This is a genomic window from Methylobacterium sp. DB0501 (genome assembly GCF_011043735.1).
Lineage (GTDB): Bacteria > Pseudomonadota > Alphaproteobacteria > Rhizobiales > Beijerinckiaceae > Methylobacterium > Methylobacterium alsaeris.
The window spans coordinates 57,672-112,582 of record NZ_JAAKGV010000019.1; the positions used below are offsets into that span (position 1 = coordinate 57,672).

General features: G+C 68.7%; 56 protein-coding genes, 1 tRNA gene and 1 pseudogene (2 of these 58 cut by a window edge). 31 read left to right on the forward strand and 27 right to left on the reverse strand.

The features are described from left to right. The 4 genes from G4G93_RS24960 to G4G93_RS24975 form a co-directional block, all read right to left on the reverse strand. On the reverse strand, positions 1-493 hold the 5' portion of the coding sequence (locus tag G4G93_RS24960; RefSeq protein ID WP_244533364.1) for a ferritin-like domain-containing protein. Its footprint begins 131 nt before the window's first position; the window shows 493 of its 624 coding nt (coding positions 1-493); it begins with the start codon at positions 491-493; the stop codon falls past the left edge of the window. A 156-nt stretch (positions 494-649) separates the two neighbouring features. Next, entirely contained in the window at positions 650-1,081 is a 432-nt protein-coding gene (locus G4G93_RS24965; RefSeq protein ID WP_312892260.1) for a response regulator, read from the reverse strand. Between the two features lie 26 nt (positions 1,082-1,107). After that, positions 1,108-3,726 (reverse strand): PAS domain S-box protein, encoded by a 2,619-nt coding sequence (locus G4G93_RS24970; RefSeq protein WP_165088415.1) that lies wholly within the window; start codon positions 3,724-3,726, stop codon positions 1,108-1,110. Positions 3,727-3,776: 50 nt separating this feature from the next. Further along, complete coding sequence (locus tag G4G93_RS24975; protein ID WP_060848519.1) at positions 3,777-4,568, reverse strand: Crp/Fnr family transcriptional regulator; 792 nt, start codon at positions 4,566-4,568, stop codon at positions 3,777-3,779. 218 nt (positions 4,569-4,786) lie between these two features. Here G4G93_RS24975 and G4G93_RS24980 point away from each other — a divergent pair, with 218 nt between their 5' ends. Both G4G93_RS24980 and G4G93_RS24985 read left to right on the forward strand, forming a co-directional pair. Further along, a complete protein-coding gene (locus G4G93_RS24980; RefSeq protein WP_060848518.1) occupies positions 4,787-5,029 on the forward strand; it encodes a DUF6894 family protein in 243 nt (80 codons plus the stop codon). Positions 5,030-5,285: 256 nt separating this feature from the next. Further along, on the forward strand, positions 5,286-5,810 hold the full coding sequence (locus tag G4G93_RS24985; RefSeq protein ID WP_060848517.1) for a sensor histidine kinase: 525 nt from the start codon (positions 5,286-5,288) through the stop codon (positions 5,808-5,810). A gap of 153 nt (positions 5,811-5,963) precedes the next feature. Here the strand turns inward: G4G93_RS24985 and G4G93_RS24990 are convergent, their stop codons facing one another. The 3 genes from G4G93_RS24990 to G4G93_RS24995 form a co-directional block, all read right to left on the reverse strand. Next, entirely contained in the window at positions 5,964-8,036 is a 2,073-nt protein-coding gene (locus G4G93_RS24990; RefSeq protein WP_244533362.1) for a sodium:proton antiporter, read from the reverse strand. Positions 8,037-8,212: 176 nt separating this feature from the next. Further along, complete coding sequence (locus G4G93_RS36465; protein WP_280141915.1) at positions 8,213-8,344, reverse strand: hypothetical protein; 132 nt, start codon at positions 8,342-8,344, stop codon at positions 8,213-8,215. Positions 8,345-8,420: 76 nt separating this feature from the next. Next, the gene (locus G4G93_RS24995) at positions 8,421-8,894 is read right to left on the reverse strand and encodes a DUF3597 domain-containing protein (protein ID WP_060848516.1); all 474 of its coding nucleotides are present in this window, start codon (positions 8,892-8,894) and stop codon (positions 8,421-8,423) included. A 320-nt stretch (positions 8,895-9,214) separates the two neighbouring features. Between G4G93_RS24995 and G4G93_RS25000 the strand changes: the two genes are divergently transcribed. The 3 genes and pseudogenes from G4G93_RS25000 to G4G93_RS25010 form a co-directional block, all read left to right on the forward strand. Further along, positions 9,215-9,733: an inorganic diphosphatase gene (locus G4G93_RS25000; RefSeq protein WP_060848515.1), complete on the forward strand. Its 519-nt coding sequence runs from the start codon at positions 9,215-9,217 to the stop codon at positions 9,731-9,733. Between the two features lie 690 nt (positions 9,734-10,423). Then, entirely contained in the window at positions 10,424-11,350 is a 927-nt protein-coding gene (locus G4G93_RS25005; protein ID WP_165088407.1) for a hypothetical protein, read from the forward strand. A 161-nt stretch (positions 11,351-11,511) separates the two neighbouring features. Further along, positions 11,512-12,287: pseudogene (locus G4G93_RS25010) on the forward strand (IS630 family transposase); the annotation flags it as partial. Between the two features lie 50 nt (positions 12,288-12,337). Here G4G93_RS25010 and G4G93_RS25015 read toward each other — a convergent pair. Both G4G93_RS25015 and G4G93_RS25020 read right to left on the reverse strand, forming a co-directional pair. Next, a complete protein-coding gene (locus G4G93_RS25015) occupies positions 12,338-12,622 on the reverse strand; it encodes a hypothetical protein (protein ID WP_060848514.1) in 285 nt (94 codons plus the stop codon). Next, positions 12,619-13,083: a hypothetical protein gene (locus G4G93_RS25020; RefSeq protein WP_145984694.1), complete on the reverse strand. Its 465-nt coding sequence runs from the start codon at positions 13,081-13,083 to the stop codon at positions 12,619-12,621. Before G4G93_RS25020 ends, G4G93_RS25015 begins: the two co-directional genes overlap by 4 nt. Positions 13,084-14,361: 1,278 nt before the next feature. Here G4G93_RS25020 and G4G93_RS25025 point away from each other — a divergent pair. From G4G93_RS25025 to G4G93_RS25045, 5 genes are all read left to right on the forward strand, one after another. Beyond that, positions 14,362-16,086: a cell envelope integrity protein TolA gene (locus tag G4G93_RS25025; protein ID WP_145984693.1), complete on the forward strand. Its 1,725-nt coding sequence runs from the start codon at positions 14,362-14,364 to the stop codon at positions 16,084-16,086. A gap of 134 nt (positions 16,087-16,220) precedes the next feature. Then, positions 16,221-16,454, forward strand: a complete 234-nt coding sequence (locus G4G93_RS25030; RefSeq protein ID WP_060848512.1) for a hypothetical protein — start codon at positions 16,221-16,223, stop codon at positions 16,452-16,454. 185 nt (positions 16,455-16,639) lie between these two features. Further along, a complete protein-coding gene (locus tag G4G93_RS25035) occupies positions 16,640-16,795 on the forward strand; it encodes a hypothetical protein (protein ID WP_165088418.1) in 156 nt (51 codons plus the stop codon). Between the two features lie 76 nt (positions 16,796-16,871). Next, positions 16,872-17,288: a hypothetical protein gene (locus tag G4G93_RS25040; protein WP_165088421.1), complete on the forward strand. Its 417-nt coding sequence runs from the start codon at positions 16,872-16,874 to the stop codon at positions 17,286-17,288. A 201-nt stretch (positions 17,289-17,489) separates the two neighbouring features. Continuing rightward, positions 17,490-17,804 (forward strand): hypothetical protein, encoded by a 315-nt coding sequence (locus G4G93_RS25045; protein WP_060848510.1) that lies wholly within the window; start codon positions 17,490-17,492, stop codon positions 17,802-17,804. 67 nt (positions 17,805-17,871) lie between these two features. Here G4G93_RS25045 and G4G93_RS25050 read toward each other — a convergent pair whose 3' ends face one another. Both G4G93_RS25050 and G4G93_RS25055 read right to left on the reverse strand, forming a co-directional pair. Then, positions 17,872-18,702, reverse strand: coding sequence for a hypothetical protein (locus tag G4G93_RS25050; RefSeq protein ID WP_060848509.1), 831 nt, complete (start codon positions 18,700-18,702; stop codon positions 17,872-17,874). 87 nt (positions 18,703-18,789) lie between these two features. Further along, positions 18,790-19,626 carry a hypothetical protein gene (locus G4G93_RS25055; protein WP_060848508.1) on the reverse strand — a complete coding sequence of 279 codons (837 nt, stop codon included), beginning with the start codon at positions 19,624-19,626 and terminating at the stop codon, positions 18,790-18,792. Between the two features lie 216 nt (positions 19,627-19,842). Here G4G93_RS25055 and G4G93_RS25060 point away from each other — a divergent pair, with 216 nt between their 5' ends. The 9 genes from G4G93_RS25060 (at position 19,843) to G4G93_RS25100 (ending at position 24,540) form a co-directional block, all read left to right on the forward strand. Beyond that, complete coding sequence (locus G4G93_RS25060; protein ID WP_145984691.1) at positions 19,843-20,088, forward strand: hypothetical protein; 246 nt, start codon at positions 19,843-19,845, stop codon at positions 20,086-20,088. Further along, positions 20,081-20,419, forward strand: a complete 339-nt coding sequence (locus G4G93_RS25065; protein ID WP_197682142.1) for a hypothetical protein — start codon at positions 20,081-20,083, stop codon at positions 20,417-20,419. Before G4G93_RS25060 ends, G4G93_RS25065 begins: the two co-directional genes overlap by 8 nt. A gap of 10 nt (positions 20,420-20,429) precedes the next feature. Continuing rightward, positions 20,430-20,924, forward strand: a complete 495-nt coding sequence (locus tag G4G93_RS25070) for an HIRAN domain-containing protein (protein ID WP_060848506.1) — start codon at positions 20,430-20,432, stop codon at positions 20,922-20,924. 9 nt (positions 20,925-20,933) lie between these two features. Beyond that, positions 20,934-21,545, forward strand: coding sequence for a hypothetical protein (locus G4G93_RS25075; protein WP_060848505.1), 612 nt, complete (start codon positions 20,934-20,936; stop codon positions 21,543-21,545). 385 nt (positions 21,546-21,930) lie between these two features. Then, the gene (locus tag G4G93_RS25080; RefSeq protein ID WP_060848503.1) at positions 21,931-22,230 is read left to right on the forward strand and encodes a hypothetical protein; all 300 of its coding nucleotides are present in this window, start codon (positions 21,931-21,933) and stop codon (positions 22,228-22,230) included. Between the two features lie 105 nt (positions 22,231-22,335). Continuing rightward, positions 22,336-22,944: a hypothetical protein gene (locus G4G93_RS25085; RefSeq protein WP_060848502.1), complete on the forward strand. Its 609-nt coding sequence runs from the start codon at positions 22,336-22,338 to the stop codon at positions 22,942-22,944. Positions 22,945-23,004: 60 nt separating this feature from the next. After that, positions 23,005-23,487: a hypothetical protein gene (locus G4G93_RS25090; protein WP_165088425.1), complete on the forward strand. Its 483-nt coding sequence runs from the start codon at positions 23,005-23,007 to the stop codon at positions 23,485-23,487. A 2-nt stretch (positions 23,488-23,489) separates the two neighbouring features. Next, positions 23,490-23,789 (forward strand): hypothetical protein, encoded by a 300-nt coding sequence (locus tag G4G93_RS25095; RefSeq protein ID WP_060848500.1) that lies wholly within the window; start codon positions 23,490-23,492, stop codon positions 23,787-23,789. A 49-nt stretch (positions 23,790-23,838) separates the two neighbouring features. After that, entirely contained in the window at positions 23,839-24,540 is a 702-nt protein-coding gene (locus G4G93_RS25100; protein ID WP_145984690.1) for a hypothetical protein, read from the forward strand. A gap of 271 nt (positions 24,541-24,811) precedes the next feature. Here G4G93_RS25100 and G4G93_RS25105 read toward each other — a convergent pair whose 3' ends face one another. The 6 genes from G4G93_RS25105 to G4G93_RS25130 all read right to left on the reverse strand — a co-directional run bounded on the left by G4G93_RS25105 (position 24,812) and on the right by G4G93_RS25130 (position 30,815). Beyond that, on the reverse strand, positions 24,812-25,372 hold the full coding sequence (locus G4G93_RS25105; protein WP_060848497.1) for a metallophosphoesterase family protein: 561 nt from the start codon (positions 25,370-25,372) through the stop codon (positions 24,812-24,814). A 307-nt stretch (positions 25,373-25,679) separates the two neighbouring features. Next, positions 25,680-25,753: transfer RNA gene (locus G4G93_RS25110), tRNA-Gly, on the reverse strand. Positions 25,754-25,833: 80 nt separating this feature from the next. Beyond that, a complete protein-coding gene (locus G4G93_RS25115; protein ID WP_246737011.1) occupies positions 25,834-27,264 on the reverse strand; it encodes a M48 family metalloprotease in 1,431 nt (476 codons plus the stop codon). 113 nt (positions 27,265-27,377) lie between these two features. After that, a complete protein-coding gene (locus tag G4G93_RS25120) occupies positions 27,378-28,175 on the reverse strand; it encodes a thermonuclease family protein (RefSeq protein WP_246737004.1) in 798 nt (265 codons plus the stop codon). Positions 28,176-29,515: 1,340 nt separating this feature from the next. Further along, a complete protein-coding gene (locus tag G4G93_RS25125) occupies positions 29,516-29,896 on the reverse strand; it encodes a hypothetical protein (RefSeq protein ID WP_165088430.1) in 381 nt (126 codons plus the stop codon). A 133-nt stretch (positions 29,897-30,029) separates the two neighbouring features. Continuing rightward, entirely contained in the window at positions 30,030-30,815 is a 786-nt protein-coding gene (locus tag G4G93_RS25130) for a hemerythrin domain-containing protein (RefSeq protein ID WP_165088433.1), read from the reverse strand. A gap of 790 nt (positions 30,816-31,605) precedes the next feature. On the opposite strand from G4G93_RS25130, the gene G4G93_RS25135 reads away from it, so the two are divergent. Then, positions 31,606-31,866: a hypothetical protein gene (locus G4G93_RS25135; protein WP_165088436.1), complete on the forward strand. Its 261-nt coding sequence runs from the start codon at positions 31,606-31,608 to the stop codon at positions 31,864-31,866. A 148-nt stretch (positions 31,867-32,014) separates the two neighbouring features. Continuing rightward, a complete protein-coding gene (locus G4G93_RS25140) occupies positions 32,015-32,161 on the forward strand; it encodes a hypothetical protein (protein WP_165088439.1) in 147 nt (48 codons plus the stop codon). Between the two features lie 74 nt (positions 32,162-32,235). Here G4G93_RS25140 and G4G93_RS25145 read toward each other — a convergent pair whose 3' ends face one another. After that, positions 32,236-32,703, reverse strand: a complete 468-nt coding sequence (locus G4G93_RS25145) for an MgtC/SapB family protein (RefSeq protein WP_165088442.1) — start codon at positions 32,701-32,703, stop codon at positions 32,236-32,238. A gap of 525 nt (positions 32,704-33,228) precedes the next feature. On the opposite strand from G4G93_RS25145, the gene G4G93_RS25150 reads away from it, so the two are divergent. The 4 genes from G4G93_RS25150 (at position 33,229) to G4G93_RS25165 (ending at position 37,844) form a co-directional block, all read left to right on the forward strand. Then, positions 33,229-33,678, forward strand: coding sequence for a helix-turn-helix domain-containing protein (locus G4G93_RS25150; RefSeq protein WP_165088445.1), 450 nt, complete (start codon positions 33,229-33,231; stop codon positions 33,676-33,678). A 100-nt stretch (positions 33,679-33,778) separates the two neighbouring features. Beyond that, complete coding sequence (gene metK, locus G4G93_RS25155; protein ID WP_165088447.1) at positions 33,779-34,957, forward strand: methionine adenosyltransferase; 1,179 nt, start codon at positions 33,779-33,781, stop codon at positions 34,955-34,957. Between the two features lie 55 nt (positions 34,958-35,012). Further along, positions 35,013-35,714: a tRNA (guanosine(46)-N(7))-methyltransferase TrmB gene (locus G4G93_RS25160; protein ID WP_165088450.1), complete on the forward strand. Its 702-nt coding sequence runs from the start codon at positions 35,013-35,015 to the stop codon at positions 35,712-35,714. Between the two features lie 360 nt (positions 35,715-36,074). Further along, positions 36,075-37,844: an HWE histidine kinase domain-containing protein gene (locus tag G4G93_RS25165; protein ID WP_165088454.1), complete on the forward strand. Its 1,770-nt coding sequence runs from the start codon at positions 36,075-36,077 to the stop codon at positions 37,842-37,844. A gap of 327 nt (positions 37,845-38,171) precedes the next feature. Here the strand turns inward: G4G93_RS25165 and G4G93_RS25170 are convergent, their stop codons facing one another. After that, on the reverse strand, positions 38,172-39,110 hold the full coding sequence (locus G4G93_RS25170) for a hypothetical protein (protein ID WP_165088457.1): 939 nt from the start codon (positions 39,108-39,110) through the stop codon (positions 38,172-38,174). Between the two features lie 305 nt (positions 39,111-39,415). Between G4G93_RS25170 and G4G93_RS25175 the strand changes: the two genes are divergently transcribed. Then, entirely contained in the window at positions 39,416-40,015 is a 600-nt protein-coding gene (locus G4G93_RS25175; RefSeq protein ID WP_048429540.1) for a superoxide dismutase, read from the forward strand. A gap of 237 nt (positions 40,016-40,252) precedes the next feature. On the opposite strand, the gene G4G93_RS25180 is transcribed toward G4G93_RS25175, so the two are convergent. Further along, positions 40,253-41,128 (reverse strand): ChbG/HpnK family deacetylase, encoded by an 876-nt coding sequence (locus tag G4G93_RS25180; protein ID WP_165088460.1) that lies wholly within the window; start codon positions 41,126-41,128, stop codon positions 40,253-40,255. Between the two features lie 98 nt (positions 41,129-41,226). On the opposite strand from G4G93_RS25180, the gene G4G93_RS25185 reads away from it, so the two are divergent. Together G4G93_RS25185 and murJ are read left to right on the forward strand one after the other, a co-directional pair. Then, positions 41,227-42,264 (forward strand): glycosyltransferase family 2 protein, encoded by a 1,038-nt coding sequence (locus G4G93_RS25185; protein WP_165088463.1) that lies wholly within the window; start codon positions 41,227-41,229, stop codon positions 42,262-42,264. Between the two features lie 48 nt (positions 42,265-42,312). Beyond that, a complete protein-coding gene (gene murJ, locus G4G93_RS25190) occupies positions 42,313-43,842 on the forward strand; it encodes a murein biosynthesis integral membrane protein MurJ (protein ID WP_165088465.1) in 1,530 nt (509 codons plus the stop codon). A gap of 31 nt (positions 43,843-43,873) precedes the next feature. Here murJ and G4G93_RS25195 read toward each other — a convergent pair whose 3' ends face one another. From G4G93_RS25195 to G4G93_RS25205, 3 genes are all read right to left on the reverse strand, one after another. Continuing rightward, positions 43,874-44,584: an SDR family NAD(P)-dependent oxidoreductase gene (locus G4G93_RS25195; protein ID WP_165088468.1), complete on the reverse strand. Its 711-nt coding sequence runs from the start codon at positions 44,582-44,584 to the stop codon at positions 43,874-43,876. A gap of 89 nt (positions 44,585-44,673) precedes the next feature. After that, complete coding sequence (locus tag G4G93_RS25200; protein WP_165088471.1) at positions 44,674-45,069, reverse strand: thiol-disulfide oxidoreductase DCC family protein; 396 nt, start codon at positions 45,067-45,069, stop codon at positions 44,674-44,676. Positions 45,070-45,220: 151 nt separating this feature from the next. Continuing rightward, positions 45,221-46,849, reverse strand: coding sequence for a long-chain-fatty-acid--CoA ligase (locus tag G4G93_RS25205; protein ID WP_165088474.1), 1,629 nt, complete (start codon positions 46,847-46,849; stop codon positions 45,221-45,223). 166 nt (positions 46,850-47,015) lie between these two features. On the opposite strand from G4G93_RS25205, the gene G4G93_RS25210 reads away from it, so the two are divergent. After that, complete coding sequence (locus G4G93_RS25210) at positions 47,016-47,480, forward strand: MarR family winged helix-turn-helix transcriptional regulator (RefSeq protein WP_165088477.1); 465 nt, start codon at positions 47,016-47,018, stop codon at positions 47,478-47,480. A gap of 10 nt (positions 47,481-47,490) precedes the next feature. Here G4G93_RS25210 and G4G93_RS25215 read toward each other — a convergent pair whose 3' ends face one another. After that, positions 47,491-48,027, reverse strand: a complete 537-nt coding sequence (locus G4G93_RS25215) for a hypothetical protein (RefSeq protein WP_165088481.1) — start codon at positions 48,025-48,027, stop codon at positions 47,491-47,493. A 154-nt stretch (positions 48,028-48,181) separates the two neighbouring features. Between G4G93_RS25215 and G4G93_RS25220 the strand changes: the two genes are divergently transcribed. Next, a complete protein-coding gene (locus G4G93_RS25220; RefSeq protein ID WP_165088484.1) occupies positions 48,182-49,564 on the forward strand; it encodes an aminotransferase in 1,383 nt (460 codons plus the stop codon). A 414-nt stretch (positions 49,565-49,978) separates the two neighbouring features. Continuing rightward, on the forward strand, positions 49,979-51,439 hold the full coding sequence (locus G4G93_RS25225; protein WP_165088487.1) for a methyl-accepting chemotaxis protein: 1,461 nt from the start codon (positions 49,979-49,981) through the stop codon (positions 51,437-51,439). Between the two features lie 62 nt (positions 51,440-51,501). Here G4G93_RS25225 and G4G93_RS25230 read toward each other — a convergent pair whose 3' ends face one another. From G4G93_RS25230 to rfbD, 3 genes are all read right to left on the reverse strand, one after another. Further along, positions 51,502-53,034, reverse strand: a complete 1,533-nt coding sequence (locus G4G93_RS25230) for an acyl-CoA carboxylase subunit beta (protein ID WP_165088490.1) — start codon at positions 53,032-53,034, stop codon at positions 51,502-51,504. Between the two features lie 199 nt (positions 53,035-53,233). After that, the gene (gene rfbA / locus G4G93_RS25235) at positions 53,234-54,124 is read right to left on the reverse strand and encodes a glucose-1-phosphate thymidylyltransferase RfbA (RefSeq protein ID WP_165088494.1); all 891 of its coding nucleotides are present in this window, start codon (positions 54,122-54,124) and stop codon (positions 53,234-53,236) included. A 14-nt stretch (positions 54,125-54,138) separates the two neighbouring features. After that, a protein-coding gene (gene rfbD, locus G4G93_RS25240; RefSeq protein WP_165088497.1) for a dTDP-4-dehydrorhamnose reductase crosses the window boundary here: on the reverse strand, positions 54,139-54,911 show its 3' portion. 127 nt of this gene lie beyond the right edge of the window; 773 of the gene's 900 nt are visible here — the last part of the coding sequence; its start codon lies off the right edge, out of view; its stop codon occupies positions 54,139-54,141.

Sequence of the window (54,911 nt, forward strand, 5' to 3'; positions counted from 1 at the left end):
CCTCGGAACCCTCGACGTTGATGCGTTCGGCGATCTCAGTGAGGAGCTGATCGGTTTTCTTCTCCTCCTGCAGGGTCTCGTCCAGCAGCTTCGCCGCGTCATCATAGCCAAGCTGGGCCGCCCAGGTCTTCAGGGTGCCATAGCGGGCGATCTCGTAGTGCTCCACAGCCTGCGCACAGCCGGCCAGCACCGCATCGGCGGCCGGGCTATCACCGAAGTCCTCCAGATCCTCCTCCATCTCAGAGGTCAGACCCTGCATCGCCTCGCAAGTCTTCGCGCGTGCCGGCTTGCCGATGATCTCGAACACCTGCTGCAGGCGCTCGACCTGGCCAGCGCTCTCCTCGGCGTGGGTTTCAAAGGCCTGGCGCAGCTCGTCATGTTGAGCGGCCTTGGCCGACTTCTTCAGGGCACGTACCGACTGCTTTTCAGCATAGTACACGTCCTTCAGGGTCTCGTAGAACGCATCCTGCAAGGTCTTCTGCTTGGCGGCCATATAAATGTGTCCTCTTTGCAATGTTCAATCGTTTCGCCGTTGCCGTATGCGGCGCCAGCGTTCCCGTTAGAACGTGCAAGCCAAGCCGTGGGTCCATAAATTCAGCTGTTAAATACCCCTGTGCATGGCGGGGAAAATTTCTTAGTTCAAGGAACCTCACACGGTCCGCAACTCACGCAGCACCTGCTCGACCAGCCCAGCAGAGTAGGGTTTGTCGATAAAGCGGGCTTTAGGGGAGAGGTCTCCAGGACCAGGTTTAGCCGCCCCCGAGCACACCACGATCTGGATCTCAGGCCAGTGGAGAGCGACTTCGCGGGCTAAATCGAAGCCGTTAAGATTACCTGGCATGTTCACGTCAGTGAAAAGCAGATCGACGCCGTCCTTCTCCTGTAAATAGCGCAACGCCGCATCAGCGCTGGCCACCTCCAGGACTTTGTACCCTGCGTCGGCCAGGGTATCGGCAGTTTCCATTCTGATCAGGAACTCATCCTCGGCAACCAGAGCGACAACGGGAGGGGGCTCAGCATCTAAACTCATGTGAAAATAAGATGGTGGTTGGGCGGAAGGTTTCAGCTTGGCTGTATACAAACCGCCTTTCTCACAGGAGATTGCCGCTAAGCCACGGCTTCGACATGCACGTCCTGCATAGAGGCAAGGCTTGCTTCCAAGCGACACACCAGGCCAGTTGGAGCGTAGGTGAGCTTGACCTCGCCGTTAACCTCGGCGGCAAAGCTGCGCTCAATCAGCCGGGAGCCGAAGCCACGCCGCGCGGGCTGACTTAGGATTGGCGGCCCGCCCTGTTCGGTCCAGGTCAGGCAGAACTTAGAGGCTTCGCCCTCGTGGACCACATGCCAGCGCAAGTCCACGAAGCCATCACCGTTCGAGAGCGCGCCATATTTCGCAGCGTTGGTGGCCAGTTCATGTAACGCTAACGACAGCGCAAGCGCAGGCTTGGCCGCCAGCAACACGTTTGGACCGCTGATCCGGATACGTGAGGCACTGGTCTGTTGATGGACGCACAGGGCGCCTTCAATGACATCAGCGATTGGTGCAGCCGTCCAGCTGGCCTGTGTGAGGATGTCGTGTGCCCGGCCTAACGAGATCAGGCGTGCGCTGAACGCCTCGCGAACCTCATCAAGGTCTGTGGCACCACGGAGCGTCTGGCTGGCAATCGCCTGGACCATCGCCAGGGTGTTTTTGACCCGGTGCTGCAACTCCCCTGTGAGCAGCCGCTGATGCTCCTCCGCCCGCTTACGCTCAGTGATGTCCAGCATCGCCCCGATCATGCGGGTTGCCTTCCCCTGCGCGTTACGAATGACGTAGCCGCGGTCGAGGATGTCGGCATAGGAGCCATTAGCGCGCAGGAAGCGGTACTCGTCGCTCCAGGAGGTGCCAGTTCCATCGATGACGGCATGGATAGAGGCGTCAATACGCCCACGATCGTCAGGATGGATGTGGCTGATCCACCAGTCGCCGGTCGGCTCGACCGCATCGGGCGTGTAGCCGTGAGCCACCCGCATCGCCTCGTTCCAGAGCACGTGGTTGCTGGTGAGGTTCCAGTCCCAGATCGCATCGTTGGTGGCTTGCCCCGCGAGGCGATAGCGTTCCTCGGTCTCGCGCAGGGTCTGCTCGGCCCGCCGACTTTCGGTGACATCGCGGGCGGTGCCGATGAGGCGTACCGGTCGCCCGCCCTCGAACAGGGTCTGCCCCTTTGCAGACACCCAACGCTCGGTGCCGTCCTCCGGGGCGATTGTGCGATAGGTGATGTCATAGATGCCGGCGCCGTCCGGATCGACGGCAGCGGCCACCGCCTTGTCCGCTCGATCGTGGTCGTCGGGGTGCACACGGGCCAGGTGGACAGTGAGGTCGACGTGGGCATCCGGCGCCAGGCCGTAAAAAGAGCGGATACGGTTGTCCCACTTGAGCTCGTCGGCGACGAGGTCGTAGTCGAACACGCCCGTTTCAGTCGCCTCGACGGCAAGGCGCAACTGCTCCTGCGCGCCGCGCAGCGCGCCCTCAGCCTCCTTTCGATCGTGGATGTCGAGCGCGATACCAATCCAGCTTTCCAGGATGCCGGCAGCGTCGCGTATGGGCCGCCCCCGGGCGAGGAACCAGCGGTACTGGCCATCACTGGCGCGACGTAACGGGATTTCGACTTCGTAGGGGCCTTCGGTCTCAACCGCGCGCCTCCAGACCCCAAGCACCCGGTCACGGTGGTCGGGATGAATGGCGCTGGCCCACCCGTCGCCGCTGGTGTCGCCTGGGGTCAGACCGGTGTACTCGTACCAGACTGGATTGCAGTAGGTGATGTTGCCGGCGGCATCGCCGAACCAGACCACCTGCGGGCTGACCTCCACGAGCGAGCGGAAGCGCAGCTCACTGGCGTTGCGTTCGGCCGCCTCGTTGCGCTGCTGAGTGCGATCGCGCAGGATTTTGAGAAAGCCCTGCACGGTGCCGTTCTCGGCTTTGAGTGGCATCAGCTCACCGTTGGCCCAGAACCGCTCCCCATCCTTGCGCAGGTGCCAGCGCTCGTCCGGGGCGCTGCCCTGGGTCAGGGCCAGCTCCATCTCGGTTTCCGGGCGGCCGATGGCGCGGTCTTCAGGAGTGAAGAACAGGTGAGCTGGGTCACCCAACACCTCGGCCTCACGCCAGCCCAGGATGCGCTCGGCCCCGCTGTTCCAGCGCGTGATCCGGCCGCCATGATCCATGGCGATGATTGCATAGTCGGTCGCACTATCAAGGATGCGCTCGTGCAGCATCCGCTGTGCGCGGTGCGTGCGGGCAGCAGCCCGCGCCTCCAACAGTGTGACCGTCTGACGGGCAAGACTGCGCAGGCACTCCTGCTGCGCCTGCGTGAGGCCAACCGGGCGCGGTGCAGGATCCAGCACGCACAGCACGCCCCATAATCTGCCGTCAGCCGACTGTAGCCGCACGGCTGCGTAGAAGCGGGTCAGTGCTCCCTTGATAAGTCGCGACCGACTTTGCAGCCCTGGATCTTTATGCAGGTCAGGGATGATGAGCAGTTCATCCGCCGTAGCAGCATCGGCGCACACGTTGGTGTCCAGCACGCTGACAGCATCAGCGGAACTGTAAGAGGTGTGCACCTGGAAACGCTCACCCGCCTGCAGGCAGATCACGGCATGCGCAACCTGGCAGAGTTCGGCCGCCAGTCGCACGACGTCGTTGAAGCTCTGCTTCGGGACATTGTCGAGGGGATCGTCGGACCAGGGCATGTGTTTGTCAGGCAGGCGTGTGAGCTTGGTTTCAGTGTAGGAGATGATCCTCAGACGGCCTGAGACATTGGCGGAGCGTCCGCTGGCACAGGGCGGAGCGATACGAGCGTGCCTGAGGCGTTGTAGACGGCGCCCAGCACCGTCTCGAAATGCCGCTTGACCGCGCCGTGGCACTCGCAGGCCGCCGCTTCCATCAAAAGCCGGCTCTCGATAATGATACGCCCGCGGCGCACCTGGATCAGGCCCTTTTCCTGGAGAGTTCGCAGCGTGCGTGTGAGATAGGAGCGCTGCACCCCTAACAGCTCCGCCAGCACCTCATGGGTGATCGGCAGGACCTCACTGCCGAGCCGGTCCTGTAGACTCAGCAGCCAGCGAGCGCAGCGAGCCTCGATCGTATGGCTGGCATTGCAGGCGACAGACTGCAGCACCTGAGCGAGCAGGCAGTCGGAGTAGCGGGTCATCAGGTTGCGCAGGCCTGGAGAGGTCTGCTTGATCTGCTGGAGGACCGCAGCCTCGACCCGCATCACGGAGCCGGGAACCTGCACCACCGCGCGGCTGAACGCCGGCAGCAATCCTTGGCTGACAACACCTCCGATGGCGCCCTCATGGCCGACTGTAGCGGTCTCAACGGCGCGACCATCCTGCAGCCCGATGACGAGGGCGGCCACACACGGGCCGAGCGGGAAGGCGATATGGCTGACATCCACGCCAGCCTCGAACAACACCTCACCGCGCCGGTAGGCTTTGAGCTCCAGATGCGGCTCAAGCAGCGCGCGGTCGGGCACGCGCAGGGCGCTGAGGAGTAGGTTGCCACTGAGCAGGGGTTGAAGGGCAGACGGCATGGAGCAGTGGCGGTTTGCTTCTGTTTGTGTCGGGTCACTCCTATTTACCGCAACGCTTGAACGGCTGTCTGTACACAAGTGCACAGATGCTCAGAAATTCGGCGTTTTTCATCGGCTTGGCCGGTGTCCGCCGCTCCGTAGATTAACCTATGCAACCAATGGCGCTGGCAGGGTTTCTAGGTCCATACGGTCCCGCCATATCCAGCTCACGCAATCTGATGCCACGCTATTTTCTCGACTTCCAGGATGGTTCGCTGTGGCTGAAGGACGACGAAGGTCAGGAGTACGAGAACCTCCGCGCGGCGCGTGACGCGGCGATCGCGGCACTTCCTGATATCGGCAGGGAGGCGCCGCCGCAGGACGGCCACCGCGATTTCGTGGCCTTTGTGCGCGACGAGCACGGGACACAGGTCTGTACGGTGCGACTGAACCTTGACGCGGAGTGCGGTCCCGAACACTAAGACTGAGCCACTGACGCCTTGGTCACACCGTACGGTTTAGCTGTCCTCGACAGTAACCTGGCCCGCGACACCGTCGGTCTTGCCACTGAGCCTCGGCACTTCATTGAGTGAGGAAGTGGCGGCCGCTCAACCGTACAACCCTTCAGCCCTCATGCGCGCTAGGAGCTGATGGACCTGCTCCTGGGCCGCGGCGTCCCGCTTCCGCTCCTCGAACCCGTGCGCGAGAATCGGCAGGAGCCTGCTTGTCGCCTGCTCCATGGCCCCATCGAAGACACACGACCTCCTCACCCGCGACGACTGGAATGGCGCACCCTTGCGCGAGGTGGTGAGGAACAAGATCGGCGCCTACCGGACAGCGGGCGAGCGGTTCGTCGTCGGCGGCTCCGATGTCGAGTTGCCGCAGCGGCACGTGCTGGCCCAGGGAATGGCGCTTCACGAACTCGCCACGAACGCGGCGAAGTACGGGGCGCCGTCGACACCGGCCGGCCAAGTCCAGGTCGGGTGGAAGGTCGTCCTCGGCGAGAGCGGCATGCGGCACCTCCGCCTCGAATGGGTTGAGGCAGGCGGTCCGCCGGTCGTAGTGTCGAAGCACCGGGGCTTCGGCACGCGCCTGATCTCGATGTGCATCGGGCGCGAGCTTGGCGGCGTGGCGCACATCGACTTCGCTCCGGAAGGGCTTCGATGCACCATCGAGGTGCCGATGGACGACACCGCCGGCATCATGCTCAGCCCGCACCTCGTCCAGTGCCGGGCAATCCCGGACCCCAGGGCGGCAGACTGACCGGGAGCTACGGACGTCGCGGGCAAAGGTCGGCGCTCGGGACCATCCTGCTTCGACCAAGGCCCGTCCTGCACCGCCGTTCGCATGACCCCCGAATGTGCTCGTTCGTCCAGTTAACTTTGTGGCAGACATTGTCGTCACCGGTTCCAGCCCTTAGGAACGGGGGCGAGCTCCACGCTCGCAGTCGTGCAGGCCAGCTTCAAGTGTCTCGCCCAGGCCTGAGCTCCACCACCTTGCTGAAGCCTTCCGGCGCGGTAGGCGGACCGGAGGCCGTGACGACGGTGCCGGTGCATCTGGCTTGGGGGATTCGGTCGCGGCAGCCAAGTGGATGGGCGCGGTTGATGCGGCACGATTGCAGGTGAATTGCGGACGTCGAGCGTGCCGGTCCGTCTCGCCGGTGGCTGCATCGGCGTTGGAGCGGGCATCGGTCTCCGGCCGGGCACCCCTGCGAGGCGCCACGAGCAGGACCAGCCTGTCGCCCTGCTCCGGTATGCCGAGCTCGTGCTCGGGCGACGGGAAGTCGAGGCGGCCGCCGGTGCGGATCACCAGCAGGCAAGGGGTGGCCGCAACGTCCGCGGCACCGGCGGGTGCCACCGAGAAGCGCCAGCCGGCGCGGTGCCGCTCGGCCAAGGTCTCGAAGTCCAGGCCCCCGTCCGCGAGAACCTTGCCGCGCAGGTCCCGGCTGACGCCGGTTTCGGCGTGCAGCAGGTGGTCGGCCGAGGGCGCGAGCTGGTAGACCCGCTCCCGCCCGAGCTCGGGGCCGAGCCGGGTGCAGACTAGGGCGTTGTAGAGCTCGTCCCGGGTTGCCGCGAGCAGGTAGTCCGGCGGCTGGTTCGCCAAGCCCTCTTCCGCGTGGCGCGAGAGGAGCTCGGCCTGCAACGTCGGCACTCCCGCCGACCGGGCCGCGCGCAAGGCCCCGGGGTAGGTGTCGATCAGCAGGACAGGAACACCGGCCTCGTGGAGCGTCGCGGCGAGCTCGCTCGACCACGGCGAGGCCCCGACGATGGCAAGCCGCTCCGCGTCCGCCGCGACCGAGAGCCCTAGCCGCCGTGCCAGCGGCCCGAGCGAGAAGCCGTGCGCGAACACCGTCGCGACGATGACCGCGAACACCGTCGGCTGGATCAGGTCGCCGCCGGCGTAGCCCGCCTCGCTCAGCCTCGGGCCGGCCAAGCCGGCGACCGCCGCCGCCACGATGCCGCGCGGGCCGATCCAGCCGACGAACAGGCGCTCGCGCCATGTCATGTCGCTGCGCCACGTGGCCAGCCAGATCGCCGCGGGTCGCACCACGAACAAGGTCGCGGCCGTCAAGGCCAGGATGGGCAGGGACAGCTTGCCGAGGACGGCGAGGTCGAGATCGGCCGTGAGGACGACGAAGAGGCACGAGACCAGGAGGACGACGAGCGCCTCTTTGAAGCGGCGGAGTTCCGCGATGCCGGCCACGTGGAGGTTGGCCAGCGCGATGCCGAACGCCGTCGCGCCGATCAGCCCGGCCTCGTGCATCAGGAGGTTGGGCACGGCGTAGGCGACGAACGCCAGCGCGAGCAGCAGCGGCGTCTTGAGGGTCTCGGGTACGAGGTCTCGCCTGAAGGCCCACGCCACGAGGAAGGCGGAGCCGACACCGAGGATCGCGGCGGCCCCGATACCCTCGGCGAGATGCAGCGCGAGGTCGGTCACGGCCTCCCCGCCCGACCGGTGGCCCGAGCCGACCAGAACCTCGATGACGATGGCCGTCAGGATCGCCCCGACGGGATCGTTGACGATGGCCTCCCACTTCAGGAACGAGGCCGAGCGGCGCTCCAGCCGGGCGTGGCGCAGAAGCGGCAGGATGACGGTGGGGCCGGTGACGACCAGGATCGCGCCGAACACGGCCGCTGGTCCCCAAAGCATGCCGCCGACCCAATACGCGGCGAGCGTGCCCAGCACGAAGTTGATGGGCAGCGCGATGGCGGTGAGGCGCAGCACACCCCCGCCGGCGGCCCTGAGCTCGCGCAAGTCCAGGGCGAGGCCGCCCTCGAACACCACGACCGCGACGGCGAGACCGATCAAGGGGCGGAGGTTCGGCCCGAAAGCCTCGGAGGGATGCAGGAGGCCGAGCACGGGGCCGACGAGGAAGCCCAGTCCGAGCAGGAGGACGATGGCCGGGACACGGAGCCGTGCGGCCACGACCTGGGCGGCGACCCCGCCGGCGACGATGCACAGGACCGCCGTGGCCACACCTTGTTCCATACGCGACGCTCCGGGGATGTGCCAGCCGAGGCGGGCCCGTAACAACGCTCGCTGACGGCAAGGGTCCCTTGCTCCGTACGCCTCAGGCCGGACCGGCCGGCTCGACACCGCGCGGCGTCAAAGACCGGGAGCGCAGGGTTGCAAGGCGGGAGCGACCTCGACGCCCTGCGGGACGCCTACTTGCCCTTGCCGCCTTTCTTGCCGAGCTGGGCCGAGGACGAGGTTCGCGGGTTCGACTTGCCCTCGTGGCTTGCCTTGGCATTGGCCTTCCTGGCCGTCGCGCTGCCGTGGCCCTTCTTCTCGGTCATGATCCTCTCCCCGGGTGGTGACCGGGAAGCCCCCCCGGCCGCCGCCTGGTTCCGTCGGCCGCTTTCCCGGCGCGTTCTACGCGTGCTTGAGGTCGTCCGGCACCTTGCCGCCGTTCTCGGCGAGCTTCTGCACGACCTGCTTGTGCAGCCAGACGTTCATCGTGGCCGAGTCCTCCTTGTCGCCCGTGTAGTGCAACTCGTCGGCGAGCTGCTTGCGTGCCTGCAAGCTGCTGTCGAGGTCGAGCAGCTTCAGGAGGTCGACGATGGAGCGTTTGTAGTCGAGGGTCTGGCCCTTCCCGGCCGCGAGGTCGGCCAGGACTTGGCCGACGTCGACGTTCGCCTGCCCGGCGACCCCCGCTTGTCCTTCCGCCACCGGCGACGGCGCCCCGCTCATCGAGGGAGCGGCGGCGCTGCTGGCCGACCCGGTCGGGCCGTCCCGTCCCTGCGCCGCGGCCGAGACGCTCGGCGTCTCCGAGGCATTCGGTGCCGCGGCCTGGGCGCTCGCGGCGCCGCCGAAGATCTTCGACATGATCGACCCGAAGATGCTCATGGGTCCCTCCGTGTTCATGGCCCCACGCCCGGGGCGAGCGCACGACAACGGGGATGCGCGCGGCACGTTCCGGTCGAGGTTGTTCTAGGGCCGGCGGCACGCGGTCCGGCGACGCGAGGGGTGCGGCGACCGGGCGCGGGACGGTCCGCAACGCAGCAGCGCTCGGGGGAGAACGCGTCACTCGTGCCGTTCCCGGTTATGCGACCTTCCACGAGCCGCACCGGCGCCCGCCTGGACGGCCTAGGTGGATCCCCTATACTCCGCCCGAGTTCACGGATCGGCGGTCGTCTGTTGGCGGCACCGCACCGGAGTGCCCGCACTTGCCTCAGACCGCACCGCCGCTGAGCCGCCTGCCGATCTACTCCGACGACGGCCATGTGCACGTTGTCGTCGAGACGCCGAAGGGCAGCCCGAACAAGTACGCCTACTCCGAGGCGTTCGGCGCCTTTCAGTTCAAGATGGTGCTGCCCGAGGGCACGAGCTTCCCGCACGACTTCGGCATGATCCCCTCGACAAAGGGCGCCGACGGCGACCCGCTCGACGTCCTGCTCCTGCTCGACGCTCCGGCCTTCCCAGGCTGCGTGCTGGAAGCGCGCCTGGTCGGCGTCATCCAGGCCGAGCAACGGGAGCGCGACGGCACCTGGGAGCGCAACGACCGATTGGTCGGGGTGGCGGTAAAGGCCAGGACCCACGCGCACATCCACGCGCTCGACGACCTGCGCCCGGGCATGTTGGACGAGGTCGAGGCGTTCTTCGGACACTACAACCAGCTTGCCGGCAAGGACTTCAGGGTGCTCCGCCGCGGTGACGCGGAGGCGGCGCTCGCCCTGGTCCGCTAAGGTACCGAGGCGTTTGGGAAGGAAGGCGACTGATCCAGGCTGTTATGGCCACCCGGACCTGCCATCACATGCCAATGAACAGCTCTTGAAGGCCAAGCGGCTATTCCAGCAGGTCTGTCCGAAAGGCCGCATATGGCGCACAGCCGAGATCGCGGCATGCGAACTGCTGACCCCTTGCAGACATTCGAGCCTACTGACCCAGACGTCCGGTCGTTAGGAAGAAGCGGACCTGTATGTGGCGGCCACGACACCAGAATGTTATGGCCACCGGGGCTCCCGATACATGCGTCTGCTCACTCTCCAATATTGTTGATTAGCAACTATACTAAGGCCACCTCGTCTGTCGGGGGGCGGGATCCACGGAGACGCCGACCTCTCCGCAGATCATACAATGCGTGCACCATGCGGTCGTTAAACATCATCAGGCAATCTGTGACGAAAACAAAACGAACTATAAAAATTGCAGAAAATTCTAACTAATTTTGATAAGCAAAATCACGATTTGCGACGCATTGTTGCTCAGAGTGGCGCATTTTCAGTGGTATTCCAATGACCGTAACATGGTTGGACTGGTTCGCCTGGACCCGATGCGAACTGCAGCGTACGGTTTACCGGGCTGCTAGCGTGCGGCTTCCCGACGATCTGAAGACACCAGAGGGCGCCATGCGCGTTCTCACATCTCGATGCGCTATGAAAGCAGTAGAGGCACAGCGTCGCGGCGAGGATCTACCGGAGTCGGAACGTTTTCTTTCTGTAATGTGCTCTTTTTTTGCATTTGATACGATCAACACAGAGGCAGTACCGCCTCGTAATTTGAGATTAGACCGCCATATAGTACCGCATCTTGTGAAAATGGCGTCGAAAGAACCCAGAATCACCGAATGGCTAGATCGTTGCTACGAATTGCCGATCCTATATATCGATTTCCCACTTAATTCCTGGATGGTTTCAGAATCTGTGCAGGTAGGAGCAATATTCGTAGACAACGGCGTTGCCGAAATGCACAATATCGGGATTCAATTTGGAGATTTACATCATCCTACCATCTCTGTTGTGCTGGCGCCAAAGGACATGCGGTGCAAGCGCCGTCTCGTCTGGAAAATTGGGACGGACGATGTTCACGATGAATTGTTAGGCAGCGCTTTAGATGATCTCGCCGGTCAAATACTATCAACTCTAGATTTAATTGCGACCAGCGGACTGTCAGTCCCTGACTTTTGCCGCTTAATGGAAAGAATGGTCGGAGCAGTACTTTTTCAGGAAAGTTCGCTCCAGGCCGCAGCAGCACCAGCAATATGGGCCAGCCAGTTGCCGTCTGATCGGGTACGGCGTGCCGCGTACTTACGAGAGAATAATAATCACGATAATAGTGACGAGGTTCGTTCTCTATTTAGGATTAAAAGGATTGGTCTTGTGCCGGAGGTGACACGGAGAAGTCTCCCCAAGGCTGCGACGACTGGTCAGCATAGCCCGCTGCTCTGCCCGGTTTGGGTGCGAGGACACTGGCGCAAGCAACGGTATGGGGCTGGCCTATCCGAGACACGCCAAATTTGGATCGAGCCTCACCATAAAGGACCGAGAGAAGGACTCGCGAGACAGCTGATGAACCTGATTTAATATTACTCTCTAAGTTGATAGACGACGATGCGCCGCTCATTGCAGCACCTATAAAATGTCGTACATGATACGTGAGCGGAGTTCGTTTTGTACCACCGGCCCCTAATGCATTGACGCATTCAGAGGATTCACAGGAGGCCTGAGCCATGCGAGTCTGAGGCATGGCTCAGACTGTCTGCGTGGTCCCCAGCGCCGCCGACCTGGCGCGCTTGTCCGCTATCGTCGCCGATCGAGCGCGGTCTCTCAAGCACATCCAGCGCGCCCGCATCGTCCTGCTCTCGGCCGAACGCCTCTCCGTCCTCGACGTCGCCCACCGGGCCGGCGTCAGCCGGCCAGCCGTCTGGCGCTGGCAACAGCGCTATGCCGAGGAAGGCGTTGAGGGACTGCTGCGCGACAAGACCCGTCCGCCTGGCAAGCCGCCCCACTCCACCGACACCGTCGCTGAGGTGCTCACCCTGACCTGCTCCGAACCGCCCGGTGAAGTCACCCACTGGACCGGCCGCGCCCTGGCGCAGGCCGTCGGGATCTCCTTGCGGTCGGTCCAGCGCATCTGGGATGCCCATCGCCTCCAGCCGCATCGCGTCCGCAGCTTCAAGCGCTCGAACGATCCAGCCTTCGCCGAGAAGGTCGAGGACATCGTCGGCCTCTACATGGACCCACCGCGCCACGCCGTCGTGCTCTCCCTTGACGATAAGAGCCAGATCCAGGCCTTGAAGCGCACTCGTCCAAGCCGGCCCGTCACGCCAGGTCGCCCCGAGACACAGACCCACGACTACGTCCGCCACGGCACCACGACGCTGTTTGCCGCGCTCGATGTACTGGAGGGCACGGTGATCGGCCGCTGCATGCAGCGTCACCGCCACGGCGAGTTCCTGCGCTTCCTCAACACCATCGAGGCGGCGGTGCCGGCCGGCAAACTGATCCACGTGATCCTGGATAACTACGCCACGCACACCGTGATGGTGGGTGGCTCCTCTGAGGCGGGGCTTAGGCGGCCTCGATCTCAAGCAGGGCTTTGATCCCCTGCCGGACGCGGTCCGCCCCCTCGCGGAGTTCTTTCTCGCGCTTAGCCTTCCAGGCTGCGGTCGAGAGCTTGACCTGGCGGCGCGTCGTGTCGATGCCGAGATGTAGGATCAGGGACCTCCGACCCGTATCTGCCTCGACCTCGTAGATCTTGATGCTCTGTGCCTCCTCGTTGAGGCTGACATCATACCCGTTTAATTCAGACCGGCGATCGCAGACTAAGCTCTCGCGGTGGACGCGCTGCATCATGCGCAGCGGCCATCATTGATCGCTGTCCGACTTATCGATATTCTCGACGTGAAAATGATTTCTTTCGCAAGATATGATTTGATCTGATCTTTCTTCAATAAACAGACCCTTGGAGGCGGCGCAATCTCTGCATCAATCCAACTTTGTTCTTCATTGTATTTCTTTGAGCCCTTAGTTTTTCTTAATAATTGCAATGAAATTTCACCCCAAAGATTCTCCTGCACCGTAAATTCATACATTTTTGCGTCAGGCTTAGTCATTGCTTCAACAAGGAAGCGACGACTTCCTACCAGAACGTATATATTTGAAAGATCCTTTGCATCGATCACAGCAGGCAATTTTATCGATTTTTCAGACCGAATAAATTCCAAATCATCACTCCACAGATATTTAAGCGGCGTACCGCAAATAGAGATATGATTTTTACGTAGCTCAATCTTCACAATCATGCTCGGCAACATTCAATTACTCCATCGCATCTTTCATATTCACCAAAGTTCAGTCGGATTTTCGCAAGGCATATGCTCCTATACATCGTGCTTCATAAGCATTCTCCTAGAGTTCGGACTGATACGATTGTCTTCCATCTCAACTATCCATGATTGCAGCCGTGCCGCACGTAACATCAACTCGGAGCGTTTTTCCGCGAGAAGTCGATAGATCAAAACCGTAGCCCACCAAGGCGGGGAGCGATTATCAGCATTCATCCATTGATGAACCGCGGCAGTACTGATTGCAGCGTCGGTACCTCTAATTCTAGTAAGATCTCGTGCCAGCTCAGAATACCACTTCTTACCCGGTCCATAGAGAGACAATGCAATTTCAGAAATCTCCTCGCGCGACAACGGGGTGTCTTTTTCCAAGCTAACTATATGCAAGACTTGATTCCACTTCTAAACTAACGAATGTATGATCATCTCTATTTGCTGAGATCCAAACATCCAAGGCTCTGGCGGCCTACCTGAGCACTGACAGATGCAAGGATTGCTAGCGTTCGCGGCTCAGAGGCACCGTGTAAATTTATATGTCACAAATTCATGAGGACGGTCAACCCCCATGAGACATGAAATTTAAGTTTGAGCTCCGGTGCGACGGTTGGGCGCACAAGGCTGCCAGAAGTAAGAACGGCACCACTCGATTGCGCAGTTGCAAGTGCGAGGGGAAGGCAGCGCCTCAGGGGCGGCTTGGTTCCGCGCCAGAACGGGCGCGGCGCGGTGACGCACCGTCCCGATCGCGAAGGATGGCCGATTCGTTTTCTGGACGGCTCGCTGAGCCCCTCGCGTTCCGTCAAGGGTGATAGTCCCCCTTGGCGAAGCCATCACTCAGAGAGGGCGGACGCGTGGATCGACACCCGTCCCTCCTCTAGCTGCCCCCTCTCGCGTTTCGTCACGGGCTATAGATCCCCTTGGCGAAGCCGTAACACTTGCTACTGCCGCGCCTCAGGGTATCCTCCTGGAGTTCGATCCGGCTCGTTGTGGACGTGGTGCCCTGCGACGAGCCTCTCAGTCAGAGGTCATCGCGACGTGTCCTCCCGTCTATCGTCCAGCGTCCGCGCGTGCCGGTTCCTCGGCCCCGGACCCGCTTCGGCTTCGCTCCCTGCGGACCTGCCTACCGCCCGCCTCACGCCCGTCCAGCATGCCGGCCTGATCTTCCCGCCAGGGTCGACGGGCATGCTCGTCCTCGGCCGCCGTGACAGCGAATGGGTCGTCGGCAGGAACGGGACCCGTGTCGAACGGAAGGTGTATCTCCAAGCCGGTGCGACGACAGACGAGTTAGTCCGCACCGTCGAGAGCTTCGACGACGGCGTCGGCGAGATCCTCGTCGCGATGTCCTCGTTCCGCCCCCGCGGCGCGTTGGGGGCGGACTATCACTCCTGGCCGGACAAGAGCCTCCCGAACTTGCTCCATCTCCGCGCCGTGTGGTGTGAGTGCGATTGCTACAAGCGAGGCGACTACCAGCACCGGCCCTCGCACGAGCTGGTCTGGGACATCCTCGACCGGTGCCACCAGTCCCGCATCCCGGCGCCCTCGTACGTCGTCGCGTCGGGTCGCGGCTTGCATATCGTCTGGCTCACTGAAGCCGTCCCTTCCATCGCCTTGCCGGCCTGGAGGGCGGTGCAGAAGCGCCTCCTGAGCGTGTTCTCGGACATGGGATCCGATGAGAATGCCGCGGCCCCCACGGGCAACCTGCGCCTCGTCGGCACGTCGAACCGCCGCCTGGACGTGCGGATGATCTGGCCTGCGACCGTGGGCCAGATCGAGCGCTACACGTTCCGGGCCCTCGCCGCCGAGATCCTGCCGTACAGCCCCGAAGAGTGCCGGGAGTACCGGAGCAAGGCCAAGGAGCGGAAGGCCGCCAGGCGCCAGCCTAATGCGGTTCCAGGGGCATCCGGGAAGCGGGGCGGCGGGGGCCTGACCGCCGAGACGTACCGCAACGCGATCGAGAGCGATCTCTGGAAGCTCCTCGACCACCGCTACCCGGCAGGCGCACCGGTCGCGCGGACGGAGGAGGACGATGGATCGCACGGGAGGTTCTTGTTCGCATTCGCCCGCCTGTGGGCTTGCCGCTTGGGCGCCGACGCGCTGAAGGCCGAGGTCGAGGCCCATGCCAAGCGCCTCGGCTACCGCAGGCCCGCGGACGCCGTGCGGGAGGCCGGGACCGTGATCCGGAAGCGCCGGGCCCTCGATGCCCGCCAGGCCGGCGGCGAAGCCCGTAAGACGTTCTTCTACCGGTTCGGGCCGCAGGTGCTGGTACACGACTTCCGCATCGACGAGGCGACCGCCCGCGCCCTCGACCTCAGGATCCTGCGCCCGCTCTCGATGATAGCCGAGCGGGCGGCGGAGCGGCAGGCGAAGGCCCGCATCGCCAGGGGGGCTAAGCCCCGCGCCACCGCGCAGGCCGAGCGCCTCGCCCTCGGCCACCAGGCGATCGCCCTGCGGGAGGCGGAAGGGCTCTCCCGGCCGCAGTTGTGCGAGCGGCTCGGCGTGAAGGCGACGCTCCTCGACAAGGCGATCCGCGAGGCCAAGGCCAAGGCGGAGGCCCCTCGCGTTTCGTCACGGTATATTGAAATAGCGCCCGAGGCCGTTCCGGCGCTTGAAGCCACCGACGCTCCGTCCTACACTCCTTTCGTTCGCGATGAGGCACCACCCCACGAGGACACACGGCCCGTCACGCCTCCCGAGGCTGGCGGGCCGTCGCATGTCGGGATGGTGGTGAAGCGGATCACGCCCTTCCTCACGGAGTACCGCAGCGCCACCGAGGCCTACGACATCGTGCGGGTGAAGGTCGGGCGGGAGTGGATCGAGAGCCGCTCCGAGCTGCCCCTCGCGCCCGCCTCCCACGTACCCTCCAGGCCCGCCACCGAGGCCGACGACGCCATGGTGATCGACGTACTCGGCAGGGTGGCGGCCGAGGAGGCGGAGGAGCGGCGCCGGGCCAAGCGCAGGGCCAAGCGCCAAGCCTGACCCCGACCGGCATGTGTTGGCGGGTGCACGCCCCCCGCCGAGGCTGACCCCACGGGCGGCTTCCAACCTTCCACGCCCGCTCCTCGACGCGGGCGCCCTCGTGGCCGCCTGCGTCCCTCTTGGATCAGGGCGCCGTGGGCACGCACCGCAGCATCCCCGTCATCGTCACCCCCGCCGACCTGCGGGCAGGCTCCGTCACCCGTGAGGTGGCCGATGCCGTGCGGGCCGGCCGTGTCCGCTACGTCGGCTTCACCGAGGGTGCGGTCATCACCCTCCCGGCCGGCGTGAAGCCCGTGCGCGTCGCCTACGACGAGGCGGCGTGGCCGCGCGAGGGCACGCCCTGGATTGCCGCGGCCATCCGCGGCTGAGGGATGGTCGCCCGCCCCCGGTCCCATCCGCCGGAGGGAGGGGGGTACCCGTCACGGGTCCTTCCCCGAGGGGTGGTGCACTTCCTGGAGGTCGCGTCCGACAGGCCGCCAGGCTCAACCGAAAAATTTGGGTACGCAGGTACGCACCGGAGGGCGCGGGGCCTGAAGCTTCAGGGGGTTAGCAGGTGCGCACCGACCATCGTCTCAGGTACGCAGCCATCGAAATCGTGGGGGTGCGTACCCTGCGCGGGTTCGACGGCAACGCGCGCGAGCACAGCGACGCGCAGGTCCGGCAGATCGCCGGCGCGATCGAGCGCTTCGGCTTCACCAACCTATGTTGAGTGCACCTCGCGTCGCCGTGCACTCAACACGAGTTCTCTGCACTCACGTTGTTCAGAAATGTGTGACAGTGTCCTGGTGGCTTTCGTGACCGTGTCGCATCCTGCATGCATGCGCACGCCCATCGCCCCCGATCTTGAATACCTGCCGGTCCACCGATACGCTCGGGACACTCGTCAGCAGACTGCGTGGGAACGCCGCGAGGCAGCCCGCCGCAAGAACCTGCAGCGCGAACGCCAGCGCGCCGATGGCGTCCCGGATCCCACCGCGATCGAGCGGGTGATCGTCGACGCCCTGCGGCTCACTCTGCTGAAAAGCCCTGCCTCGATCGATCCCGTCGAGCTCCTCCGGTACGCGAGGGACCTCGCTATGTCTCGCTCGTATGCAGCGCACGAAGCGGACCCGTCGAAGCCCAAATTCGAGCGAGCCGCAGTCGTCGAGGCGATCCGGAAGCGCGTCCTGACGCCCCCGAAAGCGTCGCGTGCGGCACCGTGAGGACCGCGTTACAGAGTTTGAGTTCCGCGTTGCAGAGCCTAGGAGTAACGGGGGGAGTAGACCTCTTCCGCGAAAAGTCGACTTCCCGCTGTCACGCGTTAACCGCCGGCCAGGGATGAATTCTGAAACGCGAATTCGAGGACTTGCGTGGGGAAGTCGGCCAGGCCCATCTTGGGGCACACGAGATCCCCGGAGGCCCCCATGTCGAACCCCGCAGCCCATTTGGCCTTCGACGTCGCTAACCGCGGGGCGACCATCTTCGGTGCCCTCCAGCTGTCTATCGCTGGCTATCGCGAGCAGGAAGCCCGTCGCCGGCGGGACGGGATCTACGCGGTGGCCGACTTGGAGATGCGCCTGATCGAGAGCCGGGCGATCGAGGAGCAGGCTGTCGATGCCGCGGCCGCTTTAGACGCAGAGAACGCCCGCCTGCGTCGCGAGTTGGCCGCAGCGCAGGCGCAGATCGCCGGGTTGAAGAGCGAGGCGGTCGCTTACGCCCGTCGAGCCGGCCTGATCTAAGGGGGCATCTCCAAGAGAAAGGGCCGCCGGAGGGGATCCGGCGGCCCTTTCTCGTTCGCAGATTACCTTAGCGGGCGTAGGCGACGGCCCCGAGATCAGCGCCGTCCAGCCCGTCGAAAGGGCGCTTCTCCGGGCGGGCCTCCGGCTCGGCGGGCGCCGGGGAGATGCCCGCTGCGATCGCCGTCTTCTCGGCCCGGAAGCTCGCCCGGGCCGCGGCTAGGGCTGCGTCCAGGTCGACCGGCTTCGGGCCGCGGGGGACCCCGGGGATCAGGTCGTCGTTCGAGCGAGCGTTCAGATGCCTCTCGATCGCATCGGGGCTCGCGATCGCCAGGCGCATGCGGGCGACCGGCTCCAATTCCTTCAGCCACTCCGCCATCTCGGTCGGGAGGGGGCGCTGCAGATGGAGCGCCGCGACTTTCATCTCACCCCCCTCGCGCAGACCAGCTCCCGCGTACTGGCGGACGAGGGCCGGCAGCGACAGGTCCTGCAGCGGGACGGCGGCGGGGGGCGGGCTGTACGCGGGGCCGTCGTTGCGAGTGCGGGCGGTGTCGGCCGCTGCGACCTGGGCGGCCAGCTGCGACGGGCTCGCCGGCCGCTGTGGGAGGAGGCCTCCGAGCAGCTTGCCCACGAAGTTCGCGCCGCCGATCGCGGCGCCACCGGCGGTCCTGGCGAGCGCCAGGGCCGGCTCTCCGACCGTGGCGTCCAGGCCGCGGCCCACCGTCTCGTTCGCCGTCTTGGCACCGCGCCACGCCGTGCGCAGGTCATCCATGATCAAATCCGCGCCCTCGTCGGCCAGGCCAAGAGCTCGGCGAATGAGCCGCACAAAGGCTTTCGCCAGAGCGAATAGGAACTCCGCCAGCCGGCGAGCTGCCTCAAGCTTTTCCCTGATCTTGTCCATCTGCCGTCCCCGTTTGCCTGGTGGAGGCCGGGTCCTGCCCGGCCTTGCTCGAATTCAAGCGCGCACCTTTGCAAGCTGCAAAGTCGCCTAGAGGGCAAGCTCCGGTTCGGGGGTCCTTTTGGGCTCCCCGAAGAGCGTGTGGCGTGACGAATCGGTCAGCTGTTTTTTGTGCACGAAGAGGATCGCGAGGGCGTGCGCGGCCGCCCCCTGATCGAGCGCCGCCATCTCGGAAAGGGCGTGGCCCGTCCAACACGTCGCCTGGCTCCAGCCTGCGGAATTGTGGTCCGACGCCCAGTCGAGGTCGAGGTCGGACAGGAAGCGGCAGGCCTGCAGCGCCGCCGCCTGGACCGCGGGATCAGCAGCGCGCTCGAACCAGTGGGGGAGAGACGGCGCGGTCAGGCGCGTGGTCGCGCGGGTCGCGTTGCCCCTGGCGGTCGCCACGAGGCGGGAAGCCTGCTCGCAGTCCCACTCGCGCCAGGCCTCGCTCGCGAGGAGCTCCTGCGCGTCCGCGAGCTGGCGCCGAAGCTGCCACGGGTGAGACCCCACGATCCCCGCGAGATCCCTACGAACCGGTATCGCGCGCGAGGCGCACCGGGCGACCTCCGCGGCCGCGCGCTCCTCCTCTCGCCGGACCCGCTCGGCCTGCTCGGCCGCCACCGCGGCGAGGGCGGCCTCGATCACCTGGCGCGCCGGCTCGGCCGGGGCAGGCTCGGGGAGCTGCCAGAAGCAGGGCACGAGCTCCTGGCTGGACGAATAGCCGCAGGCTTCCAACTGCGGCTTCGCGCGCTTCCACGCCGCGGAGAACGCCGAGGTGTCGCCCTCGCCCGTCCACAGCTGCATCGTGTGCCCGTAGCGGCGCCCGAGGCCGCGATCGGTCCACGCCAGGCCGAGGGCGATAGGGGGCTCGTTGTAGGGGGCGCTCACAGGAGGCTCCATCGTCCAGGGATTATTCTGGGAAAAATCTGGAATTTATTTTTCACAGTAAAACCCCGTCGCGAATGCCGTTTCCGGAAAAAAAACAAAAAGTTTGTCACTTTTTCGGGGCGACGGAGGCTACTTCTTGGAGCTTGCCATATTGCAAAGCGGGATCCAACACCCGATACTCTCTCACACCTCGCCGAGGTGGCTGGAGGGTTCCCCGTGTCGAAGAAAGCACTTGAGGAAGCGCGCCCCCGTGCGCGCGTAGTCTCTACTGAGGAAGTGGTCGCCCGCATCCGCGACGGCGTCCGTGCGGCCGGGTCGCAGGTCGCCTACGCCCGCCAACACGGCGTGAGTGAGGCCGATCTGTCCAACGCGCTGCGCGGCCACCGGCCCCCGACGTTGCCGCTGATGAAGAGCGTCGGGGCGCGTCGTGCGATCGTGCTGGAGGAGGCTGCCCGTGCGTAGCCTCAGCTGCGGCGAGCGCGCGATCCTGGAGCAGGACGGCCCCGTCGAGCCCGAGCCCTCTTTCGCGGACGGCGGCATCGTCCGCCGGCACACCGCCCGGTGGCCGCTCTCGTGCGACGACTGCCCCTCCGGCCGGGGGATCCGCCCCGGCGAGCGCTACAGCATCTTCGTCGGCCTGACCGACGACGAGTACCGGGACTTCTTCTGCGAGCGCCACTGCGACGGGATGTCCGACGAGTGCCGGGCCGCCCTCCCGCAGGAGGAGCGCCCGGCGCCGGCGCCCGCCCGACACGTCCACCACGACTACGATCCCGACAACATCCCGTTCTGAGGAGAGGGCCATGAGCAGCCCCCGAGATCATCGCGACATCGACTTGAATATTCCCGGCATCGAGACGACAGCGCTCTGGGACGAGCTGATTTCGATCAAGATCGGACAGCCCTGGACGGAGGCCCCCATCGCGGGTCTGCAATACTACGACTATGCGCAGCCGGGGCTGTCCGGGGAGCCGATCTCGCCGGCGCTTGGCGACCGGCTCGTGCTCGTCCGGGCGCCGAACAATGCGAACGACTGCAACGCGGTCGAGGTGTGGTGGAGGAACAGCATCCGACTGGGCCACCTGCCGCGCGAGCTCGCCGCCGAGGTGGCGCCGCGGCTCGATGCCGGCGAGCTCGCGCGGGCGTACGTGACGTCGACCGGGAATGGGGAGCCCTGGTCTGCGTGGATACTCCTCGTCGGGGAGGCGGTCCGGACCGCATACGATCGCCACAGGGCCGAGTACCGGCCGCCGTCGATGCCGGCGCTCGGCGACCTCGACGACGACATCCCTTTCTAGGAGCGCCTGGTGAGCCGCCCCGACGAGTTTCACGTCAGCGTCCGCGACCGGCTGGTCGCGGCGCACAGCACGGAGCGCTTCGATCCGCGGGCGCTCTACTTCACGATGTACGGCCCGAAGCGGATGTTGCCTTCCGACTGGACGCAGCGGTCGCGTGACTTCATGGCGATACTCGGCGAGTACGGCTGGACTGAACCCGCCCCGGGACCGCGCGGCGGCTTGGGCTGGCGGATCCGGCCCGATCATTTCGCCGAGATCCAGGCGAAGGCGACAGCCGCCGATCGCCTGAACGGGCCGCACCGCTCGGCCGCGGCGGCGATCTCAAGTCCCTACGCCACGACGACGCTGCGGGACGCCGACCACACCGTTTCGCTCTACTGGGGCTGGCTGCCGGGCGGCCTCCATGCCGGAACAGTGGTGAAGCGCGTGCCGCTCCGCGACCTCCGACGCCCAAGCAGCCGCACACTCACGGCAGCGTGGCGTCACCACGCGAAGCTCGCTGCGGCCGCCGCGTGGATCGACGCTCGGATCGCTCGCCTCTGCGAGCAGCGCGCCGCATCCTATCAGGATCTCATGGACGAGCTCCTGGTCTACGCCAAGAAGAAGGAGCCCTCCCTGTGAGCCGTCACCCGAAGCCAAATAGCGTGCTGTGCCGCGATGGCACCGGCCTCCGCGTGGAGCGCCTGGACGGCGCCTTGACCGTCTACGCACTTGCGAGGGACGGCCTTCGCCGGGAAGCGGGCCTCGATGCGTACGAATCGGTCGGTGACGAAATCGGGCTGGAAGCCCGGCACGTCGGCGTCCCGGTCGATGTGATCCGCACGTATGTGCGGCTCCATCACGGCGTGGAGGCGATCGATCCCGCGGCGCTTGCGATCCTCCGGGGCGAGGCGCCCTCGACCCCCGCGGCAGTCCAGGGCGGAGTGGAGGCCGCCCGCGGCCGCCCTTTCTGGCCGCGGTGGCCGGAGCTCCCCCCGCCGCGGTCCCTCCAGGGTCGAGCCGAGTGGTGGACGCCTTGGCTGAGGCCGTGATCGCGGCCCGCGAGATGGCCACCAAGGCTCGCCAGATCCCCGAGTTCAAGGGTCGCCTGGCCGCCGAGGAAGAGGAGCGCCATTGGGGAATGCTCGCCTCGGCCTGCGCGGGGAGCGCGAGCCGGCTGGTCCTCGTGACGCAGCCCCGCTTCGCCGGCCACCCCCTCCTCGATGAGGGGATCCGCCTACGCGAGGAGCTCCAAAGCCACTTCGAGCGCGCCCACGCCCGGCACACCGAGCTCCGCCGCAAGGGGATCCGGATCACGTTCAGCTGACACTGCCAAGCTGCGGCAACTTCGCCCCTGGAATTCCGTCTCACTGATCCCTACTATTAGGGACATGGCTTGGCACTGCCGAGCCATATCGAGGGAAACCCGACCATGAGCACCACCACCGCTACCGCTTCTATCGATCGCGCCGCCCTGCTTCGTGATGCCTGGACGCGAGCCCGCTCCGCTGCCGAGGCAGCGAGCGAGAGCGCCCGCCGGCACATCGGCACCGCAATGCGTGCGGCATGGGCCGCAGCGCGGCCGGCCCCCAAACCCGACGTCGAGCCCTGCGCGACGTACGTGCTCGGCAAGCACGATCGCCGGTGCCGCGGCTGGGAGCGAGTGATCCGCGAGACGATGCCGCTTCCCGTTCCGGAGGACGTCCGTGGGGCCGGGGACCTGCCGGGGTGCTATGCACCTGAGCGGGGGACCGAGGAGCTGTTCGGGCTCGATGCGGTGATGCAGGGAGAAGAGAACCACCACAGGCGGTCACGCGGCTGGACGTACTGGCTCTACGTTCGCGATCCGGCGACGAACGGCATCGTTCCGCTGACGCCGACGGTTGCGCGCAAGGCTTTGATCAAGAAGGCGATCCTAGGCGGCCGCATCCATCTCGCACCCGAGGTCCTGAAGGGGGCTGGCGACATCGCCGCCATGGTTCGCATGCTGGTCGCGATCCGCGCGGGCCTGCCGATCGCCGAGCTCGCGGCGGCCGAGTGATCTCCCGGCCGGGGCCAGCTACCCCGGCCCTTACCCCCCCTGCCTTGAAGGTCCCGCCCCGTGAACGCCCATACTCCCACACCACCCACTTGCCTGCGCCCCGACGATGGCGTCGCCGCTCTCCTTCAGGAGCTCATCGACGCGTGCCCGCCATCGCCCGAGCCGGAGCGCACGCTCACTGACGTCGCCCGCTCGTCCTCCCGCGTCGGGAAGAAGGCCCTCCACGTCCAACGCCTCATGGACCGCGCCGCCGCCGGCGAGCACCTCGCGCATGAGATCTGGGCTGCGCAGGGCCAGCTCGACGACGAGAGGGCCCTGCTTGGCGGGTACATCGAGATCGCGGCGATCGGCAGCCTGGGCGGCCGGCCCTACACGCTGGCGCCGGCCTGGGGCTCGGCGCAGATAGCGGTCTACCGCACGAACGACGACACGCTCGCATTCCGCTACCCGCGGGGTCTGGGATATTTCGCGGTGATGGCCTTGCTCGACGCGTTCGAGGCGGGTGTCGCCGAAGGCCGCCGAGCCGCATCGGAAGGACCGTGACCATGGATCGGCAAACTCTGGAAAGGGCCGGCGTGTTGCTGCTCGGGCCAGATTGGAAGCTGCCGCTCGCAAGCGTTCTAGGCCCGCATCATCCCGAGGGCGCTCGCGAAAAAATCGATCCCCGGCTCGTGAGGCGGTGGGCAGTCGGCGATCGTGCGATCCCCGGCTGGGTCGCGCCCGTCCTCGTCACGCTGCTCATGGAGCGATCCAAGGAGCTCAACAATCAGGCGTGGGATGCCGCTTACCTCGCGCAACGTCTCATCGATGAGGGGGTCGGCTATGGCGCGCTCAAGAAGGATTGATGAACGCCAGAAGAGCCTGTGGGACGTCCTCGGCGAGGAGCCTGTGGAGATGAAGGCACCGCCGCGCGAGCTTGCCGCGATCCCGGCGAGCCAGCCTGCCCCGGCGTCGGACGTCTTCACGCCCGAGGAGCTCGCCGAGATCGAGAACTTCGTGGCCTATGGCCAGTCGCATGGACCGGTCGGCAACGAGGCTGGCAAGCTGTGGGACGCCTGGATCACCGGCGGGAGGACCGTCGAGAATGAGCGCCTGCGCCACGAGGGACTCCCCGCCTCGGCCGACGTCCAGGTCCTGGAAACGCGCCTCGGCTGGGCCGCCCTCGTCCTCTACGCCGAGGACGCGGACGTGGACGCTCGTGACCGGCACGGCGACCTCACCCGGCCGGACGTCGTTCGGGGGGAGCGGTTCTTCTGGCGCACGCGAGACGCCGCGATCGCGCACTGCGCTCACGTGATCTGGAACCGTTTCAACGAGGACGACGGCTCGACGGGCAGGAAGGCGAAACGCCGGATCGCCAGTGCCGACAGGGCCCGGGTGTTTTTCGAGGAGTGCGGGATCGAGGCCGCCGCCCCGCCGCCGCCGAGCCTGAGGCGCGTCCTCGTCACGGCCGACCGCGAGAGGCAGCTCAGGCTCCGCGCCCCTGTGAGCGACGTCCTTCTGGCCCACTACAGCGGCGTGATCGACCCACCGAGCGAACTCACGCTCAAGCGCCGGCAGCTGAAGCGGGAGCGGCAGGAGGGGGCGAGAGCCTAGCCCTCCTCGACCACCTCGCACACCACGCTCCCGTAGGTCGACCCGTCCGGGCAGTCCCCCAGCCGGGCCCGCCTGAACCGGGGCCGGACGCAGCAAGCCCAATACACGACGTCGACCGGCGGCCGAGGATCCCCCGGCCGCCGGCATGCGTTCGCCTCCGCCGCCCGGCGCCCCGCCTCTGCCCTGGTGATCGCCAGGGCCATACGTCGGCATGTCAGGCAGGTCACCGCGCCGGGCGGGGGCTCCGAATAGGAGTAGCCTGGTCGCACGGTCAGGCCGCCTCGGCCAGAGCGGCGACCACCGCGGGGGCGCCGGCCCGGGCGGCGTCGACTGACATCGCCTCCAGGATCTCGCTTAGCCTCACGGGCCGCCAGTCCCAGCAGTCGACACCGACGTCCAGGCTCCTCCCGCAGCCGGGCAGGCTCCCGTGGGAGTGCCCGTAGAGGTGCAGGGCGCCCCGATGCGAGTGGTTCCAAGTCCGCTGCGCGTAGTGATCCAGGACCAGGCGGCGTCCCTCCACGACCGGCTCGGCGCGCTCGTGCTGGCTGTACCACGGCAGCGACGTCGTCCTCGACGCGTCGTGGTTGCCCCGGATCAGGTGCTTGCGGCCGTTCAGGCGGGCGAACACCGCCCGGCAGTGCGCGGCCGACGCGCCATAGGCGAAGTCGCCGAGGTGCCAGATCTCGTCGTCCGGGCGGACGCGGTTGTTCCAGGCCGCGATGAGGGCCTCGTCGTGTGCCTCGATGGAGGCGAACGGCCGGGGGCGCTGCATCCGCGAGGACAGGATCCCGCCGTGGCCGAAATGGGTGTCGGAGGTGAAGTAGGTCCTCATCGGGGAGCCCTCATCGAACGGAGAACGCATGCCGGCCGGGATCCCCGGCGGCGGGTGGCTGGCTCAGGCCAGGCGTTTCCGTTTGAGGAGGGTCATGGCAGGCGGCTCCCGATCTCGATGCAGGATCCGCGATCGCCGACGCGCGAGCAAGGGGTGATTCGGGGCTTGGTTAGGGCTTCCCTGGCCCCGGATACAACGCCCCCGGAGGGGTCATCCGTTGTATCCCTGTTGTATCCCTGCCCATTCCGGGCTTCCCGTCAGCGTGAGGGAACGCCCGTAAGTAGTTGCTGGATCATAGGAAAGGGAGTGGAGCGGGTGAAGGGAATCGAACCCTCGTATTCAGCTTGGAAGGCTGCTGCTCTACCATTGAGCTACACCCGCGGCGGCTGCCCAGATAGCATGGTCGGTCCGGGTTGAGAAGCGGGGCGGCGGAGCAAATCCGTCCTGGATCGCCCCCTGCCCTACTCGACCACCAGCTTGTAGGGCAGGCCGGGGCGCAGGGCGGCGCCCCTGTCGAGGCCGTTGAGAACCTGGAAGCGCTCGAGCGGCCGGTCCACGGCCGTCATGCGCTGGGCCAGGCTCTCGGCGGTGTCGCCGGGGGCCGCCGTCACGATCTGGATGCGCAGGGGCTTGAGGCTGCGGGCCTCCTCCGGCGTCACCAGGGCGATGCTCGCCAGCCAGCGGCCGAAGGCAGGCTCGGGATCGGTGGCGCCCTTGGCCGCCATGATCATCCGGAAGGTGTTGGTGCCGACCCGCACGGCGGCGAGGCGAAAGAACCATTCCTTGCCCTTCGAGACCGCAGTGACCGTCGGAAAGCCGTTCAGCATCCGGTTCTCGAAGCTGCCGGTCTCGATCGCGTCGTTCCAGGTCGCCTTCAGCACCTCCTCGAGGCCCTGGCCGGCATTGGTCTCGACGGCGTCGAACAGCAGGCGGCGGTTGCCGTCCGGAGTGGTGCCGAGAACCGCCCGGGCGGTGTTGTCGAGCCCGAAGCCCTCCGGTGCCTCGAAGGCGACGCCGAGGCGGGGATGGATGAAGCGGCGGCCGCGGATCAGCCCGTCGGCGGGGTTGTCGCCATAGGCGATGCCGTCGATCGCCGCGAGGTAGCGGTTGCGGTCGTCGGTGCCGAGGCCGGGGGCGCCGATGCGGCGCGCCGCCTGGGTCACCTGGGTGATGCGCTCGGGCGTGCTCGGATGGGTCGCCAGCATGTCGGGCTCGGAATTGAGCCCGGATCCGGCGCGGAGCGCCGTGGTGCGGTTGAGTGCGGTGAGGAAGCGGGCGGCGCCGAACGGGTCGTAGCCCGCGCGGGCGAGCGTGCGCACCCCGGTCTGGTCGGCCTCGAATTCCTGGGTACGCGAGAACCGGGCCAGCACGAAGCGGGATTGGTCCTGCAGCAGGGCGCCGGTCGCCGGGTCGTTGAGCACGTCGGCCACGACCTTGCTGACGAGTTCCGAGCGCAGCGCCATCTCGGTCCGCGCGCTGGCATGGCGCAGGGTCACGTGGGCGATCTCGTGCGCCAGAACGGCCGCGAGTTCCGAGGTGTCGTCGGCGAGCGCCAGGAGGCCGCGGGTGACGTAGATCCGGCCGGTCGGCAGCGCGAAGGCGTTGACCACCGGCGAATCGAGCAGCGTTACCGCGTAGGTCTCGTCCGGCCGCTCGGTCGCCTTCACCAGGCGGTCGGTGACGTCGCTGACGAGGCGCAAGGCCGCCGGCGCCCTGTACTCGCCGCCGAACGACGCCACGAGCTTGGCATGGTCGGCGTCGTTGGTCGGCCGGTCGCGCCCGGTGGTGCGCGGCGCTTCCGGCGGCACGACGGCCGCCACCGGCGCCAGCGCACCGGTCTGGTCGGCGGTGCAGGCGGCAACGAGCAGGGTCAAGGCTGCCGCAGGCCACAGGACGGATGCGGCAGGCCTAAGGAAGGCTGCCGCAGGCCATGGGGCCGCGGAAGGCGGGAGGGCCGCCGCGCGGTCGGCCGGCTGAGTTCGCGTGAAAGGCCACCCCATGGCGTTCAGCGCCGCTGCGCCTGCTCCTCGTCCAGCATCTCGATCATCTCGGCAGCGCCGACATCCAGGGTCGGCCCGCGCCACAGCTCGACGATGCCGCGAGCCCGCACGCGCCGCCCCCGAAGCGCGACACCAGAGAAACCACGTTCGAGCATGATCCGCCAAGTGCGTTTCGACACCGTGACCGTAACACCTTCCGCGCCGAAAGGGGCGAAGTTGAGATAGGTCCGGCGCTCGCGCTCGCCGACGTTGCGCACCCGCCCCTCCACCACCGCGAAGCGTCCCGCCAGCGCCGCGAGGCGCGCCACCTCCTCGGTCGGCACCGGCGGCGCCGACGCCCAGATCCCCCGCCCGGCGCGGCGCGCCGCGTCCTCCAGCGCCAGCAGCCCCGGCCGGCACAGGCTGTCGCTCTCGCCCGCATCGACCGGCGCCAACCCGGCCGCCACGAGCCCGCCGGCGAGGTCGACGGGCTCGGCCTCCTGCGTCGCCGCATCCAGGGTGATTCGGCCCCAGCGGTCCGGCTCCGGCGCCTCGCGGGTGGCGAGCGCCCGCCCGGCGAGGGCTGCGAGCCAGGCCCGCGCGGTCTCGGCCGCGGCCGGATCGTCGGGCCAGCGCAGACCGTCGAGCCGGCCCCGCCGCCCGGAGGCGAGGACGAGCTCGCCCCGCGCCCCGACCGAATCGAGCCGGTCCTGCCCGGCGACGCGGCCCCGGCAGGCCGGCGGCTCGCGGCTGCGCGGGCTCGCCGCCTCCGCTACTCCGGCAAGGAACGCGAGGCCAATCGCAGGGCCGAGCCCCGCCACCATTCGTCGCCTCCCACGGACCCTCACGCGCCCTCTCCACAAGTGGTCGACGCGAGGTTGGCGGAAGCGAGCCGAGATGGTAAGAGGTTCGCCGTGGGTCTCCGTAGCTCAGCTGGACAGAGCACAGGTTTCCTAAACCGAATTGGGCGTCGCGCTGGGAAACCGCGCGACGGATCCGCTCAAATTCGGGGAAAGCGTCGAGCCGCCAGGCCTCACGCCGATCCCGAGCCAAGCCCGGCCGCCAGGCCGGGAAGGTGTAGAGACTAGACGGGCGGCACCTAAGGGCCTTCTCGAGGCTACGGTGAAGGGATAGTCCAGACCACGAACGCCTCGCGGCGGCGGCGAAAGCCGAAGTGGTACGAAACCTGGGGTCGCAGGTTCGAGCCCTGCCGGGGACGCCACACTCTTCCAGCGACAATGCCGGATGGACTTGCCGGGCCGAATCGCACGCCGCCGCATGGGCCATCGGAGCATGACGCGTCGGGTTGCTGCGTCAGGCCGCGCCACGACTCCACATGGTATCGCGACGCGCCTGCGTCGTGGTGAAGCTCCTTCTCTGGCGTGCCGGCCGGCGGAGGCGAGGGCAGAGTGGCGCTGCCTGCCTGTTGGTTGGATGCGATCGCCTCTCCACCGTCAAGGACGGGATACGCGACCCGATCGTTCTGTTGCCCTCTCGGAACCGCTCGCGCCCCGGGCTATGCCGGTAGGACCGGTGAATTGCCGTGACTGCGGACGAGGATCGAGGATCCCGTCGGGCGACGCCGGCACACCGCCGTCATCCAGCCCCCATCGAGGCGGTGGAATCCTGATGCAGGACCGGCCGGGTCGCCGCGAGGTATGCGAAGCGCCGGGGAAGCAACGGCCGGAGCACGACCCGCGCCACGTGGCCAGCACATGGCCTCGCGTCCACAGCCTCTCTGCTTCTCGGCACAGCCTTTCGGGCGCAATCTCTTGCCCGTGGCCGTGATACCTCACTGCCGCCTTGATTGCGGTGCTCTCTGCCCAACGACCCGGCCGTGTCGCGGTCCGATGCCCTTCCAGCGAGGCAGTACCATGCGGTTCATCGGCATTTTCGGGGCGCTCCTCTCGGTCGCCCTCGTCCTGACGCTCGGCGTCCTGTTCAACCTCGTCGCGGCGCCGTTCCGCGCGGCGCTCGCCCTCCGGCGGGCCTGACGCCTTCGGCCATGCAACGCACCCCCGAGGCGCCGACGGCGCCACGGGGATCCGGTCGGCCGCTCATGCGGTTTCCGACTGATGACGTCTGAATCGCGGAAGACCGGCTCCGCCCGGGCGCCGCGCAGGGTAGCAATACGAATCCCGGACGGAATCCTCGGACCATCGTGTCACACGGCGGCCCTGGCGAGCCAGATTGCGGCGGACAGGCCGACGCCCGCGACGCCGATGAAGCCGATATAGAGGGCGAGCGTCGGGTCGGCGCGGTCATGGGCGACGCCTGGCTTGCGCGGGGAGAGGCGCCACCGTTCCTTGATCTCGGCGAGCCGGGCCCGGGCGATGTCCTTCGGCGACAGCGGGTTGCCGCCGGCCTCCTCGCAGGTCCCGAGCATCGCCATGCCGGGATCGAACACCTCTACCTTGTCGCCGCTGCGGCCGGAATCGATGTCGCCCTTCAGCATCGCCGTGTTGGGTGTCGGGGCATCGACAGGGGCCGGCGCGCTGGCGCGCTGCGCCGACAGGTGGGGCGGAACGTCGGACTCGTAGCTCATGATGCGGCCCTCGGGGTCGGCGCGGCCGGCGCCGCGCGGATTTTTTGTGACAATCTGCAGGGATGACGCCCGGCGCGGCCCGAAGTTCGGGGAGGCCGGCGCCCTGCGGCAGGACGCCTCCGGCCGCCGTCCCCTACCGGGTGATCCGGCTCGGCGAGATCGGGTCGCTCGCCGGAAAGGTCTCCTCGACGGCCTCGTCCAGGAGGCGATCCTGTCGCGCCTGCAAGTCCTCGCTGGGCCTGCGCTCGCCGGGCGCACCGGCAGCAGCGAGGTCCGACCCAATCCGGCCGCGGCGAACGCCGCCCTCCTCGCCCCGATCCTGCCCGCCCCGGCCACGCATCGGCGCGGGGGCGTTCCGCCCCCGGCCGAGGCGCCAGGCCAGCAGCGCCGCGCCGGCAGCGGCCAGGCCGAGTCCCGCGGCGAGGGCGAGATCCCCCGATCCGGCGGCCTCCCGCGGTCGGCGAGACCGCGATTGCAGAACCCGGCTGCGCGCCCGGACGAACGCCGTCCCGGCCTCGCGGACCTCGTTGTCCGACAGGAGCCGGCGGGCGAGCGGCAGGAGTTCGTGGCCGTGCCGGTGCAGGTGGCGGTCGACCTCGTAGGTCACGTCCTCGAATGCGTTGAGCCAACCGGAAGCGGGTGCGCGACGCGCCTGGGCGAGGGCGTCGAGCCGCGCCATGACCTGCCGATGCTCGCGCCGCAGCTCATCGACCATCGCGCGCGTCTCGCCGCGCCGGTCCAGCACCGTCAACAGGCCGGCATCGACCGCAGCCGCATGGGCGTGAAGCTCGCCGAGAAGGTCGAAGAGCAGTCTCTCCCGGCTGCGCACCACCCCGGGACCGTTGAGCGCGTTCGGGATCTCGCGGATGAGCTGGGCGATGTTCGCGTGATCGCGGTCAATCAGTCTCCAGATATCCATGCGTCATCGATCCTATTGCTGTCCTGCATCGATGCCTGCCAACTCCGCTGGTCTTGGCGCGTTCCCTCCGCATCCTCCCGTCACGCGTCGCCGGTCGTTGATACGGCCTCGTCCGGCAGCGGGAACGGGACGGGCCCGTCGGGTGCGACCTCGGCGCCGGCCGGCGGTGGACTGCCGGTCGCGGGCGGGGTCGCGGGCGTTGGCGGGGCAGGGTTCGTTCGTCGCAGAGCATCGGCACCTCCACCGGCTTGAGTCGGTGGGGAGGCGGGCCGGATCAGCGAGGGCTGACCAAGGCCGCGCAGGCGAATCAAGGCGATCACCAGTGGTCGAGCACGCCGGACGGCCAGGCAGGCCCGGATTGCGAGACGGCGCGATGGGCGCGTCGCACTCTCCTCGATGCCCCGGCACCCGTCCCGGCAGCGTCCCGGTCTCGCGCGCGACGGCACGGGGCAACCGGAACGATGCGCTGCAACACGAGTTATTGCGTTGCAGCATCACGGCTCGGCCGCGATGCTGCAGCCCTCCTAGGGCGTTTCCTCCCTGACTGAAGCCGCTCGCGAGAGCGGCTTCTTTTTCTCCAAGGGGTTCTTTCTCCAGGGGGTTCGTGTCGGCCTGCGGCTTTCTCTCGCGGCAGGAGAGGCATCACTGCCTCACGCAGCGTCCGGACTGTGGCGGGGCTGCGACTGTCCTTCCGTGAGATTGGCGGTATTCCCCCTCTCGTTTTCGCGCTATGGGCTGCAATGCTCAGCCGATTACGGTTGGACCTCTCACGACGATCGAACACGATATCATGGCGCACGACGGAAACCCGCTTCAGGTCGATCTGGAGGAAGTCGCGCCCGACGAATTCATCATCTCGGTCGTCTGGCGTGGGAAGAGGCTCGGCTCGCTGTATCTCCGGGGCGACCAAGAGGAGGCGGCCGCCTTCCTCGAGGCCGCCCGCCAGCGCATCGTGGTCGCGATCACCGGCGACGGACCGGCCGACGTCGACAAGCAGGTTCAGCGCGAGTTGGTCGACCTCAGCCGCAACCTCCATCAGCCGCGGGGGTGAGCGCCGCCTCCGGCGGAGTTCGAGGGCGGTCCGATTGTCCCAGATACCGGCGCGAACCTGCGCGCGAAGGGTACGGTCATCCGTCCGCGTCCATTCGCGGAAAGGTGACGCGACGCCTCGCCATGACGCCGGGACGTTCGACGGCACCGTGATCTTCGGCGACATGGGCAACGATCTCGCCGCGCTGATCGCCGCGCCACTCCGTCCGGCACACACCAGCAAGAAATTGGCGGAGAACGTCGGCACCGGCGGATCGCCCCCCCGCCGCGCCGCGATGCGGGACGCCGCCTGCTGAAGGTCTCCCTCGTCCCGCACCCCTCGACCCAACCCTCGGGCCCCACGCCGCATCGACCCCGATGCCGGCCGCCTTCACCGATCGTCGTGTTCGGGCCGCCGCGCCTGCCGGCCCCGCAGCCTGGCATCGATCGCCCGGTCGATCGCCCCGCCGACCAGCAGGGTCGCGAGCAGGAAGCCGATGCCGAGGGCCAGCGGACGATAGGCGCCGAGGCCGCAGACGATGCCGAGGGCGGCCGTCACCCAGATCGCCGCGGCGGTGGTGAGGCCATGCACGCGGTGGCCATTGCCCCTCACGATCACGCCGGCGCCGAGGAAGCCGATTCCGGTGATCGTGCCCTGGATCGCCCGGCTGGCATTCGCATCGGTACCGTCGCCGGTGAAACCGGATCCGGCGAGCGTCACCAGGGCGGCGCCGAGGGCCACAAGGCCCAGGGTCCGCACGCCGACCGGCTTTGCATGCATCTCGCGATTGAGGCCGACCAGCCCGCCGGCGAGAACGGCGGCGCCGAGGCGCAGGCAGATGTCGAGGGTCGACAGCATGGCTCAGGTGCCCCGTGCCGCGGCCGGGCCGCGGCGGAAACTTGAAAGGGCCGCGGCCGGGCCGCAGCGGAAACAGGACAGGGCCGTGGCCGGGCCGCGGCGGAGACTGGAATGGACCACGGCGATCCTCACGCGGGACGGTCCCGGCCGGTCCGCTCGGCATGGTAGAGGGCGCGGGCCGCGCGGGCCATCGTCTCCGCGACCGTCCGACCCTCCGGCAGGCTCATGGTACGAGTTCGAGGCGACGCCGAGGCTCGTCGTCCGGACCGGCAGGTCCGGAATTCGGGCGCGCCCGACGCGCCTCCGGGATTCCCGACGCCCGGTCGTGGAAGCCCGGCATGGGGCCCCGTCCGGTCCCGAGGGCCGGTCGGGACCGTCCGTTTTCCGCCGCGTCATCCGCTATGCCGAATGAAGCGTTCGCCCAAACCGCGGGCATTTACGTGATTGCAACCGTTGGGAATCAACAATCAACTCGTCGTCTTCCATGCCGCGACGCGACGCGCGGGCAGCCCTGTGAGCCGAAGGATGGCCGGGAAACCTGCAGACCACCGCGACGTCCATATCGGCGGCGTCATCGAGGAACGGCGCCTGCGCGCCGGCCTCAGCCGCGAGGCCCTGGCCGCCCCGCTCGAGGTCTCGCTGTCGCAGCTCGGCAAATACCTGAAGGGCGCCAACCGCCTGAGCGCCACCGACCTCGACACGCTGGCACGGGTGCTGGGCGTGCCGGTGAGCTTCTTCTTCGAGGGCATGCCGGGGCGGGACCCCGCACAGCCGGGCCTCAGCGACCGGCCGCAGGCGCAGCTGGAGGCACAGGCGGGCTGGACCGACTTCGCCGAGGCGGTGGCGCGCGCGGCCGACACCCACCTCGACCAGGATCGCCGCCAGACGCTGGGCAGCCTGGTACGGGCCGTGGACCAAGCGCTCTCGGGGCAACAGGCGTTCGATAAAGCGAACAACTCCGGTCCATCGGATTGACGTTCGGGATTCCGGCTGCCAGAACCCCCCGCAATCGAAGTGTCGGGCTCGAACCGGTCAACGCGCCGCTCCCGACGTGATCCTGGGGGCTTGGCGAACCATGCCGCGTTCAAACTACCTCTTCACCAGCGAGTCGGTCTCCGAGGGCCATCCGGACAAGGTCTGCGACCGCATCTCCGACACCGTGGTCGACGCCTACCTGGCGGTGATGCCGGAGGCCCGCCTCGGGGTCGAGACCCTGGCGACCACCAACCGCGTCGTCATCGCCGGCGAGGTGCGCGGCCCCGATTCGGTCACCTTCAAGGACCTGGAAGAGCTGACCCGCGAAGCCGTCAAGGACATCGGCTACGAGCAGGACGGCTTCCACTGGAAGAACAACGACGTCGCCATCCACCTGCACGCCCAGTCCGCCGACATCGCCCAGGGCGTCGACGCCGCGGGCAACAAGGACGAGGGCGCGGGCGACCAGGGCATCATGTTCGGCTACGCGTCCGACGAGACGCCCGCCCTGATGCCGGCGCCGATCTACTACGCCCACAAGATCCTCAAGGACCTGGCCGATGCCCGCAAGGGCCGGCAGGGCGCGGCGGCCAAGCTCGGCCCCGACGCCAAGAGCCAGGTCACCGTGCGCTACGCCGACGGCCGCCCGGTCGAGGCGACCCAGATCGTGCTCTCGACCCAGCACCTCGACGAGTCGCTCGATTCGGCCGCCGTGCGCGAGATCGTCGAGCCCTACATCCGGGCGGCGCTCCCCGAGTCCTGGGTTACCGACCGGACGGTGTGGCACGTCAACCCGACCGGCAAGTTCGTGATCGGCGGCCCCGACGGCGATTGCGGCCTCACCGGGCGCAAGATCATCGTCGACACCTATGGCGGCGCGGCGCCCCACGGCGGCGGCGCCTTCTCGGGCAAGGATCCGACCAAGGTCGACCGCTCGGCGGCCTACGCGGCCCGCTACCTCGCCAAGAACGTCGTCGCCGCCGGCCTCGCCCGCAAGGCCACGATCCAGCTCGCCTACGCCATCGGCGTCGCCAAGCCGCTGTCGATCTACGTCGACCTGCACGGCACCGGCGAGGTCGACGAGGCGAAGCTCGAGGCGGTCCTGGGCGAGCTCGTCGACCTGTCGCCCCGCGGCATCCGCACCCATCTCGGCCTCAACAAGCCGATCTACGCCCGCACCTCGGCCTACGGCCATTTCGGCCGCGAGCCCGACGCCGACGGCGGCTTCTCGTGGGAGCGGACCGACCTCGTCGGCCAGCTCAAGAGCGCCCTGGCCTGATCCGGCGCCCCGGTGCTAACGGGGCGTCTCCACGCCCCTCCGGCACCGGGACACCATGGACGACCACGACACCGACGCGAGCGGCGAGCGGACCCGCGCCTTCTACGGCCGGCGCAAGGGCAAGCGCCTGCGCCCCGGCCAGGAGGAGCGGCTCGCCGAGCTCCTGCCGCGCCTGCGCCTGCCCGAGGCCGGCCGCCTGGACCCCGCCTTCCTGTTTCCGCGCCCGGTCGCGGAGACCTGGCTCGAGATCGGCTTCGGCGGCGGCGAGCACCTCGCCGCGCAGGCCCGGCTCAATCCCGACGCCGGCATCATCGGCTGCGAACCCTTCGTCAACGGCGTGGTGAAACTCCTGCGCACCGTCGACGACGAGGGCCTCGACACGGTCCGGTTCTGGGACCGGGACGCGATGGAACTGCTGCCGCGCCTGCCCGATGGCAGTATCGGGCGCGTCTTCCTGCTCTATCCCGATCCCTGGCCGAAGCGCCGGCAGCGCAAGCGCCGCTTCGTCTCGGACGAGTCGCTGAGCGAGATCGCCCGGGTGCTTCGGCCCGGCGGCGAGTTCCGCTTCGCCTCCGACATCGACGATTACGTCGGCTGGACCCTGGTGCGGGCCGCCCGCTGCCCCTCCCTGCGCTGGACCGCGACCCGCTCCGCCGACTGGACCACGCCCTGGCCGGAATGGCCCGGCACCCGCTACGAGGCCAAGACCACGGCGGAGGGGCGACGTCCCACCTACCTGACCTTCCGGCGGGTGTGAGGCGCCCCGCGGACAACCTGCGGGCTCCTGTCGCGTCACCCCCGGCCCATGCCAGGCTGAGGGCATGACCGCGGTCGCCTTCGACAGCCTGACATTCGCCCGCGCCCTCCGCGAGCGGGCCCACCTCACCGCCCTCCGACGCCCTTGCCGGTCCGCCGGGGCTTGCGGCGTGTCCCGGCGCACCGCGCCGCAAGCCCCGGCGGCCGACCTTACCCCTCGCGACCTTGCCGCCGAACGCGCGGGAAGGCATGGTTTTCCCGAGCAGAACAGCCGAGCCGGGCCGGGCGGCGCCCATCGACGGAAGGACGGGATCCGCGCCTTCCGCCGAGCCGCCCGCCGATCACCAGGACTGAGCCGCATTTGGACCAGAGGCCCGACGCCGCCCCCACGCTGCCGGACGATCCCCTCTCCCGCCTCGCCTTCGAGGGCGCGCCGGTCGCCCTCGCCTGCCTGACCGGGCCGGACCGGCGCATCGCCGCCGCCAACCCGGCCCTCTCGGCGCTCCTCGGCCTCGCCCCCGGGGCGCTGGTCGGGCGCACCCTCGCCGATCTCGACCACCCGCACCGGGCCAAGATCGACCCGGATCTCGGCGGAGAGGCGTGCTGGCGCCGGGCCGACGGGTCGCCGCTGCGGGTGCGACTCCGGGCCGGGCCGGAACGGGACGGCCTGCGGGTCGTCGCGATCGAGGCGGCGGCCGACGGGGCCGCCACCGCCCGGGCGGAGCATACCCGCCTCGCCCTCGCCTCGGCCGGCCTCGGCGAGTGGAGCTGGAACCCGGCGGACGGCCGCGTCGCGCTGTCGGACCGGGCCGCCGCGATCCTGGGCCACCCGGCCGGCGCGACGCCGAGCTGGGCCGACCTGCAGGAATCGGTCGGCCGCGACGACCTCGAGCGGATGCGCGCGACCGTGCGGGACGCCGTCGCCAAGGACATCCCCTACGCCGTCGAGATTCGCTTCCGCCGTCCTTTGGACGGGCAGGAGGCCTGGATTTCCGCCCGCGGCCAGGCGATCCGCGGGCCCGACGGCACGCTCACCGGCATGATCGGCGTGCTCCAGGACGTCACCGCCCGCGAGGAAGCCCGCCGCGCCCTGCACGACCGCGAGCAGCGGCTGCGGGTGGCGACGACGGTGGCGGCGCTCGGCATCTTCGAGTGGCACGTGCTCGACGACCAGTCGCTCTGGGAGAACGAGCGCATGTGGGAGATCTTCGGCCGCAGGCCGCAGGACGGCACTATCAGCATGCGCGAGTTCTTCCGCCGCGTGGTCCATCCGGAGGACAAGGCAGGGTTCCGCGCGGCCGTGGCGGCGGCGCTCCACAGCGACGGGGTGCTGCACGCGACGACGCGCATCCGCCGCGCCGGCGACGGGGTGGCCGAGGAGTGGCGCACGATCGAGATGGCCGGGCGCTTCGAGCGCGACGGGGCGGCCGGGCTGCCCCGGCGCCTGATCGGCGTCGTCGCCGACATCACCGACCGGCGCCTCGCCGAGGAGCGCCAGTCGCTGCTGATCCGCGAGCTGCACCACCGGGTGAAGAACACGCTGGCGACCGTGCAGGCGATCGTCGGCTCGACCGCCCGGACCGCATCGAGCATCGACAGCTTCTACGAGGCCTTCGTCGGCCGCATCATGTCGCTCGCCCACACCCATTCGGTGCTCACCGAGGACGTGTGGCAGACCGCCTCCCTGCGCGGCCTCCTGGAGAACGAGCTGCGCCCCTACGCCGACGGCGCGATGCAGTCCGGGAGCGGCGGGCGGATCGAACTCGACGGCCCGGCGGTCGACCTGCCCTCCGAGGTCGCGGTGCCGATCGGCATGGCGATCCACGAGCTGACCACCAACGCCGCCAAGTACGGGGCGTTGTCGAACCGGAACGGCCGGGTGCGGATCCGCTGGAGCGTCGAGCCCGGGGCGGATCGGCCGCGCCTGCGCTTCCACTGGCAGGAATCCGGCGGCCCCCCGGTGGCGCCGCCGACCCGCCAGGGCTTCGGCTCGCGCCTGCTGCAGCGGGTGCTGACGACACAGGTCCAGGCCGAGGTCGCGACCGACTACGCCCCCGGCGGCCTCACGCTCACCATGCTGGCACCGCTGCCGGCCCGTAACGCCGCGCTCAACCCGCTGGCGACGTTGTGAGCGGCGGCTGAGCCGCCAGCTCCATGCGGGTCTCGGACGCGCTCTTCGTGGCCGAGCCGGCCCTGTTCGAGCCGGCCGCCGCCGTCCGGGGACGGTTCGCCGTCGCGGCAATCGCCGGCACCCTGCCTGAGCGGTTCGGGCCGACCCTCCGGTTCGGGCACGGCGGTCGGGCACCACGGCCTCGGCGCGCTGCGATGGCAGGCAGGCCCGGAGGGCGGACCGGCCACCGCGACGGGAACCGACGTCGCCGATCGCAGGATCGCGCGCCTCTGGGTGCTCCTCGACCCGCCGGCCGGATGGGACCGGCACACCGGGACGCCGGGTGGATCAGGCGGAGCGGGCCGCCCCCTCGCCGCCGGCGCTGCGGAACGCCTTCAGCTCGTCGATCGACGCGAAGTGGAAGCGCCCGGCCGGCGTCTCCGCGTCGATCGTGCCGTCGGCATACATCGTGTAGGTGTTGCCGCCGGAATCGTAGGTGCCGATCACCGTCTTGCCCGGCGGCTCCTCGGGCAGGAGTTCCTCCGGAGGGGGCGGGGGCGGAGCGGGCTCCGGCGGAGGCGGCGGGGACGGCTCCGCCGCCTGAGAGACGGGCGGGGGCGCCGGCTCGTCATGCGGCGCGCCGGCCTCGAACCGCCGCTCCTCGATGGGAGCGTGAGGCTCTCGAACGTGATGCTCTTGAGCGAGCGGCTCGAGCTCGCGATGCGCCGGGTCCTGGTGCACGGGCTCCGCATGGAGCGGCTCGCGATGCACCGGCTCGTGATGGGCCGGGTCCTGCGGCCCCGCCGGCGGATCGGCGTCCTCGGCCCGGGTCAGGCGCAGCTCGCTCGCCGCGGGCCCGCCGTCGAGGCCGGTCGGCTCCGCCGGGCGCGGCGCGGGCGGCGTCGCGGCCGGGAACGGAACCGGCGGCAAGATCGATCCTTGGACCGATCCCGGGGCCGACCCCATGACGGGCTCGCTGCGCAAGGCCCGGATCGGCGCGGTACCCGACTCCGGCGGCGCGGGTTCCGCGAGGACGGGGGCCGGTGCGGGACGGTCAGGGATGGGACGCTGCGCGACGGCGGCGCCGGCCAGGGCGCGCTCGATGCGTCCGAGCCGCGCCACCGCGGCGGTGATGCCGAGCAGCACGGCGCCGGCGCTCGCCCCGACGGTACCGGCGATCACCATCGTCCACCCGACCTCGAGCCGCACGAACGGAATGCCCTGCACCATCGCGGCGAGGCCGCCGATCAGCATCAGGAGGGCGAGCACGGACAACGCAACGATCATCGGACTCTCGGGCTTGCGGCAGAAGCGGACCGCCTGGCGGACGGCTGGGGGACAGCCGAACGGGCGGTCCGGGGCCGCCGCCCCGCCCGCCCGCGACGGCCCAGACTTAACGACGCCGGCCGCATTTGCAAAATCGTCGCGCTTGACCGCGACCAAAGTCCGGGATGCGGGCGTCCGGAGGCGGCGGCGGCGTTGCCGCCGGCCCGGGGCCGACTTAGGTAGACGCGGGTGCCGCGGCGGCGCCTCTCGGGTCTCGGCCTCTCAGGTCTCGCCGCGCAAAAACCCATGCGATCCGGAGACACGCCATGGCCTTCACGCTGCCCGAACTCCCCTACGCCTACGACGCGCTGCAGCCCTACATGTCGAAGGAGACCCTGGAGTTCCACCACGACAAGCACCACAAGGCGTATGTCGACACCGGCAACAAGCTCCTCGAGGGCTCGGAGCTCGCCGGCAAGAGCGTCGAGGAGGTGGTGAAGGCCTCCTACGGCCAGAACCAGCCGCTCTTCAACAACGCCGGCCAGCACTACAACCATATCCACTTCTGGCAGTGGATGAAGCCGAACGGCGGCGGCGCGATCCCGGGCGCGCTGGAGAAGAAGATCGCCGAGGACCTCGGCGGCACCGACAAGTTCAAGGCCGACTTCATCCAGGCCGGCGTGTCGCAGTTCGGCTCCGGCTGGGCCTGGCTCGCCGTGAAGAACGGCAAGCTCGAGATCATGAAGACCCCCAACGGCGAGAACCCGCTGGTCCACGGCGCCAAGCCGATCCTCGGCGTCGACGTGTGGGAGCACTCCTACTACATCGATTACCGCAACCGTCGCCCCGACTACCTCAAGGCGTTCATCGAGAATCTGGTGAACTGGGAGCACGTCGAGAAGATGTACGGCGAGGCGATCGCCTGATCGACGCCGCATAATCGTTGATCGAGAACCCCCTCCCCGCCCGGGCGAGGGGGTTTTCTTTGCCTGCTGCGGCCTTCATCGAGCGGCGGCGTTTTCGCCCCGCCGCAGGCGAGAAGCCGGGATCCCCGATCGCCGGCGATGCAGGATGAGGCGGACCTTGTTCCCGACATCCCCTGAACCGTCGGCGGTTGGGGATCCCGGGTTCCGCTGCGCGGCCCCAGGACGACCGGGAGGGCGTCACTCCGGTTGAGCGGAACGGGCGCGTGCCGTGCCGGAGGCCGGCCCCGGCGCGAGCCGGATCCCCTCCCGCTCGAGAAAGTCCGCGAAGCGATCCGATCCGAGATAAGCGAGTTCCAGCGGCCGGCTCGCCACCACCGGGTCGAGGGCGCGCAGAGCCTCGTCGATCTCCCCCGGATGGCACATCACCAGGGGCGCCGGTCCGAGCGCGCGGAAGCTCCGCTCGAAGGCGTCGGCGAACCCCTCCCCTTCCGCGAAATCCGAGAAGCCGGAGAAGCCCCGGTTGGTGGGAAAGCCCGCCCGCCGGGCATCCCGCCGGAAGCCGAGCCCCAGGGCCGCCACCACCAGCGCCTTGCGGGCCTGCGGCCGGGCCCGGATCGCACCGAGGCGGTCGCCCGGGTCGCGCAGCCAGCCGCGCCAGCCCCGCGCTGCGAGCGCCGCGAGGAGCGCGCTCCGCACGCCGGCCAAGACGTGGACGTGCTGGTGCCCGTCGACGAAGTCGGGCAGGCGGCCCGTCGCCGCCGCGAAGGCGTCGAGCTGGCGCTCGATCTCGGGGCGGACCTCCGCGGCGGAGAGGCGGCCGGACAGGCTGAGCGACAGGAGCCGGCCGAGCGGCGGCAGGCGCCCGTCCGGTGCGAGGCGCGGCAGGGGTCCGAGAGGGGCGCCGGTCGTCAGGGTGAGGTGGAGGCCCAGGCCGATCGTGCCGCGGAGTTCGCGCAGGGCCGGCGCCGCGTCCCTGAAGGCCGGGATGTTGGTCATCGACCCGGTGGCTGATATGCGCTGCCGTCGCGCCAGGTCGAGGATGCCCCGGCTGACGCCCGGGCTCAGGCCGTAATCGTCGGCGCAGAGCACGACCGGGCGCCGTTCAGGAAGCATCGCGTATCTCGCGCTGGAGCCGCCGGTGACCGCACCGGCCTCGATGACCGCCCCGCCGGCCTCCGCCGGCGCCAGACACCGAAACGAGGGACAGCGCCGTGGAGCTGTTCAGACACCCCGAACCGGTCGACCTGAGCGTCGTCATACCGGTCTTCAACGAGAGCGCCAACGTCGCCCCGCTGCTTGCCCGTCTGGTCCCGGTGCTGGACCGCCTGACTGCGGCCTGGGAGGTGGTGTTCGTCGATGACGGCAGCCACGACGACACCGCCGCGGTGATCGCCGCCCATCACGCCGCCGAGCCGCGCGTCGGCGCGGTCTCGTTCAGCCGCAACTTCGGCAAGGAGATCGCCATCGCGGCCGGGCTCGACCACGCCGAGGGCCGCGCCGTCGTCATCATGGATGCCGACCTGCAGCACCCGCCCGAGCTGATCGCGACCTTCTGGGAGCGCTGGCGCGAGGGCAACGTGATGGTCTACGCCCAGCGCACCGACCGCGACGACGAGAGCGCGATGCGGCGCGGCTTCGCCCGGCTGTTCTACCGCCTGTTCGCCCGCTTCGGCGAGATGCCGCTGCCCGAGGGGGCCGGCGATTTCCGCCTGATCGACCGCAAGGGCGTCGAGGTCCTGCGCTCTCTCCCCGAGCGCGCCCGGTTCTCGAAGGGCCTGTATTCGTGGATCGGCTTCCGCTCGGTCGGCGTGCCCTACCAGGTCGAGGAGCGCCAGCACGGCAGCTCGAAATGGAGCTTCCGCAAGCTGTTCCGCTTCGCCTTCGACGGCATCACCTCGTTCTCGACCGTGCCGCTGCGGGTCTGGACCTATCTCGGCGGCGGGATCGCCGGCATCGCCTTCCTGACCGCGCTCTACTTCGTCGCCGACACGCTGCTGCGCGGCCCCGACGTGCCGGGCTACGCCTCGCTGATCGTCTCGGTGATGTTCTTCTCCGGCGTGCAGCTGATGTCGCTCGGCATCATCGGCGAGTATATCGGGCGCATCTTCGCCGAGGTGAAGCGCCGCCCGCTCTACGTCGTCGCCGAGCGCATCGGCCCGGCGGCGGCGGGCCACGAACGCCCGATCCGGGACGACCGCCGGGACGACCGCCGCACCGGCCGGCGCGCGCGCTATTCGGGCGCCGCCTAAGTCGTCCGGTCGCGCTTCTCGCGGCAGCCCTGTGCTATGGACCGCCGCATGATTCGCAGCATCCTCTCGGTCGGCGGCTGGACGCTGGTCTCCCGCGCCACCGGCTTCCTGCGCGACGTGGTCATGGCCGCCGTGATGGGCGCCGGCCCGATCGCCGACGCCTTCGTGGTGGCCTTCCGGCTGCCGAACCACTTCCGCGCCATCTTCGGCGAGGGGGCGTTCAATGTCGCCTTCGTGCCGACCTACGCCTCCCTCGACGGCAGCGGGGAGGAAGGCGCGGCGCGGGCCTTCGCCGACCGGGTCTTCACCCTGATGCTGCTGGTGCAGGTCGCGCTGCTGGTGCTGGCCCTGCCGCTGATGCCGCTGATCGTGCGGGCGCTCGCCCCCGGCTTCGCCGACGAGCCCGAAAAATTCGCGCTCGCCGTGACGCTGACCCGCATCACCTTCCCGTACCTGCTGTTCATCACCCTGGTGACGCTGCTGTCGGGCATCCTCAACGCCCGCCGGCGCTTCGCCGCCGCGGCGGCGGCCCCCGTCCTCCTCAACGTCTCGCTGCTGGCGGCGCTGGCCCTCGCCTTCCTGTTCCCGAATGCCGGATACGCCGCCGCCTGGGGCGTCGCGGTGTCGGGGGTGCTGCAATTCCTGCTGGTCTGGGCCGATGCGCGAAAGGCCGGGCTCGCCCCCGCGCTCGTGCGCCCGACCCTGGACGATGCCGGCATGCGCCGGTTCTTCCGGATGCTCGGGCCGGCGGTGATCGGCTCGGCCGGCGTGCAGATCGCGATGTTCGCCGACACGATCATCGCCTCGTTCCTGCCGACCGGCGCGGTCTCGGCACTTTACTACGCCGACCGGCTCTACCAGCTGCCCTTCGGGGTCATCGGCATCGCCGCCGGCACCGTCCTGCTGCCGGAGATGAGCCGGCGCGTCGCCGCCGGCGACGCGGACGGGGCCCACGCGGCGCAGAACCGCGCCACCGGCTTCTCGCTCGCCCTGTCGGCGCCCTTCGCGGTGGCGTTCCTGCTGGTGCCGGACCTGATCATGACCGCCCTGTTCCAGCGCGGCGCCTTCGACGCCGAGGCGGCATCCCGGTCCGGCGCGGTGCTGGCGGCCTACGGCCTGGCGCTTCCGGCGGCGGTGCTGATCCGCTCGATCGTGGCGAGCTTCTACGCCCGCCAGGACACCCGCACGCCGGTGGTCGCCTCGCTCACCGCCGTCGCCGTCAATGTGGGCTTGAAGGTGGTGCTCACCGGACCTCTCGGGGTGATGGGCCTGGCGCTTGCCACCGCCGCCGGGGTCTGGGTCAACGTGCTGATCCTGTTCTGCCTCGCCTATGGCCGCGGCTGGACCGCGCCGAGCCGCACGCTGGTCGTCACCGCCTGCGGGGTGCTCGCCGCCTGCATCGTGCTCGCCGCCTGCACGCTGGGCGGCCTGCCGTTGATCGAGCGCCTGATGCCCTCCCTGCCGCGGTTCCGCGAACTGGCGGTGCTGGCGGCGTTGGGCCTCGCCGGGCTCGTCGCCTACGCGGCGACGCTGCTGGTGGCGTTGCGGCTGTTCGGGGTGCGGCTGCGGCGGGTGTGACACGACCTTCGCATGCGGCGCCTCGGCGCCGTTACGGTGGAATCGGCTCCCCGTCCCAGGCGAAGACGCGACCGGAATCGCCGGCCTGCAGCCCGTCCAGGACCCGCAGCAGGTGCGTCGCGCTCTCCTCCGGCGTGAACAGGCCCGGCCCCGGATCGGGGCGGAACGGCCGGGACAGGGCCGTCTGCACCGTGCCGGGATGCAGGCCCGCGACGATCAGCCCGGGATGGGTGCGCGCCGTCTCGATGGCCAGCGTGCGCAGGATCTGGTTGAGCGCCGCCTTCGAGGCCCGGTAGGCGTACCAGCCGCCGAGGCGGTTGTCGCCGATCGAACCGACCCGGGCCGAGAGGGCGGCGAAGACGGAGCGTTCCTTGCGCGGCATCAGCGGCAGGACGTGCTTGGCGACCAGGGCGGGACCGAGGGCGTTGACGGAGAAGACCGTGGCCATCGCGGCGGGGTCCAGGGTGCGGAGCGCCTTCTCCGGGGCGATGCCCGGCCCGTGCAGGATGCCGCTGGCGACGATCACCAGCCCGACCGGCCCGGCCTCCCCGACGCGCCCGGCCACCGCCGCGACGGAGGCCTCGTCGGTAACGTCGACGGGCAGGCAGCGGACGGGGTCGGGGTGGGACGTGCCCGCGCGCGACAGGGCGAACACCGTCTCGTAGGCTCCCCCCGCCGCGAGTGCGGCGACGAGGGCGCGGCCGACCCCGCCCGAGGCTCCGACGACGACCGCGATGCTCATATCGGTCTCACCGCGCTGCTCCATGACGCACCCAGCCGTTGCCGCACGCGCGCTGGTCGAGAAAAGGCCGCCGGCCGGCGCGGCATCGCTCATCGGATGCGGCCGGACAGGCGCAGGAGCCGCACCAGCCGCGGCCGGAGCGGCAGCGACAGGCGGTAGGCCGCCTCGGCCAGGGGCAGGACGGGCTGCCGGCCGAAGACCCGCAGCTCGACGAGGCGGGCGAGCCAGCGCCAGCCCGGCAGACGGCGCCACAGCCGCGCGAAGGCGGCGGCACCGGAGACGAGGCGCCCATCCGTCTCGCGGACGTGGAACCGGGCCCGGGCGGCGGGCAGGTCGAGATCCGGCCCCAGGGCGGCATCGGTCCCGAAACCGGCGAGATCGACGAAGCGGACGCGCTCCGCACCGGCCTGGCCGCGGTAATGCGCGATCTCGGTCCGGCAGAGCGGGCAGGCCCCATCGTAGTAGACGGTCAGATCCTCCCGCATCCGGGCTCCCCCCGACGATACCGCGCTGCCTCCTCAGCTATGCGCACGGGGGCGTTCGTCACCGCGGGGCGAGCGCGCGATAAGGTCGCGCCCAAGGGTCGTCGGAGGCCGCGGGAGGCGGCGGGCACCCGGAGGACGCCCGCCGCGGAGGTCAGGCCGCGCCGGGCAACCGGTAATCCCGGAACTGGTCGCGGAGCGCCGTCTTCTGGATCTTGCCGGTGGCGGTGTGGGGGATGGCCTGAACCACCACCACGTCGTCGGGCATCCACCACTTGGCGATGCGCGGCGCCATGTAGGCCAGGATGTCGGCCTTGTCGGGGGTGCGCCCCTCCTTCGGCACCACGATGAGGAGCGGGCGCTCGTCCCATTTCGGGTGCTGCACGCCGATCACCGCGGCCTCGGCCACGTCGGGATGGCCGACCGCCAGGTTCTCCAGGTCGATCGAGGAGATCCACTCGCCGCCGGACTTGATCACGTCCTTCGAGCGGTCGGTGATCGCCATGTAGCCGTTGGGGTCGATGGTCGCGACGTCGCCGGTATCGAAGAAGCCGCGATCGTCGAGGATCGGCTCGTCCGAGCGAAAATAGGCTTTCGCCACCGCGAACCCCGAGACCTTGAGGCGGCCGAAGGTGGTGCCGTCCCAGGGCAGGTCGCGCCCCTCGTCGTCGGTCAGCCGGAACTCGACGCCGAAGGGGGCGTAGCCCTGCTTCATCTTGAGGTCGAGGCGGGCCTCGCCTTCGAGATGGGCGACCTCGGGCTTGAGCGAGCAATAGGAGCCGATCGGGCTCATCTCGGTCATGCCCCAGGCATGGTCGACGGTGACGCCGTATTCGCGCTCGAAGCGCTCGGTCATCGCCCGCGGGCAGGCCGAGCCGCCGATCACCACCCGCTTGAGGTGGCTGAGGCGCTTGCCCGTCGTGTCGAGGTATTGCAGCAGGCCGAGCCAGACGGTGGGCACCGCCGCCGTGACGGTGACGCCGGTGGTCTCCAGGATCTCGTGCACCGAAGCGCCGTCGAGCTTCGGGCCCGGCATGACGAGGCCGGCGCCCGACATCGGCGCCGCGAAGGAGAAGCCCCAGGCATTGGCGTGGAACAGGGGCACCACCGGCATCGCCATGTCGGTGGGCGCGAGCGCGATGAAGGCCGGGTTGTTCACCATCAGCCCCAGCAGCACGTTCGAGCGGTGCGAGTAGAGCACGCCCTTCGGCAGGCCGGTGGTACCGGAGGTGTAGCAGAGGCCTGCCGCGGTGTTCTCCTCGAAGGTCGCCCAGGCGAAGTCGTCGTCGGCCTCCGCCAGCCAGTCCTCGTAGGCGACGGCGTTGCGCAAGGCGGTCTGCGGCATGTGGGCGCCGTCGGTGAGGACGACGTAGCGCTCGACCGTCGGCAGCTTGTCGGCCAGGCGCTCGACCAGCGGCACGAAGGTCAGGTCGAGGAAGAGGATCCGGTCCTCGGCGTGGTTGATGATGTAGGCGATCTGGTCTTCGAACAGCCGCGGGTTGACCGTGTGGTAGATCGCCCCGATGCCGGTGATGCCGTACCAGGTCTCGAGGTGGCGCCAGGTGTTCCAGGCCAGCGTCGCGATCCGGTCGCCGAGGCGGATGCCGTCGGCGGCGAGGCGCTTCGACAGGCGCAAGGAGCGCTGGCGCACCGCGGCGTAGTCGGTCCGGTGCATCGGCCCTTCGACCGAGCGCGAGATGACCGGGCGGGCGCCGTGCTGCACGGCGGCGTAGTCGATGACGCGGTGGATCAGCAGGGGCCAGTCCTGCATCAGGCCGAGCATGGCGTGTCGTCCTTCCCGTGATGGAGCCGCGCTCATGGCGCAGCCCTCGGTCGCCGGGGCCTCGCGAGCCCGCGGTCTGAGGGTGTCAGCTTATGGCAGCGGTGGAAGGGCGGCTAGAGTGCGCAGGGGCGTGGCGCCGAGATAGTTCTGATGTAAACTATCCGCCATGACGGCATCCTCGCGCGCCCATCCCACGGCTGAGGCCGACCCGCTGCGGGTCTGGTTCCGCTTCCTCCGCCTGCACCGGCGCGTCTCGGCCGCGGTGGCGGCGGAACTGAAGACGGTGGGGCTGTCGATCCCGCAATTCGACGTGCTCTCGACCCTGTCCGAGCGCGAGGGCCTGACCCAGCAGGACCTCGCCGAGCGGCTCTACGTCACCAAGGGCAACGTCTCGGGCCTAATCGACCGGCTGGTCGAGGCGGGGATGGTCGAGCGGCGCCCGATCCCGGGCGACCGGCGCTCGCACGCCCTGCACCTGACCGAGGCCGGGCTGGCGCTCGCCCGCTCCGGCATCGCCACGCAGCAGGGCTACGTCGCCCGCACCCTCGGCCGGCTGCCGCCCGGCGACGTGGCCGAGCTGGAGCGGGTGGTGCTGGCCTGGCGCGACGCGGCCCGGGCCGACGGCGGCTGAACCCGCCGCCCTACGTCACCGCCCGCTTCTCCACGTCGAGGACGACGCCGTTCGGCGTCATCCGCTCGCGGGCGACGAGCCGGTCGCCGGGCAGGAAGATGCCGAGCGGCACGTCCCGGTCCGGCAGCACCACGGTGGCGCTGCGGTTGACGAAGACCAGCACGTGCCGACGCTGCGGGATCGACGCCACGGCCCAGCGCTTGAGCTGGCCGTAATACGGCTCCTTGCGCCAGATCGCGGGCTGGCTCGGATCGACCTGGACGTGAAGGAAACGCGTCGTCGGGTCGATGCTCAGAACCATCTTGGCCTTGTCGGGCTTCCATTCCGGCCCGATCCAGCCCTCCGTCATCCAGAGGCAGTGGAAGGCGCGGCAATGGCCGGGCCGGGTCTCGTGGATGCCGCAGCCGCGGCCGGGCTTGGCGTGGCGGCACCACTCGCCGGCCACGCTCTCGACGGCCGGCACGTCGTAGACCTTGCAGCACAGGGTGCAGGCGCCGCAGGCGCGGCCGGGCGCAGGCGTCGAAACGAGTTCAGCGGGGTCGAGCATGCGCGTCGGTCTGACCAGGATTGTGCGGGCGGTCCGCGAGGACGGCCCGGGTTGTGCGTCGGCATCGCGCCGCTAGTGTGACGGCGCAAGCGAATTCTGCTCCGTGCGGTCCAGGGGCCTGTTCGGCCCCGTCCATGAGAAAGCAAAAGCGACGATGCTCTCGAACCTCGCCACCCGCGACGTCGAAACCCTGATCCACCCCTACACCAACCTGGCGGCCTTCCGGCAGACCGGGCCGCTGGTGCTGGAGCGCGGCCACGGCGTCTGGGTCTACGACACCGACGGCCGGCCCTATCTCGAGGGCATGGCCGGCCTGTGGTGCACGGCGCTCGGCTATTCCAACGAGGAGCTGGTCGAGGCCGCCCGCGAGCAGATGGCGCGGCTGCCCTTCACCCACCTGTTCTCCGGCCGCAGCCACGACCCGGCGATCGAGCTGGCCGAGACCCTGAAGGAGCTGGCGCCGATCCCGGTCTCGAAGGTGTTCTTCACCTCCTCGGGCTCGGAGGCCAACGACACCCAGGTCAAGCTGACCTGGTACCTCAACAACGCGCTCGGCCGGCCGCAGAAGAAGAAGATCATCGGCCGGCAAAAGGGCTATCACGGCGTCACCGTGGCGTCGGCCTCGCTCACCGGCCTCACCGCCAACCACGCCGACTGGGACCTGCCGCTGCCGGGCTTCCTGCACGCCGCCTGCCCGCACCATTACCGCGGCGCGCATCCCGGCGAGAGCGAGGAGGCCTACTCAGTACGGCTCGCCGCCGAGCTGGAGGAGATGATCCTGCGCGAGGGCCCGGAGACCGTCGCGGCCTTCATCGCCGAGCCGGTGATGGGCGCGGGCGGCGCCATCGTGCCGCCGACGGGGTACTTTGCCGCCATCGAGCCGGTGCTCGCCCGCTACGACGTGCGGCTGATCGCCGACGAGGTGATCTGCGGCTTTGGCCGGCTCGGCACCTGGTTCGGCTCCGAGGCCATGGGCATGAAGCCCCACAGCCTGTCCTTCGCCAAGGCGCTGACCTCGGCCTACATGCCGCTCGGCGGCGTCACGGTCGACGAGACTTTGTACCAGGCGATGCAGGACCAGAGCCGCAAGATCGGCACCTTCGGCCACGGCACCACCTATTCGGGCCACCCGGTGGCGAGCGCGGTGGCGTTGAAGACCATCGAGATCTACAAGCGCGACAAGATCATCGAAGGCGCGGCCGAGAAGGCGCCGCACTTCCAGCGCCGCCTGTCGGCCCTGGAGGAGCACCCGCTCGTCGGCGAGGCCAAGGGGCTCGGCCTGATCGGCGGCCTCGAGATCGTCGCCGACAAGGCGACGAAGCGCCAGTACGACCCGAAGGCCGGTGTGGCCGCCCGCTGCGTCGCCTTCGCGCAGGAGGAGGGCCTGATCGTCCGCTTCCTCACCGGCGACCGCGTCGCGGTCTGCCCGCCCCTGGTGATCCGCCCGGACGAGATCGACACCCTGTTCGACCGGCTCGGCACCGCGCTCGATCGCACGCACGCCTGGATCCGCGAGCAGGGCCTGACGGCCGCGTAAAAAACGCTTACGGACGATGGAGAGGCCGCCACCCCGGCGGCCTCGGCCAACCAGTCTAGACCGAACACAATCCAGAGGCAGGCAATACGAAAACTTGGCGCCGTGAATGACGCTCGGTCAGAATACAGCGCCGACGATCTGACGAGGATCGGACGCCGTCCAGCATTCGGATCTCACCGTTACACGCCAACAGGGTGCCGGACTCGGAGAGATCTGGAGCAACCGGACTAACCGTTTGTCCAGTCACATCGTTTTGTGATTTTTTGCGTCAGGCCGCCGTGCCGCACCCGGTGCAAATCACCCTGTCAGCCCCTGGCACCCAATACGGTAACTGAGATGTGGCCGTACCTTCAGTTTTTTTTAATACTAAGCGCCCAATTTTGAACCAAATTCGCCCACCAAGGAAATGGCGACATGTTTCGGAAGCACCGTGAGAGCTTGTCGGAAGCGACATTGCAGGCCCTCAACAAGTCTCTTGCCATCATCGAGTTTAATCTCGACGGCACGGTGATCCAGGCCAACGCCAACTTCCTCAACCTGCTCGATTACCGGCTCGACGAGATCGTCGGCAAGCATCACCGCATGTTCCTCGACAAGGAGGCGGCGGCCTCGCCCGATTACGCGGTGTTCTGGGACAAGCTGCGTGCGGGCGAGTTCTTCGCCGACGAGTTCCTGCGCTTCGGCAAGAACCGCAAGCGCGTCTGGCTCGAGGCGACCTACAACCCGGTGCTCGACGCCGCCGGCAAGCCGGTCAAGGTGGTCAAGCTCGCCGCCGACATCACCAAGAAGAAGAACGAGATCAGCCGTCTGCTGACGATGATCGAGGGGATGCCGGTCGCGGTGATGACCGCCGACCCGCACAACGAATTCCGCATCGACTACATGAACGGCGCCTCGCGCCGGACCCTCGGCCCGCTGGCGCAGTACCTGCCGGTCGCGACGGACCTGATGGTCGGAACCTCCATCGACGTCTTCCACAAGAACCCGTCGCACCAGCGCCGGATGCTGGCCGATGCGAGCCGGCTGCCGCACCGGACCAAGATCAAGCTCGGTCCGGAAACGCTCGACCTCCAGGTCTCGGCGATCATGGGGCCGGACGGCACCTATATCGGGCCGATGCTGACTTGGTCGGTGGTGACCGCGCAGGTGAACATGGCCTCCGACGTGTCGCAGGTGGTCGGCGCCATGAGCAGCGCGGTGGAGGAAATGCGGTTGTCCGCCAACGGCCTCGGCCAGTCGGCCGATGAGGCGCGCGACCGCGCCGCGACGGTGGCGGCGGGCTCGGAGGAGATGACCGCCTCGATCCAGGAAATCTCGGGCCAGGTCGGCCGGGTCTCCGAGCGAGCCCAGCAGATCGCCGCTCAGGCCGAGGCGACCGACGCCACGGTGCGCAGCCTCTCGGCCAAGGCCCGCGAGGTCGATTCGGTCGTCGGCATGATCTCGACCATCGCCGACCAGACCAACCTGCTGGCGCTGAACGCGACGATCGAGGCGGCCCGGGCCGGCGCAGCGGGGCGCGGCTTCGCGGTCGTCGCCGCCGAGGTCAAGGAACTGGCCGGCCAGACCGCCAAGGCCACCGGCGAGATCACCCAGCGCATCGGCGACATCCAGGGCGCGACCGGCGAGGCGGTGGCGGCGATCGCCACGATCAGCAACGCGGTGGCGGAGCTGTCACGGCTGACGCTGGCCATCGCCAGCGCCGTCGAGCAGCAGGCCGCCTCGACGCAGGAAGTGTCGTCGAACATCCTGGCGGTGTCGGACGCCGCGAGCGCCACCGGCCGGATCGCCGAGAGCGTCCGGGCGGTGTCGGAGAGCCTCGCCGGGCATTCGAGCGGGCTGACGGGAAGCGTGGAGAAGTTTTTGAAAGCGGGGTGACGCCGAACGGGCGGCGACACCCGAACAGGGCGGCGGAGCCGGGCTCCGCCGCCCCGTTCCCGTTACAACGGGATGTTGTCGTGCTTCTTCCAGGGCTGCTCGCTCTCCTTGGTGCGCAGCATGGCGAGCGCCCGGGCGATGCGCCGCCGCGTCGAATGCGGCATGATCACCTCGTCGATGTAGCCGCGCTCGGCCGCCACGAACGGCGACATGAAGCGCTCCTCGTACTCGCTGGTGCGCGCCGCGATCTTCTCCGGATCGCCGAGGTCCTGGCGGAAGATGATCTCGACCGCGCCCTTGGCGCCCATCACGGCGATCTGCGCGGTGGGCCAGGCGTAGTTCACGTCGCCGCCGACATGCTTGGAGGCCATCACGTCGTAGGCGCCGCCGAAGGCCTTGCGGGTGATGACGGTGACGAGCGGCACCGTCGCCTGGCTGTAGGCGAAGAGCAGCTTCGCGCCGTGCTTGATCAGGCCGCCATATTCCTGCGCGGTGCCCGGCAGGAAGCCCGGCACGTCGACGAAGGTCACGATCGGGATCGAGAACGCGTCGCAGAAGCGCACGAAGCGCGCGGCCTTGCGCGAGGCGTCGGAGTCGAGCACGCCGGCCAGCACCATCGGCTGGTTGGCCACGAAGCCGACGGTGCGGCCCTCGATCCGGGCAAAGCCCGTGATGATGTTGCGGGCATACGCCGCCTGGATCTCGAAGAAGTCGCCCTCGTCGACGACCCGCCGGATCAGCTCGCCCATGTCGTAGGGCTTGTTCGGGTTGTCGGGGATCAGGGTGTCGAGGCTGCGGTCGAGGCGGGAGGGATCGTCGAAGCTCTCGAGCTCCGGCACGCCGGCCTGGTTGTTGGCCGGCAGGAAGTCCATCAGGCGCCGGATCTGCAGCAGCGCCTCGACGTCGTTCTCGTAGGAGCCGTCGGCGATCGACGACTTCGAGGTGTGGACCTTGGCGCCGCCGAGCTCTTCCGCCGTCACCACCTCGTTGGTGACGGTCTTCACCACGTCCGGGCCGGTCACGAACATGTAGCTCGTGTCGCGCACCATGAAGATGAAGTCGGTCATTGCCGGCGAGTAGACGTCGCCGCCCGCGCACGGCCCCATGATGACCGAGATCTGCGGGATCACGCCGGACGCCGTGACGTTGCGCTTGAACACCTCGCCGTAGCCGCCGAGCGCCGCGACGCCCTCCTGGATGCGGGCGCCGCCGGCATCGAAGATGCCGATGATCGGGGCGCGCATCTTGAGCGCCATGTCCTGGACCTTGATGATCTTCTGGGCGTGCGCCTCGGAGAGCGAACCGCCGAAGACCGTGAAGTCCTTGGAGAACACGAAGACGGCACGGCCGTTGATGGTGCCCCAGCCGGTGATGACGCCGTCGCCCGGGATCTTCTGCTTCTCCATCCCGAAATCGTTCGAGCGGTGCTGCACGAACATGTCGAATTCCTCGAACGACCCGGAGTCGAGGAGGAGCTCGATGCGCTCGCGCGCCGTCAGCTTGCCGCGCTTGTGCTGCGCCGCCACCCGGCTCTCGCCGCCGCCGACCCGGGCCTGCGCGCGCCGCTGGTCGAGCCGTTCGAGGATGTCCTTCATGCTGTCGCCCATTCCTGAAGAAGAGTCGCGCGCCCGCCGGGAGGCTTGACCGTGCCTGCGGCCTTAGCATGCGCCGGGGCGCGGCGAAAACTCGGTCTTTTTGGGCGAGGCACAGGTCGCTGCGGGACCTGAACGCGAAGGGCCGCGCCCTCCCCTCGCGGGGGTGGCGCGGCCCTCGATCCGAGAACCGATGAACGGATCAGGAGAACCCCTGGCCCGGCTCCTCCTCGCGGGCGAGGCGCAGCAGGCTCTGGCCGTAATTGGTCTTGGCGAAGAGCTGGCCGCGGGCCACCACCTGCTCGCGGGTGATGAAGCCCTGGAGATAGGCGATCTCCTCCAGGCAGGCGACCTGCATGCCCTGGCGGTGCTGGATCACCCGGACGAACTCGCCGGCTTCCAGCAGGTTGTCGTGGGTGCCGGTGTCGAGCCAGGCATAGCCGCGCGACATGCACTCGACGTGGAGCTGGCCGCGGTCGAGATAGGCCTGGTTGACGTCGGTGATCTCGAGTTCGCCGCGGGGCGAGGGCTTCACCGCCGCCGCGATGTCGAGCACCTGGTTGTCGTAGAAGTAGAGGCCGGTCACCGCCCAGGGCGATTCCGGGTTCTTCGGCTTCTCGACGAGCTTGGTGGCGCGGCCCTGCTTGTCGAGGGTGACGACGCCGTAGGCCTCCGGCTGGTCGACGTGGTAGGCGAACACCGTCGCGCCCGCCTCCCGCGCCTTGGCCTTGGCCAGGAGCTGGCGCATGCCGGCGCCGAAGAACAGGTTGTCGCCGAGCACCAGCGCGACCGAATCGTCGCCGACGAATTCGCGGCCGATGATGAAGGCCTGGGCCAGCCCTTCCGGCTTCGGCTGCAGCGCGTACGAGATGCTGATCCCGAACTGCTCGCCGGTGCCGAACAGGCGCTTGTAGTTGTCGATATGCTCCGGCGACGAGATCAGCAGGATGTCGCGGATGCCGGCCAGCATCAGCACCGAGACCGGGTAGTAGATCATCGGCTTGTCGTAGACCGGCAGCAGCTGCTTGTTGATCGCCAGCGTCGCCGGATGCAGCCGCGTGCCGGACCCGCCGGCGAGCACGATGCCCTTCATGGTGCTTTACTCCTTCAGGCGCGGTTCGCCGCGGGACCGATGAGCTGGTCCAGGATGTCGTCGAGGGCTTCACCCCACGGCCGCGGCACGACGCCGAAGGCGCGGGTCAGGGTCTCGGTCGAGAGCTCGGAATTGGCCGGCCGGGTGACCGGGGTCTTGAAGGCCGTGCTCGGGATCGGCTCGACCGGCACCGCGCGGGCGCCGCGGGTCGCCGCACCGGCCATGATGGCCTTGGCAAAGTCGTACCAGGTCGTCGCGCCGGCATTGACGCAATGATAGGTGCCGACGGGCGCCGTCTCGTCCTCGGCGAAGCGTAAGCCGATGGCCACGAGCGCCGCCGCGAGGTCGCCGGCCGAGGTCGGGCAGCCGCGCTGGTCGTCGACCACCGTCAGCTTGTCGCGCTCGGCCGCAAGGCGCAGCATCGTCTTGACGAAGTTCGCCCGGTGCGGGCTCACCACCCAGGCCGTGCGGACCACCGCGTGGCGCGGGTTGCCGGTGCGCACCGCCATCTCGCCGGCGGCCTTGCTGGCGCCGTAGACGCTGACCGGGTTCACGGGGGCATCGGCGGCGTAGGCGCCTTTGCCCGAGCCGTCGAAGACGTAGTCGGTCGAGACGTGGATTAGCGGGATGCCGGCCTTCGCCGTCTCCGCCGCCAGATAGGCGGGCGCCAGGGCGTTGAGCCGCCAGGCCGCCGCGACGTCGCTCTCGGCCTTGTCGACCGCCGTATAGGCGGCGGTGTTGATCACCGCCGCGTAAGGACGCTCGGCGACGACGCGGGCGACCGCCG

Excerpts from the sequence above, each read along its gene's own strand:
- G4G93_RS25100 (WP_145984690.1), top strand. The coding sequence starts at position 23,839 with ATGAAGGCACCGCCGCGCGAGCTTGCCGCGATCCCGGCGAGCCAGCCT.
- G4G93_RS25070 (WP_060848506.1), top strand. The coding sequence starts at position 20,430 with ATGAGCAGCCCCCGAGATCATCGCGACATCGACTTGAATATTCCCGGC.
- G4G93_RS25215 (WP_165088481.1), bottom strand. The coding sequence starts at position 48,027 with ATGCTCGACCCCGCTGAACTCGTTTCGACGCCTGCGCCCGGCCGCGCC.
- G4G93_RS25020 (WP_145984694.1), bottom strand. The coding sequence starts at position 13,083 with ATGTTGCCGAGCATGATTGTGAAGATTGAGCTACGTAAAAATCATATC.
- G4G93_RS25180 (WP_165088460.1), bottom strand. The coding sequence starts at position 41,128 with ATGCTTCCTGAACGGCGCCCGGTCGTGCTCTGCGCCGACGATTACGGC.
- rfbA (WP_165088494.1), bottom strand. The coding sequence starts at position 54,124 with ATGAAGGGCATCGTGCTCGCCGGCGGGTCCGGCACGCGGCTGCATCCG.
- G4G93_RS25135 (WP_165088436.1), top strand. The coding sequence starts at position 31,606 with ATGGCGCACGACGGAAACCCGCTTCAGGTCGATCTGGAGGAAGTCGCG.
- G4G93_RS25120 (WP_246737004.1), bottom strand. The coding sequence starts at position 28,175 with ATGGTGGCGGGGCTCGGCCCTGCGATTGGCCTCGCGTTCCTTGCCGGA.
- G4G93_RS25230 (WP_165088490.1), bottom strand. The coding sequence starts at position 53,034 with ATGAAGGACATCCTCGAACGGCTCGACCAGCGGCGCGCGCAGGCCCGG.
- G4G93_RS25195 (WP_165088468.1), bottom strand. The coding sequence starts at position 44,584 with ATGAGCATCGCGGTCGTCGTCGGAGCCTCGGGCGGGGTCGGCCGCGCC.
- G4G93_RS25045 (WP_060848510.1), top strand. The coding sequence starts at position 17,490 with ATGTCGAACCCCGCAGCCCATTTGGCCTTCGACGTCGCTAACCGCGGG.
- G4G93_RS25170 (WP_165088457.1), bottom strand. The coding sequence starts at position 39,110 with ATGATCGTTGCGTTGTCCGTGCTCGCCCTCCTGATGCTGATCGGCGGC.
- G4G93_RS24980 (WP_060848518.1), top strand. The coding sequence starts at position 4,787 with ATGCCACGCTATTTTCTCGACTTCCAGGATGGTTCGCTGTGGCTGAAG.
- G4G93_RS25050 (WP_060848509.1), bottom strand. The coding sequence starts at position 18,702 with ATGGACAAGATCAGGGAAAAGCTTGAGGCAGCTCGCCGGCTGGCGGAG.
- G4G93_RS25105 (WP_060848497.1), bottom strand. The coding sequence starts at position 25,372 with ATGAGGACCTACTTCACCTCCGACACCCATTTCGGCCACGGCGGGATC.
- G4G93_RS25005 (WP_165088407.1), top strand. The coding sequence starts at position 10,424 with ATGAAAGCAGTAGAGGCACAGCGTCGCGGCGAGGATCTACCGGAGTCG.
- G4G93_RS25145 (WP_165088442.1), bottom strand. The coding sequence starts at position 32,703 with ATGCTGTCGACCCTCGACATCTGCCTGCGCCTCGGCGCCGCCGTTCTC.
- G4G93_RS24975 (WP_060848519.1), bottom strand. The coding sequence starts at position 4,568 with ATGCCGTCTGCCCTTCAACCCCTGCTCAGTGGCAACCTACTCCTCAGC.
- G4G93_RS24990 (WP_244533362.1), bottom strand. The coding sequence starts at position 8,036 with ATGGAACAAGGTGTGGCCACGGCGGTCCTGTGCATCGTCGCCGGCGGG.
- metK (WP_165088447.1), top strand. The coding sequence starts at position 33,779 with ATGCCGCGTTCAAACTACCTCTTCACCAGCGAGTCGGTCTCCGAGGGC.
- G4G93_RS25125 (WP_165088430.1), bottom strand. The coding sequence starts at position 29,896 with ATGAGCTACGAGTCCGACGTTCCGCCCCACCTGTCGGCGCAGCGCGCC.
- G4G93_RS25015 (WP_060848514.1), bottom strand. The coding sequence starts at position 12,622 with ATGATGCAGCGCGTCCACCGCGAGAGCTTAGTCTGCGATCGCCGGTCT.
- G4G93_RS25095 (WP_060848500.1), top strand. The coding sequence starts at position 23,490 with ATGGATCGGCAAACTCTGGAAAGGGCCGGCGTGTTGCTGCTCGGGCCA.
- G4G93_RS24970 (WP_165088415.1), bottom strand. The coding sequence starts at position 3,726 with ATGCCCTGGTCCGACGATCCCCTCGACAATGTCCCGAAGCAGAGCTTC.
- G4G93_RS25150 (WP_165088445.1), top strand. The coding sequence starts at position 33,229 with ATGGCCGGGAAACCTGCAGACCACCGCGACGTCCATATCGGCGGCGTC.
- G4G93_RS25200 (WP_165088471.1), bottom strand. The coding sequence starts at position 45,069 with ATGCGGGAGGATCTGACCGTCTACTACGATGGGGCCTGCCCGCTCTGC.
- G4G93_RS25085 (WP_060848502.1), top strand. The coding sequence starts at position 22,336 with ATGAGCACCACCACCGCTACCGCTTCTATCGATCGCGCCGCCCTGCTT.
- G4G93_RS25225 (WP_165088487.1), top strand. The coding sequence starts at position 49,979 with ATGTTTCGGAAGCACCGTGAGAGCTTGTCGGAAGCGACATTGCAGGCC.
- G4G93_RS36465 (WP_280141915.1), bottom strand. The coding sequence starts at position 8,344 with ATGACCGAGAAGAAGGGCCACGGCAGCGCGACGGCCAGGAAGGCCAAT.
- murJ (WP_165088465.1), top strand. The coding sequence starts at position 42,313 with ATGATTCGCAGCATCCTCTCGGTCGGCGGCTGGACGCTGGTCTCCCGC.
- G4G93_RS25210 (WP_165088477.1), top strand. The coding sequence starts at position 47,016 with ATGACGGCATCCTCGCGCGCCCATCCCACGGCTGAGGCCGACCCGCTG.
- G4G93_RS25220 (WP_165088484.1), top strand. The coding sequence starts at position 48,182 with ATGCTCTCGAACCTCGCCACCCGCGACGTCGAAACCCTGATCCACCCC.
- G4G93_RS25160 (WP_165088450.1), top strand. The coding sequence starts at position 35,013 with ATGGACGACCACGACACCGACGCGAGCGGCGAGCGGACCCGCGCCTTC.
- G4G93_RS24995 (WP_060848516.1), bottom strand. The coding sequence starts at position 8,894 with ATGAGCATCTTCGGGTCGATCATGTCGAAGATCTTCGGCGGCGCCGCG.
- G4G93_RS24985 (WP_060848517.1), top strand. The coding sequence starts at position 5,286 with ATGGCCCCATCGAAGACACACGACCTCCTCACCCGCGACGACTGGAAT.
- G4G93_RS25205 (WP_165088474.1), bottom strand. The coding sequence starts at position 46,849 with ATGCTCGGCCTGATGCAGGACTGGCCCCTGCTGATCCACCGCGTCATC.
- G4G93_RS25130 (WP_165088433.1), bottom strand. The coding sequence starts at position 30,815 with ATGGATATCTGGAGACTGATTGACCGCGATCACGCGAACATCGCCCAG.
- G4G93_RS25175 (WP_048429540.1), top strand. The coding sequence starts at position 39,416 with ATGGCCTTCACGCTGCCCGAACTCCCCTACGCCTACGACGCGCTGCAG.